The organism is Halovulum marinum, assembly GCF_009697225.1.
Taxonomy (GTDB): Bacteria; Pseudomonadota; Alphaproteobacteria; order Rhodobacterales; family Rhodobacteraceae; genus Halovulum; species Halovulum marinum.
Window position 1 is genome coordinate 110,188 of sequence record NZ_WIND01000008.1, and the last position, 53,946, is coordinate 164,133.

Annotated in this window: 48 protein-coding genes and 6 pseudogenes (1 of these 54 only partly in view); 37 read left to right on the plus strand and 17 right to left on the minus strand. The window is 68.1% G+C overall.

Translation table 11 applies throughout. From position 1 onward, the window contains the following. From GE300_RS22980 to GE300_RS23560, 3 genes and pseudogenes are all read left to right on the plus strand, one after another. Nucleotides 1-303 (plus strand): annotated as a pseudogene (locus GE300_RS22980) (IS3 family transposase) (its annotated part extends 43 nt beyond the left edge of the window); the annotation flags it as partial. 101 nt (nt 304-404) lie between these two features. Then, nucleotides 405-572: a hypothetical protein gene (locus GE300_RS12035; protein WP_154446815.1), complete on the plus strand. Its 168-nt coding sequence runs from the start codon at nt 405-407 to the stop codon at nt 570-572. A gap of 257 nt (nt 573-829) precedes the next feature. Further along, nucleotides 830-964: a hypothetical protein gene (locus tag GE300_RS23560; protein ID WP_267905440.1), complete on the plus strand. Its 135-nt coding sequence runs from the start codon at nt 830-832 to the stop codon at nt 962-964. 124 nt (nt 965-1,088) lie between these two features. On the opposite strand, the gene wrbA is transcribed toward GE300_RS23560, so the two are convergent. Together wrbA and GE300_RS12045 are read right to left on the minus strand one after the other, a co-directional pair. Further along, nucleotides 1,089-1,715 (minus strand): NAD(P)H:quinone oxidoreductase, encoded by a 627-nt coding sequence (gene wrbA, locus GE300_RS12040; RefSeq protein ID WP_154446816.1) that lies wholly within the window; start codon nt 1,713-1,715, stop codon nt 1,089-1,091. Between the two features lie 16 nt (nt 1,716-1,731). Continuing rightward, nucleotides 1,732-1,932 (minus strand): heavy-metal-associated domain-containing protein, encoded by a 201-nt coding sequence (locus tag GE300_RS12045; RefSeq protein ID WP_154446817.1) that lies wholly within the window; start codon nt 1,930-1,932, stop codon nt 1,732-1,734. Between the two features lie 183 nt (nt 1,933-2,115). On the opposite strand from GE300_RS12045, the pseudogene GE300_RS12050 reads away from it, so the two are divergent. From GE300_RS12050 to GE300_RS12070, 4 genes and pseudogenes are all read left to right on the plus strand, one after another. Then, nucleotides 2,116-4,649: pseudogene (locus GE300_RS12050) on the plus strand (heavy metal translocating P-type ATPase). A 73-nt stretch (nt 4,650-4,722) separates the two neighbouring features. Beyond that, nucleotides 4,723-4,974 carry a glutaredoxin family protein gene (locus GE300_RS12060; RefSeq protein ID WP_154446819.1) on the plus strand — a complete coding sequence of 84 codons (252 nt, stop codon included), beginning with the start codon at nt 4,723-4,725 and terminating at the stop codon, nt 4,972-4,974. Next, nucleotides 4,971-5,942, plus strand: coding sequence for an MFS transporter (locus tag GE300_RS12065; protein ID WP_154446820.1), 972 nt, complete (start codon nt 4,971-4,973; stop codon nt 5,940-5,942). The genes GE300_RS12060 and GE300_RS12065 overlap by 4 nt, the downstream gene beginning before the upstream one ends. Continuing rightward, nucleotides 5,897-6,232, plus strand: a complete 336-nt coding sequence (locus GE300_RS12070; protein ID WP_154446821.1) for a hypothetical protein — start codon at nt 5,897-5,899, stop codon at nt 6,230-6,232. Before GE300_RS12065 ends, GE300_RS12070 begins: the two co-directional genes overlap by 46 nt. 122 nt (nt 6,233-6,354) lie before the next feature. Here GE300_RS12070 and cueR read toward each other — a convergent pair whose 3' ends face one another. After that, nucleotides 6,355-6,804 (minus strand): Cu(I)-responsive transcriptional regulator, encoded by a 450-nt coding sequence (gene cueR, locus GE300_RS12075; RefSeq protein ID WP_154446822.1) that lies wholly within the window; start codon nt 6,802-6,804, stop codon nt 6,355-6,357. A gap of 634 nt (nt 6,805-7,438) precedes the next feature. On the opposite strand from cueR, the gene GE300_RS12080 reads away from it, so the two are divergent. The 3 genes from GE300_RS12080 to GE300_RS12090 all read left to right on the plus strand — a co-directional run bounded on the left by GE300_RS12080 (nt 7,439) and on the right by GE300_RS12090 (nt 13,070). Beyond that, a complete protein-coding gene (locus GE300_RS12080) occupies nt 7,439-9,877 on the plus strand; it encodes a heavy metal translocating P-type ATPase (RefSeq protein ID WP_154446823.1) in 2,439 nt (812 codons plus the stop codon). 22 nt (nt 9,878-9,899) lie between these two features. Beyond that, entirely contained in the window at nt 9,900-11,411 is a 1,512-nt protein-coding gene (locus tag GE300_RS12085) for a multicopper oxidase family protein (RefSeq protein WP_154446824.1), read from the plus strand. 243 nt (nt 11,412-11,654) lie between these two features. Continuing rightward, entirely contained in the window at nt 11,655-13,070 is a 1,416-nt protein-coding gene (locus GE300_RS12090) for an MFS transporter (RefSeq protein ID WP_154446825.1), read from the plus strand. A gap of 620 nt (nt 13,071-13,690) precedes the next feature. Here the strand turns inward: GE300_RS12090 and tnpC are convergent. The 4 genes from tnpC to GE300_RS12110 all read right to left on the minus strand — a co-directional run bounded on the left by tnpC (nt 13,691) and on the right by GE300_RS12110 (nt 16,634). Then, nucleotides 13,691-15,352, minus strand: a complete 1,662-nt coding sequence (tnpC, locus tag GE300_RS12095; RefSeq protein ID WP_154446826.1) for an IS66 family transposase — start codon at nt 15,350-15,352, stop codon at nt 13,691-13,693. 60 nt (nt 15,353-15,412) lie between these two features. Further along, nucleotides 15,413-15,763, minus strand: a complete 351-nt coding sequence (gene tnpB / locus GE300_RS12100) for an IS66 family insertion sequence element accessory protein TnpB (RefSeq protein ID WP_154446827.1) — start codon at nt 15,761-15,763, stop codon at nt 15,413-15,415. Further along, a complete protein-coding gene (tnpA, locus tag GE300_RS12105; RefSeq protein WP_154446828.1) occupies nt 15,760-16,164 on the minus strand; it encodes an IS66-like element accessory protein TnpA in 405 nt (134 codons plus the stop codon). The genes tnpB and tnpA overlap by 4 nt, the downstream gene beginning before the upstream one ends. A 68-nt stretch (nt 16,165-16,232) precedes the next feature. Further along, nucleotides 16,233-16,634, minus strand: coding sequence for a MerR family transcriptional regulator (locus tag GE300_RS12110; RefSeq protein ID WP_325063215.1), 402 nt, complete (start codon nt 16,632-16,634; stop codon nt 16,233-16,235). Between the two features lie 97 nt (nt 16,635-16,731). Here GE300_RS12110 and GE300_RS12115 point away from each other — a divergent pair, with 97 nt between their 5' ends. The 11 genes from GE300_RS12115 (at nt 16,732) to GE300_RS12165 (ending at nt 26,492) form a co-directional block, all read left to right on the plus strand. After that, complete coding sequence (locus GE300_RS12115) at nt 16,732-17,139, plus strand: mercuric transporter MerT family protein (protein WP_154446830.1); 408 nt, start codon at nt 16,732-16,734, stop codon at nt 17,137-17,139. A gap of 12 nt (nt 17,140-17,151) precedes the next feature. After that, nucleotides 17,152-17,457 carry a heavy-metal-associated domain-containing protein gene (locus GE300_RS12120; protein WP_154446831.1) on the plus strand — a complete coding sequence of 102 codons (306 nt, stop codon included), beginning with the start codon at nt 17,152-17,154 and terminating at the stop codon, nt 17,455-17,457. A 37-nt stretch (nt 17,458-17,494) separates the two neighbouring features. Further along, on the plus strand, nt 17,495-17,899 hold the full coding sequence (merF, locus tag GE300_RS12125; RefSeq protein ID WP_154446832.1) for a mercury resistance system transport protein MerF: 405 nt from the start codon (nt 17,495-17,497) through the stop codon (nt 17,897-17,899). Between the two features lie 162 nt (nt 17,900-18,061). After that, the gene (locus tag GE300_RS12130) at nt 18,062-19,411 is read left to right on the plus strand and encodes a dihydrolipoyl dehydrogenase family protein (RefSeq protein WP_154446833.1); all 1,350 of its coding nucleotides are present in this window, start codon (nt 18,062-18,064) and stop codon (nt 19,409-19,411) included. Nucleotides 19,412-19,472: 61 nt separating this feature from the next. Next, nucleotides 19,473-20,924 carry a mercury(II) reductase gene (gene merA, locus GE300_RS12135; RefSeq protein WP_154446834.1) on the plus strand — a complete coding sequence of 484 codons (1,452 nt, stop codon included), beginning with the start codon at nt 19,473-19,475 and terminating at the stop codon, nt 20,922-20,924. Between the two features lie 4 nt (nt 20,925-20,928). Next, a complete protein-coding gene (locus tag GE300_RS12140) occupies nt 20,929-21,288 on the plus strand; it encodes a hypothetical protein (RefSeq protein WP_154446835.1) in 360 nt (119 codons plus the stop codon). Nucleotides 21,289-21,307: 19 nt separating this feature from the next. Then, a complete protein-coding gene (locus tag GE300_RS12145; protein ID WP_154446836.1) occupies nt 21,308-21,574 on the plus strand; it encodes a hypothetical protein in 267 nt (88 codons plus the stop codon). Then, nucleotides 21,549-21,890, plus strand: coding sequence for a patatin-like phospholipase family protein (locus GE300_RS12150; RefSeq protein ID WP_154446837.1), 342 nt, complete (start codon nt 21,549-21,551; stop codon nt 21,888-21,890). Before GE300_RS12145 ends, GE300_RS12150 begins: the two co-directional genes overlap by 26 nt. Then, nucleotides 21,887-22,717 carry a cytochrome c biogenesis CcdA family protein gene (locus GE300_RS12155; protein WP_154446838.1) on the plus strand — a complete coding sequence of 277 codons (831 nt, stop codon included), beginning with the start codon at nt 21,887-21,889 and terminating at the stop codon, nt 22,715-22,717. The genes GE300_RS12150 and GE300_RS12155 overlap by 4 nt, the downstream gene beginning before the upstream one ends. A 385-nt stretch (nt 22,718-23,102) precedes the next feature. Next, nucleotides 23,103-24,212 carry a glycosyltransferase family 4 protein gene (locus GE300_RS12160; protein ID WP_325063212.1) on the plus strand — a complete coding sequence of 370 codons (1,110 nt, stop codon included), beginning with the start codon at nt 23,103-23,105 and terminating at the stop codon, nt 24,210-24,212. A gap of 87 nt (nt 24,213-24,299) precedes the next feature. Then, on the plus strand, nt 24,300-26,492 hold the full coding sequence (locus GE300_RS12165; RefSeq protein ID WP_154446840.1) for an amylo-alpha-1,6-glucosidase: 2,193 nt from the start codon (nt 24,300-24,302) through the stop codon (nt 26,490-26,492). Between the two features lie 105 nt (nt 26,493-26,597). On the opposite strand, the gene GE300_RS12170 is transcribed toward GE300_RS12165, so the two are convergent. After that, nucleotides 26,598-27,065 (minus strand): TspO/MBR family protein, encoded by a 468-nt coding sequence (locus GE300_RS12170; protein WP_154446841.1) that lies wholly within the window; start codon nt 27,063-27,065, stop codon nt 26,598-26,600. A gap of 220 nt (nt 27,066-27,285) precedes the next feature. Between GE300_RS12170 and GE300_RS12175 the strand changes: the two genes are divergently transcribed. The 14 genes and pseudogenes from GE300_RS12175 to GE300_RS12235 all read left to right on the plus strand — a co-directional run bounded on the left by GE300_RS12175 (nt 27,286) and on the right by GE300_RS12235 (nt 42,035). Beyond that, the gene (locus GE300_RS12175; protein ID WP_154446842.1) at nt 27,286-28,290 is read left to right on the plus strand and encodes a Gfo/Idh/MocA family protein; all 1,005 of its coding nucleotides are present in this window, start codon (nt 27,286-27,288) and stop codon (nt 28,288-28,290) included. Next, on the plus strand, nt 28,287-29,858 hold the full coding sequence (locus GE300_RS12180) for an acyl CoA:acetate/3-ketoacid CoA transferase (protein WP_154446843.1): 1,572 nt from the start codon (nt 28,287-28,289) through the stop codon (nt 29,856-29,858). Before GE300_RS12175 ends, GE300_RS12180 begins: the two co-directional genes overlap by 4 nt. Next, on the plus strand, nt 29,855-30,622 hold the full coding sequence (locus GE300_RS12185; protein WP_325063213.1) for an enoyl-CoA hydratase/isomerase family protein: 768 nt from the start codon (nt 29,855-29,857) through the stop codon (nt 30,620-30,622). The genes GE300_RS12180 and GE300_RS12185 overlap by 4 nt, the downstream gene beginning before the upstream one ends. A 242-nt stretch (nt 30,623-30,864) precedes the next feature. Beyond that, nucleotides 30,865-30,997, plus strand: a pseudogene (locus GE300_RS23865) (aldehyde dehydrogenase family protein); the annotation flags it as partial. Nucleotides 30,998-31,063: 66 nt separating this feature from the next. Beyond that, nucleotides 31,064-31,267, plus strand: coding sequence for a hypothetical protein (locus tag GE300_RS23870; protein WP_407647722.1), 204 nt, complete (start codon nt 31,064-31,066; stop codon nt 31,265-31,267). Nucleotides 31,268-31,282: 15 nt separating this feature from the next. Beyond that, a complete protein-coding gene (locus tag GE300_RS12195; RefSeq protein WP_154446844.1) occupies nt 31,283-32,530 on the plus strand; it encodes an ABC transporter substrate-binding protein in 1,248 nt (415 codons plus the stop codon). A 74-nt stretch (nt 32,531-32,604) separates the two neighbouring features. Beyond that, the gene (locus tag GE300_RS12200; RefSeq protein WP_154446845.1) at nt 32,605-33,501 is read left to right on the plus strand and encodes a carbohydrate ABC transporter permease; all 897 of its coding nucleotides are present in this window, start codon (nt 32,605-32,607) and stop codon (nt 33,499-33,501) included. Then, nucleotides 33,501-34,379: a carbohydrate ABC transporter permease gene (locus tag GE300_RS12205; RefSeq protein ID WP_154446846.1), complete on the plus strand. Its 879-nt coding sequence runs from the start codon at nt 33,501-33,503 to the stop codon at nt 34,377-34,379. Before GE300_RS12200 ends, GE300_RS12205 begins: the two co-directional genes overlap by 1 nt. 4 nt (nt 34,380-34,383) lie before the next feature. Next, nucleotides 34,384-35,496, plus strand: a complete 1,113-nt coding sequence (locus GE300_RS12210; protein ID WP_154446847.1) for an ABC transporter ATP-binding protein — start codon at nt 34,384-34,386, stop codon at nt 35,494-35,496. Continuing rightward, a complete protein-coding gene (locus tag GE300_RS12215; protein ID WP_325063214.1) occupies nt 35,493-37,013 on the plus strand; it encodes a GMC family oxidoreductase in 1,521 nt (506 codons plus the stop codon). The genes GE300_RS12210 and GE300_RS12215 overlap by 4 nt, the downstream gene beginning before the upstream one ends. Nucleotides 37,014-37,022: 9 nt before the next feature. Then, nucleotides 37,023-38,606 carry a GMC family oxidoreductase gene (locus GE300_RS12220; RefSeq protein WP_154446848.1) on the plus strand — a complete coding sequence of 528 codons (1,584 nt, stop codon included), beginning with the start codon at nt 37,023-37,025 and terminating at the stop codon, nt 38,604-38,606. An 8-nt stretch (nt 38,607-38,614) separates the two neighbouring features. After that, complete coding sequence (locus tag GE300_RS12225) at nt 38,615-38,950, plus strand: Dabb family protein (protein WP_154446849.1); 336 nt, start codon at nt 38,615-38,617, stop codon at nt 38,948-38,950. Next, the gene (locus GE300_RS12230) at nt 38,947-39,984 is read left to right on the plus strand and encodes a LacI family DNA-binding transcriptional regulator (protein ID WP_154446850.1); all 1,038 of its coding nucleotides are present in this window, start codon (nt 38,947-38,949) and stop codon (nt 39,982-39,984) included. Before GE300_RS12225 ends, GE300_RS12230 begins: the two co-directional genes overlap by 4 nt. Then, nucleotides 39,981-42,035 (plus strand): FAD-dependent oxidoreductase, encoded by a 2,055-nt coding sequence (locus GE300_RS12235; protein ID WP_154446851.1) that lies wholly within the window; start codon nt 39,981-39,983, stop codon nt 42,033-42,035. The genes GE300_RS12230 and GE300_RS12235 overlap by 4 nt, the downstream gene beginning before the upstream one ends. A gap of 144 nt (nt 42,036-42,179) precedes the next feature. Here GE300_RS12235 and GE300_RS12240 read toward each other — a convergent pair whose 3' ends face one another. The 4 genes from GE300_RS12240 to GE300_RS12255 all read right to left on the minus strand — a co-directional run bounded on the left by GE300_RS12240 (nt 42,180) and on the right by GE300_RS12255 (nt 46,599). Next, on the minus strand, nt 42,180-42,881 hold the full coding sequence (locus GE300_RS12240; protein ID WP_154446852.1) for a ribonuclease activity regulator RraA: 702 nt from the start codon (nt 42,879-42,881) through the stop codon (nt 42,180-42,182). A 268-nt stretch (nt 42,882-43,149) separates the two neighbouring features. Then, the gene (locus GE300_RS12245; RefSeq protein ID WP_154446853.1) at nt 43,150-44,874 is read right to left on the minus strand and encodes a PAS domain S-box protein; all 1,725 of its coding nucleotides are present in this window, start codon (nt 44,872-44,874) and stop codon (nt 43,150-43,152) included. Between the two features lie 136 nt (nt 44,875-45,010). After that, entirely contained in the window at nt 45,011-45,874 is an 864-nt protein-coding gene (locus GE300_RS12250; protein ID WP_154446854.1) for a DUF305 domain-containing protein, read from the minus strand. 23 nt (nt 45,875-45,897) lie between these two features. After that, complete coding sequence (locus tag GE300_RS12255; protein WP_154446855.1) at nt 45,898-46,599, minus strand: c-type cytochrome; 702 nt, start codon at nt 46,597-46,599, stop codon at nt 45,898-45,900. Nucleotides 46,600-46,697: 98 nt separating this feature from the next. On the opposite strand from GE300_RS12255, the gene GE300_RS12260 reads away from it, so the two are divergent. Both GE300_RS12260 and GE300_RS12265 read left to right on the plus strand, forming a co-directional pair. Further along, complete coding sequence (locus tag GE300_RS12260; protein WP_154446856.1) at nt 46,698-47,618, plus strand: helix-turn-helix transcriptional regulator; 921 nt, start codon at nt 46,698-46,700, stop codon at nt 47,616-47,618. Nucleotides 47,619-47,644: 26 nt separating this feature from the next. Further along, the gene (locus GE300_RS12265) at nt 47,645-48,310 is read left to right on the plus strand and encodes a HEPN domain-containing protein (RefSeq protein WP_233416968.1); all 666 of its coding nucleotides are present in this window, start codon (nt 47,645-47,647) and stop codon (nt 48,308-48,310) included. A 285-nt stretch (nt 48,311-48,595) separates the two neighbouring features. On the opposite strand, the pseudogene GE300_RS12270 reads toward GE300_RS12265, so the two are convergent. The 5 genes and pseudogenes from GE300_RS12270 to GE300_RS23875 all read right to left on the minus strand — a co-directional run. Further along, nucleotides 48,596-49,624 (minus strand): annotated as a pseudogene (locus GE300_RS12270) (IS110 family RNA-guided transposase). Nucleotides 49,625-49,761: 137 nt separating this feature from the next. After that, a complete protein-coding gene (locus GE300_RS12275; protein ID WP_154446857.1) occupies nt 49,762-50,919 on the minus strand; it encodes a YncE family protein in 1,158 nt (385 codons plus the stop codon). A 184-nt stretch (nt 50,920-51,103) separates the two neighbouring features. Then, nucleotides 51,104-51,316 (minus strand): annotated as a pseudogene (locus tag GE300_RS22985) (IS6 family transposase); the annotation flags it as partial. A gap of 168 nt (nt 51,317-51,484) precedes the next feature. Further along, nucleotides 51,485-53,131: a mechanosensitive ion channel family protein gene (locus tag GE300_RS12280; RefSeq protein WP_233416969.1), complete on the minus strand. Its 1,647-nt coding sequence runs from the start codon at nt 53,129-53,131 to the stop codon at nt 51,485-51,487. Between the two features lie 266 nt (nt 53,132-53,397). Beyond that, nucleotides 53,398-53,862, minus strand: a pseudogene (locus GE300_RS23875) (efflux RND transporter permease subunit); the annotation flags it as partial. Between the last annotated feature and the right edge of the window lie 84 nt (nt 53,863-53,946).

Sequence of the window (53,946 nt, forward strand, 5' to 3'; positions counted from 1 at the left end):
CTGACGCCAGGCGACTGAAGGCACCGGAGGCCGGGAACGCTAAGCTCAAGAAATACTGGCCAAGCAGATGATGGACGTTGCCACGCTGAAAGAGATGCACGGAAGAAACGTCCAAGGCCCGGTTCGGGGAGGGCCGCCGTGGACCGGGCGATGAATGTGAAGAGCTGCTCGCAACGGCGGGCCTGTGCGCCGGCCGGGATCTATCGGCGCCGCTCGAAGCGACCGGCGGGTACCGCACTGCGCTTCAGAATCCTGCCGAAGCGCGAAGGCCGGGAGATCAATTGGAAGACGCGCTACCGGCTCTCCCCGCTGCAAGGATCGAAACTGATGTCCCTACTTTCGGTGACGATGCACGAGATTGTTCATGGCATCCCAGTTCCACCTTGCAAAGAAGGGAGATCACCTTGTCCAAATCGAAGTCCAAATCGACCCCCATGACCAGCTCTGCCGCTGCTCGCATCCAGTCGGCGCAGGCAGCCAAGACCGGAGGGAAGACGCCCAAGGGCAGCTTCGCTGCTCGCGCGCAAAAGAGCGCGGCCAAACACGCAGGAAAGACGACCACCAAGAAGTGAGGCTAACTGGGATGGCGGATCTTCCGCCGTCCCTACCCGTCTAGACCAACATGACCTACGCAACTGATTAAAAATTGATCGCCTGATAAAACAGAACTCTGGAATGGTGCTCGGCTCGCGTCGGGCAAGCGACACGGAAAGCTGATACTGCCGAATGGGAAAACGCATCACTTCCCCGCGGACACCAAGCGACCGGCGGGCTTGGCTGAACCTGCGAGGCGATCTCCGTCGGATGGCTGTAAAAGCGGGAGGCTGCCATGAGCGGCGACCTCACCCCGATCCCGCAACTCTCCGAGATCATCGCCTTTGTCATCCGCAATTGCTCCCATGTGGACGATGCGCGCGATCCTGCACTTGAGAAATCCTTGCAGCGGCTGCCCGGGGCGATGTAGTGCCATTCTGCCCGGTGATCCTGCTGCCATTTCAGCTTAGCGTTTCGAGTTCGATTTCGTCTGACATCACCCACCGTCCGGCAGATTGAACGGTGGGCGATCAAACCTTGCCGCCGGCCCCCGCTCAGGCGGCCCGAACCGCGGCGCCGCCTTGCAGTGCCAACCGCGCAGCGATCCGCACCACGTGTGCGCCCTGGAACCGCGCGCCTGCGAGATCGGTCGCGTTCGGCGAAAGCTCGCCGTCGCCCCCGGCCACCGTGCCGGCCCCGTAGGGGGAGCCGCCCACGATACCCTCGCTGGCGGACTGGCCGGCAAAGCTGTAGGGCATTCCGACGACCACCATCCCGAGATGCATCAATGCGATCTGGGTCGACAGCAGCGCCGCCTCGTGTCCGCCGTGCTGCGTGCCGGAGGAGGCGAACACCGCGCCCACCTTGCCGACCAGAGCGTTCCGTGACCACAGGTTGCCCAGCCGGTCGAAGAACAGCTTCATCGGCCCCGACATCAGGCCGAAACGGGCGGGTGTTCCGAAGATCACCGCGTCGTAGCTCTCCAGGTCAGCGGGCTTGGCCTGGGGCGTGTCGTCGTCGATGAACCCCTGCGCCCTGCGCGCCGACTCCGATGCGGTCTCCGGCACCCGGCGCAGGTCGACGACCGTGCCGGGCACGCTCAGCGCGCCTTCCGCCTCGGCCTCGGCCAACGCGCGAACGTGACCCCAGCTGGAATGGTAAAGTACCAGAACTCTTGTCATTTTTCTTCCTCTGTTCCTATGAGGCCTCGGCGCGCGCCGGAAACCCGGCTTCGGCCAGAGCCGCTTCGATCTCGGTGCGGGTTGCCATGGCCTCGACGTTCAGCCTCCGGTTCTCAGGGTCGGCCTTGACGATGGCGTCGGGATCCAGCGTCAGGATCGCCCTGGTCACGCTTCGGGCGCAGCCCGAGCAGCCCATCTTCTCGATGTAAAATCGCATTCGTCGCCTCCTTGACTGATTGGCGCCCCGAGTCGTGACGCCTCCGAGCGTGGGAGGGTCAAGAGCTATCGAAACGTTGTATCCGACGTTCCGCCGGCGCCGCGGGCATGCTCTTGACCCTCCCAGGATGGGAGACCGCATCTGTGGTCCCATCACCGGAAATCCGAGGGGAATCACATGAACATGCCAGCGAACTTTCCTGCCGAGACGGCATTGCTGCCGATCGAGGGAATAACCTGCGCCTCCTGCGTCGGCCGCGTCGAGCGCGCGCTGACAAGGCTGCCGGGAGTAATTTCAGCCAGCGTCAACCTGGCGACGGAGCGCGCCGAGGTCCGTTTCACCGCACCGGCGACGCGCCGGGATCTGGTTCGGGCGGTCGAGGAGACGGGGTATCCGGTCTCCGGTCCGGCCGTCGAACTGGCTATAGAGGGCATGACCTGTGCCTCCTGCGTCGGGCGGGTCGAGCGCGCGCTGGCCGCTGTGCCGGGCGTGACCTCGGCGGCGGTCAATCTCGCCACGGAACGGGCCACCGTCACCGGGGCGGCCGACATTGCCGCGCTGATCGAGGCCGCCGAGGGCGTCGGCTATCCGGCGCGAACGGTGCAGCGGACGAGCGGCGCCACCGATGCGGACGCCGCGCGCAAGGAGGCGGAGCGCGCGGCGCTGCAGCGCGACCTCGCACTTGCCACGGCGCTGACGGTCCCGGTCTTCGCGCTCGAAATGGGAAGCCACCTCGTCCCCGCCATCCACATGCTGATCACCTCCACGATCGGGATGCAGGCCAGCTGGCTGGTCCAGTTCGTGCTGACGACACTGGTCCTGGCGGTCCCTGGCCGCCGCTTCTACCTCAAGGGGCTGCCGATGCTGGCCCGCCGCACGCCCGACATGAACAGCCTCGTCGCTGTCGGCACGCTGGCGGCCTACGCCTTCTCGCTCGTTGCGACCTTCGCGCCGGGGCTGCTGCCGGTGGGCACGGTCAATGTCTACTACGAGGCCGCGGCGGTGATCGTCACCCTGATCCTCGCCGGCCGCCTGCTCGAGGCGCGCGCCAAGGGCCGCACGTCGGAAGCGATCAAGCGTCTGGTCGGGCTGCAGGCCAAGGTCGCCCGGGTGCGGCGCGCCGGCGAAACCGTCGAGATCGACCTGACCGAAATGGTGCGCGGTGACATCGTCGAGGTGCGTCCCGGCGAACGCGTACCGGTCGACGGTGAAGTCGTGGACGGCACGAGCTGGATCGACGAGAGCATGATCACCGGCGAGTCGATCCCGGTGCAGAAGGCCACGGGAAGCCAGGTGACCGGCGGCACGGTCAACCAGACCGGCGCCTTCACGCTGCGTGCCACTGCGGTCGGCGGCGACACCATGCTGGCCCAGATCATCCGTATGGTCGAAGAGGCGCAGGGCTCGAAACTGCCGATCCAGGGGCTGGTCGACCGGATCACAATGTGGTTCGTGCCCACCGTCATGGCGGTCGCGGCGCTGACAGTCGCGGTCTGGCTGCTGTTCGGGCCGGAACCGGCGCTGACCTTCGGACTCGTCACCGGAGTCGCGGTGCTGATCATCGCCTGCCCCTGCGCGATGGGGCTGGCCACGCCCACTTCGATCATGGTCGGCACCGGGCGGGGCGCGGAGATGGGCGTTCTGTTCCGTCGCGGCGATGCGCTACAGGCCCTGCAGGACGCGCGGGTAGTCGCGCTGGACAAGACCGGAACGCTGACCGAGGGCAAACCCCGTCTGACCGACCTCGAACTGGCGCCGGGATTCGACCGGGCCGAGGTGCTGGCGCTTGTCGCGGCGGTGGAGGCGAAGTCGGAGCACCCGATCGCCCGTGCCATCGTCGAGGCCGCCGTCTCGGAAGGGCTGACCTTGCCGGAAGTGTCCGGCTTCGACAACGTCACCGGCTTTGGCGTCACCGCCACTGCCGGCGGACGGCGGGTCGAGATCGGCGCCGACCGATTCATGGCGCAACTCGGCCAGGATGTCGGCGTGCGGGGTGGCCGCGGGCCGCACCCACCCGGGGTTGGGTGCGGCGCCCTTTGCCGATAGCGCCATGCGTCTTGCGGATCAGGGCAAATCGCCGCTCTACGCCGCCATCGACGGCCGGCTCGCGGCCATCGTCGCGGTCGCCGATCCGGTGAAAGACGACGCCGGACGCGATCCGGGCCTTGCATGCGCTGGGCCTGAAGGTGGCGATGGTGACCGGAGACAACAGCCGCACGGCTGACGCCATAGCCCGACGTCTCGGCATCGACGAGGTGGTGGCCGATGTGCTTCCCGACGGCAAGGTCGCGGCGGTCAGGCGGCTAAAGGCGCTCGGCCCGGTCGCCTTCGTCGGCGACGGCATCAACGACGCTCCGGCGCTGGCGGAGGCCGATGTCGGGCTTGCCATAGGCACCGGAACCGACGTCGCGATCGAGGCCGCTGACGTGGTGCTGATGTCCGGCAACCTCCGGGGGGTGCCCAACGCCATCGCGCTCAGCCGGGCGACGATGCGCAACATCCGGCAGAACCTGTTCTGGGCCTTCGCCTACAACACCGCGCTGATCCCGGTCGCCGCCGGCGCCCTTTACCTCGTGTTCGGTCTGCTGCTGTCGCCGGTTTTCGCCGCGGCGGCAATGGCGCTGTCCTCGGTGTTCGTGCTGGGCAACGCGCTGCGGCTGCGCCGCTTCCGCGCGCCGATGGCCGAAGCGCCGTCCGGCCGGTCGACACCTGTCTGACGTCCGAACCCGCCTTCTCCGCCCCGCGCGGGGAAGGCCGCTCGCCCAATATCTCGCACAAGGAAATCGCTCCATGACCCCGCAAGTCACCGTCTACTCCGTTCCGACCTGCCCCGACTGCCGCACGCTGAAAGCCTGGCTCGCCGCCAGGGGCGTGGCCTATGCCGAGCGCGACCTCTCCGATCCCGACGTGCTGGACGAGGCCAGGCGGCGCTTCGGTGTCCGCGTCGCACCGATCACGCAAATCGGCGACTGGTTCGTCTACGGCACCTTCGAAGACCAGAAACCGCCGATCGAAGCCCGCTTGCAGGAGCCGGTCGCATGACGCCAACCATCGCCGGCGGCGGTGCCGGCACCGCCGGCCGCGCGCCGCTGATCGTCGGCAGCCTGGCCCATGCGGCGAACGACGCCTATGCCGGCTTCCTGCCGGCGCTGCTGCCGGTGTATTATCTGCATCTGGGACTGGACGAGGCGGCGCTGGCGTTCCTCGTGGCGATCTTCGCAATTTCCGCGTCGCTTCCCGGGCCGCTGCTCGGCCTGCTTGCCGACCGGGTCGGGGCGCGGACGGTCGCCGCCTTCAGCGTCGCGCTCAGCGCGCTGCTGATGAGCCCGCGGGCCATGGCGCCGCAGCCGGCGTACCTCTTCGCCCTGACCGCCGCAGCCGAGCTGGGTTCGGCGGCGATCCACCCTTCCGGCAGCCTGCTGGTACGGCGCGGCCGGGTCACGCCGGAGCGTGCCGTGGCCCTGTTCAGCGCCGCCGGGATGCTGGGCTACGCCGCCGGGCCTGTGCTGCCGGGCGCGGCGCGGGCGCAATCCGGCAGCCTGCTGCCGGTGGTGCTGGCGGCACCGGGGCTGCTCGCTGCCCTGGCGATCCTCGCCCTGCTGCCGCGCGAGAAAAAGCCCGCCCCGGCCAAGGGCGCGCCCGCCCCGCGGTTCGAGAACTCGCTGATCGCCGGGCGCGTCGGCCTGCTGACCCTGGCGGCCGCCTTCGCCTTCCTTCCGGCGACTGCCATGCTGAACGGCCTGCCGTTGCTGCTGGTCGAGCGTCACAACCTCGACCGACCGAGCCGATGCTGGGCCGCACGATCGGCCTCTATTCGATGGCGTCCGCGGTGGGCGGCGTCGGCGTCGGGCTGCTGGCCGCGCGGCTGCCGCGCCGGCCTCTGCTTGCGGCGGTCCTGGTCGGCAGCGTTCCGGTTTCGGTCTCGGTGCTGTTCACGGTGCCGGGCGGGATCGCGTTCTCCGTCGTGCTGTCCCTGGCCGGGGTGCTGGGCCATGCCGCCACGCCGCTGATGGTGGTGGCCGACCTTGCGCCGCGGACCGGTGCCGCCGCCGCGGGGATGATCTTCGGCCTTGCCGCCGCCATGACCGGGGTGCTCTACCTGGGGCTGGGCGCGGTGCAGGCACAGCTTGGCACCGCCGCCGGCCTGGCGCTTGCCTTTTTCGGTCCGCTCGACGCCGCCGCGATCGCGCTGCCCGCGATGGCCCGGGAAGGTCCGCACCAGCCGTCACCGGACGCGATCGACAGCCTCGACAGGCTCTGCCGCTGCGCCTGTGCGAGCGGCGCCGGGCTTCTGCGGTAGACGGCAGAAAACCCGGCCGCGGGCTTCCGCGGCCGGGTCCACCATGAATGGTCTGGCCGGACAAAGGATCCGAAGGCGCGCAGGCCGGATTTGCGACCGGCACGCGCAGAGCAGAAAACCGATCAGGCGACTGCTGCGAAGCCCGTTCGTGCGCGTTTCGGCATGCGCGCCACCTTGGCGGGCGATTCAGAGCCCAGCGTCGTCAGGATCGGGCAGTCCGGCCGATCGCCGCCGTGGCAATTGTGTGCGAGGTGGCCGATCGCGGCAATCATCTCGTCAAGTTGGCGCCGGCGCTGCTCGAGGTCGGCCACATGTGCGAGGGCGAGCGACTTCACGTCCGCGCTGGACCGGCTCTGGTCGCGCCAGAGGTCCAGAAGTGCCGCGATCTGCTTCACCTGGAATCCCAGATCGCGCGCCCGGCCGACGAATCGAAGCGTGGCGATGTCCTTTTCGCCGTAGACGCGATACCCGGAATAGGTGCGGTTCGCGGGGCGGACGAGGCCGATTTCCTCGTAGTACCTCAGCATCTTGACCGAAATCCCGGTCGCTTTGGCAGCGTCGCCGATGTTCATTTTTCCCTCCGACATTCCGGGCGGCTCGCCCGCGGTGAATGCACGGGAAATTGCGGTCTCCCATCATGGGAAGGTCAAGTAAAATCCTCGCGCACGCGAACCCGCCCGAGGTTCGTGACTCATCTCCAGCGGCGACGCTTCGCCGGAAGAACAAGGTCTTCCATCTCGGTTCCGTCGATATCTGGCAGTCCCAGCCACCGGCCTGGATGCAGGTTCGGGATCATCTTTGATGCGAGTTGCCTGGTGTTACGTCTCGGGGCCATTGCGTGTCCTCCGGTTGGCCGTTCAGGGAATCGACTCTGCGGCGTCCCGGGCTGGCAGGGTCAACTGGCAATCCGTGCCCGCACCGGCAGACCGGGAAACGGCGGCAGGGAAGATCGACGCGGATCACCTCTGTTCGCGCTCGAAGCGGGCCTGGCAGTGGGCTACCGCGCCCGTTGGTCCTGCGGTGATGACGCGGGGAGAGGCCTGACGAACCAAGGCGGCGCCCGGTCGGGTGCCGCCGCGCCACCGGCGCCCCAGCGGGCCGGGCGGACCTGGAGTCCGGCCAGTCGGCAGGTCCCCGCACGAATCGTCTTGACATTCCAATGACTGGAGGGTCCAGTTTGCGCGGGATCATTGGCAGGAGGCCGAAATGTCTGCGCTTTCCCACTCCCACTCCGACTCCCACTCCCACTCCCACTCCCACTCCGACTTCGACTTCGACTCCCACTCCCATCACGGCCACGCCTGCACCTCGCACGCGCACCACGGCTCGTCCGGCAATCCGCCGGAGGTCGCCTCGGCTCAGGCTCTCGACCCGGTCTGCGGGATGACGGTCACGATCAAGCCCGAGGCGCGGTCGCGCGAGCACGGCGGCGAGACCTTCTATTTCTGCTCCGAGGGCTGCGAGACGACGTTCGCCGCCGACCCGCATTTCTACGCCTCCGGCAACGCCGCGAAGGCGAAGCAGGCGGTCGCGGCGGGCACCCGGTGGACCTGCCCGATGCACCCCGAGATCGTGAAGGACGGCCCCGGGTCGTGCCCGATCTGCGGCATGGCGCTGGAGCCGATGCTGCCCACGGACGAACCCAGCGAGGAGCTGGCGGATTTCACCCGCCGCATGTGGGTCAGCGCCGCCGCCTCGGTGCCGCTGGTGATCCTGGCCATGGGCGAGATGGTGGCCCTGCCGGTGCGCGACTGGATCGGGCAACAGGCCGCCGCCTATCTCGAGTTCCTGCTGGCGACGCCGATCGTGCTCTGGGCGGCGCTGCCGTTCTTCCGGCGTGGCTGGGAGTCGATCCAGAACCGCTCGCCCAACATGTGGACGCTGATCTCGCTTGGCGTCGGCGCGGCCTATCTCTACTCGCTGGTGGCGACGTTCCTTCCGGGGGTATTCCCGGACGCCTACCGAATGGGCCACGGCACCGTCGGCACCTACTACGAGGCCGCCGTGGTCATCGTCACGCTGATCTTCGTCGGCCAGGTTCTGGAGCTGCGGGCCCGCGAGCGCACCGGCGACGCGATCCGCGCGCTGATGGACCTTGCGCCGAAGACCGCGCGAAGGATCCTGCCCGACGGCAGCGAATACGACGCGCCGCTGGAGAACATCGTCGAGGGCGACCTTCTGCGCGTCCGGCCGGGCGACAGCGTGCCGGTCGATGGCGAAGTGGTCGAGGGTCGGTCGTCGGTGGACGAATCGATGCTGACCGGGGAGCCGGTGCCGGTGGAGAAGACCGCAGGCGACCGGGTCACCGGCGGCACGATCAACAAGAACGGCACGCTGGCGATCCGCGCCACCCAGGTCGGCGCCGACACCGTGCTGGCGCAGATCGTCGAGATGGTGGCGGGCGCGCGGCGCTCGCGCGCGCCGATCCAGGGACTGGCCGACAAGGTGTCGGCGGTGTTCGTCCCCACGGTGGTGCTGATCGCCATCGCCGCCTTCGTGGTCTGGCTGCTGCTCGCGCCGAACCCGGCGCTGGTCTTCGCCGTTGCCTCGGCGGTGTCGGTGCTGATCATCGCCTGTCCTTGTGCGCTGGGCCTCGCCACGCCGATCTCGATCACCACGGCCGCGGGCCGCGGGGCGCAGGCGGGCGTGCTGATCAAGGACGCCGAGGCGCTGGAGCGGATGGCGCGGGTCGACACGCTGGTGGTGGACAAGACCGGCACCCTGACCGAGGGCAAGCCGAAGCTGACCGACGTGGTGGCCCTGGGCGATGCGTCCGAGGACGAGGTTCTGCGCCTCGCCGCCACGCTGGAGCGCGGCTCCGAGCATCCGCTGGCCGAGGCCATCGTCGCCGGCGCGAAGGCGCGGGGCGTGGCGCTGGACAAGGCCGCCGATTTCGAGGCCGTCACCGGCAAGGGCGTCACCGGCCGGGTCGGCGACCGGCGGGTCGAACTGGGCAATGCCGCGCTGATGCAGGCGGGCTCGGTCGCGATCGACGATGCCGAGAGCACCGCGGACGCACTGCGCACCGAGGGCAAGACAGCGATGTTCGTCGCCGTGGACGGCACCCTCGCCGGGCTGGTGGCGGTGGCCGACCCGATCAAGAAGACCACCGAGGCCGCGATCCGCGCGCTGCACGACCAAGGTCTCAGGGTCATCATGGCGACCGGGGACAACCGGCGCACCGCCGAAGCGGTGGCGAAGCGGCTCGGCATCGACGAGGTGCGTGCCGGGGTGCTGCCGGCCGACAAGAAGGCCCTGATCGACGAGCTGCGCGCCAAGGGACACGGCGTCGCGATGGCCGGCGACGGCGTCAACGACGCGCCGGCGCTGGCGGCGGCGGACGTCGGCATCGCGATGGGCACCGGCGCCGACGTGGCGGTGGAAAGCGCGGGCCTGACGCTTCTGGGCGGCGACCTAACCGGCATCGTGCGTGCCCGCAAACTTGCCAAGGCGACGCTGCGCAACATAAAGCAGAACCTGTTCTTCGCCTTCGTCTACAACGCTGCGGGCGTGCCGATCGCGGCGGGCTTGCTCTACCCGGTGTTCGGCCTGTTGCTGTCGCCGATGATCGCCGCGGCGGCGATGTCGCTGTCCTCGGTTTCGGTCATCGCCAACGCGCTTCGGCTGCGCCGGCTCGATCTTTGAACCCCTTCTGGAGTCACCCCATATGTCACCCCTTTCCCGTCGTGGCTTTCTCTGCGGCTCGGCTGCCATCGGCGCCTCCGCAGCGCTGTCCCTCCCGCCGGCCCAGGTCCGGGCCGGCGAGGCTCGGCTTCTCTCGGCCACCCGCCGAACCATCGAGGTCGGTGGCCGGGCCGCCAGCGTCATGGGGCTGGTCGATGTGACCGGCCGTCCCGGCCTGACGCTGGATCCGGGCGAGCCGTTCCGCATCCACCTGGCCAACGATCTCGACGTCGAGACCATCATCCACTGGCACGGTCAGGTGCCGCCCAACGCCCAGGACGGCGTATCGAACACCAACCCGATGCTCGCCCCGGGCGCGCGCCGCCGGTTCGACTTCGCGCCGCGCCCCGGCACCTTCTGGATGCATTCGCACATCCCCGCGCAGGAGATCGACCTGCTCGCTGCACCGCTGATCGTGCGTGGTGCGGCCGATCTGCGCGCCGACCGGCAGGAGGTGGTGCTGTTCCTGCACGACTTCTCGTTCAAGTCGGGCGAGGAGGTGCTGGCCGAGATCACCGGCGGCGCGGCGATGCCGCACGGTGAGGTGCAGCAGGGCAGCCACGCGGACGGAAACCGCCGGATCACCGGTCTTCACGGCGCCGATACGAACCCGGCGCCCGCGCCGATGGCGCATGGCGGCCAAGGCGGCCAAGGCGGCCGCGAGGGCGGCATGGCGATGGACCTGAACGACTACGAATTCGACGCCTATCTCGCCAACGACCGCACCCTCGACGACCCCGAGACGGTCCGGGTCGAGCGCGGCGGCAAGGTGCTGCTGCGGGTCATAAATGCATCGTCGATGACCGCGTTCTGGATCGACCTCGGCGGCCATCCCGCGCGCCTGGTCGCGGTCGACGGCGACCCGGTGCAACCGCTCGCCGGCGGCCGGTTCGGGCTCGCACAGGGCCAGCGGCTGGATATCGCGCTGACCATGCCTGCGGATGGCACCGCGCTGCCGGTGCTTGCCCTGCGCGAGGGCGCGCCGCAGCGCACCGGGCTGGTCCTCGCCCCGGCGGGGGCGGAGGTGCGCCGGATCGCCGGGCTGGCGGAGGCACCGCACCCCGCCTATTCCGGCGATACGGCGCAGGAGCTGGCGCTGCGTGCCCGGCACCCATTGCCGCCGCGCCCCGCCGACCGCACCCACATGGTGATGCTGGGCGGACAGATGGCGCCCTACGAATGGACCATCAACGGCCAGCTCTGGGGCAGTCACACCCCGATCGCGGCGCGGGCGGGCGAGCGGGTGGAGATGACGTTCCACAACATGTCGATGATGGCGCATCCGATGCACCTGCACGGCCACGTGTTCCAGGTCGTGGCGGTCAACGGGACCCGGATCTCGGGCGCCTTGCGCGACACGGTGCATGTGCCGCCGATGGGCAGCGTGACGCTCGCCTTCGACGCCGGCGAGGCGGCGCCCTGGATGCTGCATTGCCACCACATGGCGCACATGGCGACGGGAATGATGACGGAGCTGGACGTCGCATCGGCCTGAACGCCGCCCCTGCAGCGCCCCGCCTATCCGACCGAAGACCGGCCCCGGCAACGGGGCCGCGTCGATTCCGCGGCTGCGGGTCTCGGGGCCCGGGCGGGTCACGGATTTCCGCGATCACGAAGCCGAAACCGCCAACCCCGACACGCTGGGAGCCGCATTGACCCTCCGACGCTGGGAGAGCCGAAGACGCTTGTCATCCGCACGAATCGTTGCGGTCCACCTGCAAGCGAAGGACTTCCAACAATGTCACTCCACGATCCCGATACCAAGCGGTGGAAGGCGCTGGCGCTTCTTTGCGCAGCACAGTTCATCGTGATCCTCGACACCTCGATCATCGGTGTTGCCCTTCCCGCGATCCAGGCAGACCTCGGCTTCACCGACGACGGGCTCAGCTGGATCTTCAACGCCTACGTGATCGCCTTCGGCGGTCTGCTGCTGCTCGGCGGCAAGCTGGCGGACGTGTTCGGTGCCCGCCGCATCTTCCTGACCGGCTTCGGCATCCTCGCCGCGGCCTCGCTGGTCGCCGGTCTCGCCGACAGCCAGGCCGTGCTGCTCGCCGGGCGCGCCCTGCAGGGGGTCGGCGCCGCGCTGATCGCGCCCGCCGCCCTGTCGATCCTGATGCGCCTCTTCGGCGCGAACCCGGCCGAGCTTGGCCGCGCCTTCGGCTTCTGGGGTGCGGCCGCCGCGGCGGGCGGCACAGCCGGCGTGTTCCTCGGCGGCGTCATCACCGAATGGCTCAGCTGGTCCTGGACCTTCCTGGTGAACGTGCCGCTGGGGCTCGCCGTCCTTGCGATCGGACCGGCGGTGCTGCGGCCGCATCCCTGCATCCACGGCAAGGTCGGCATCATCGATTCCGCCCTCGTCACCGGCGCCATCGTCGCGGCGGTCTACGCCATCGTCACCGCGGAACAGGTCGGCTGGCAGTCGATGCAGACCCTGGGCCTGCTGTCGGGTGCCCTCGTTCTCCTGGCAGTGTTCCTGGCGATGCAGGCGTCGTCGCGCACGTCCTTGCTGCCGCTGCGGCTGTTCCGGGCGCCCGGCCTTGCCATCGGCAACCTGGTGATGTCGCTGCTCGGCGCGGCGTGGATCCCGCTGTGGTTCTTCCTGAACCTCTACCTGCAGTCGGTGCTGCAGCTGTCGGCCTTCGGGTCGGGCCTGGCACTGTTGCCGATGACGCTGGTCATCATGGTGTTCATGGTCCGGTTCACCGGCCCGCTGATCGGCCGCTACGGCGTGAAGCGGGTGATGGTGACGGGGCTGCTGGCGCTTTCCGCCGCCCTCGGGCTGCTGGCCTCGATCCCGGCCGACGGCACCTATCTGGCCTCGGTATTGCCGGCTTCGCTGCTCGCGGCCCTCGGCATGTCGCTGGCCTACATCCCGATCACCATGACCGGCATGGCGGGCGCGGCGCCCGAAGACACCGGCCTTGCCTCGGGCCTGATCAACACGACCTATCAGGTCGGCTCGGCGCTGGGCCTTGCCATCATGGTCTCGGTCGCCGCCGCACAGGTCACGGCAACCTCGCCCGAAACCGTCGCGACGCTGCTCGGCTACCAGGCCGCCTTCCTCGGCGCCGCCCTGGTCGGCGTGCTCGCGAGCCTTCTCGCCCTCATGTTCGTCAGGAGCGGCGGCACGGCAACCGAGGTTGCGATCGGCTAGAGAACGGGTCTCCGCCCCTGTCCGGGGGCGGAGATCCCCGGCCGGGTTCAGGACAAGGCTTGTTGCCTGCTCATCGTCGTCAGCGAGTTCCCGCGCCAGGAACTCCATACGCGGGCGTCAGGGCTGAACGCGAAAATGCATCGCGCACCCGATCACGGGGGAACATAGGCAAATCGGCAACGCGGCCTGGCAGAACGAGCGCGCCGCCGGGTCTATGTGCTGGACATGGCGGCCGCAGCTCGGCGGGTGGTCAGCCGGCCCGACTGCTCGCCTGGTGACGGGCCCGTGCCGTACCTCGACGGTACGGTGCTGGACACCGGGACGGCGCGGCTGCTGGGGCGCAGGGCCCGTGTCGGGTCTGGGTCGCTCGCGGTCTGATGACGCCGGCGGTGTTCGAGGAGGTCCGCCAGCTCGTTGCGCGCCGTCGGCCCGACGGGCTTCGCGTGGTCATTTCACTGGATATGGCCAAGAAGTTGCGCAGTCCGCTTCTGAAAGGACACGAATTGGTGCCACTCAACGACAGTTGGGCGGCCATACCGGCTACGACCGGCTGACGCGCCTTGGCCGACAGGAGCAGACATGCTCAAGTGACGGTCGTAAGCATCCGGCGTAGGCCGCGGTCAGGCGGCTTGGCGGACTTCCGAGGGCTTCCAGTTCCACGGTAGCAGTGTCGGCACCTGCGAGGCTGTCATGTCGGGCAGCCGGGCGAGGACATCGGCCAGCCAGGCCTGCGGATCGATGTCGTTCATCTTGGCCGTTACGATCAGGGAATACATGAAGGCGGCTCGGTCGCCGCCCCGCTCGGAGCCTGCGAAGAGCCATGACTTCCGGCCGAGGGCCACGCCGCGGAGCGCCCGTTCGGCGGCATTGTTCGTGATGCAGACACGACCATTCTCGAGGAAGCGCGTGAAGGCCTCCCAGCGGTCCGCCTTGAACACGTAAGCGATCGCCTTTGCGACGGGGTTGTGCTTCGACATCGTGTCGCGCTCGGCGCGCATCCAGTCGTGCAACTCTTTGACCAGCGGACGGGACAGTCGTTGCCGGGCCGCGAGCCGTGATGTGGCATCCAGACCGTTGATCTGACGTTCGACGTCGAAGAGGGCATCGATCCGCGTCACCGCTTCGAGTGCCACGGGCGAGATGTCATGGGCGGGCTTGCGCTTCCGGACATTTCCCTTGATGTCGGCCAGTTCGAAGAACTTGCGCCGGGCATGGCTCCAGCAGAGCGCGCTCTCCACCGGGCCGGGATCACGGTCGTCGCGGTAGAGGTCGTTGTAGCCGCCATAGGCATCGGCCTGGAGAACCCCTTGCCAGCCCGCGAGATGCCGGTTGGGGTGGGCCATTTCGCGATCGCGCGAGAAGTGGAACAGCGCCGCCGGCGGCGCGCCACCCGCGAACGGGCGATCGTCACGGACACAGGTCCACGGACGAGCCGTCTTGGTCCCGCCTTTCGCCAGCAGCGGCACCGTCGTGTCGTCCCCATGCAGCCGTTCGGCTTTCAGGACATGTTCGCGGATCAGCGCATGAACAGGCGCGAGCGCGGCGGCACAGGCGCCGACCTGGTCGGCCAGGGTGGACAGGCTGAGTTCGACGCCTTCCCGCGCATAACGCTCGGCCTGCCGGTTCAGGGGCTGATGCCGGCCAAACTTCTCGAGGAGGATCGTCGCCAAAAGGTTCGGCCCGGCCCAGCCGCGTGGAGTGGGGTGGAACGGTGCCGGAGCCTGCGAGATCTTCTCGCAGTGGCGGCAGGGGGACTTCTCGCGCACCGTCTGGACCACCTTCCACTGCCGCGGAATGACCTCCAGCGTATCGCTCGCCATTGTTCTCGAACCAATGGCGCACAATGGCTCGCCGTCCTCGCCCATCTTCACGATGCGGTCGGAGCCACAGCAGGTGCAAGTCGTCGGCGCCTCGATCACCACCCGTTCTCTCGGGAGATGCTCCGGGAAAGGCTTGCGGGCCGGGCGGCGACGCTGGACCCCCGCGACGGGCGTGGTCCTTGCCACCATCTCGGCGACGAGTTCGTCCTCGGTGGCGGCGGCCTCGAGTTCCTCGAGTTGCAGTTCCATCTGATCGATCAGGCGCGCGCGGCGTTCAGAGCTGCGTCCGTATTGTTCGCGCCGGAGCTTGGCGATCTCGAGCCGGAGGTGCTTGATCATCGCTTCCGAGGTCGAGACCACCGCGCGGGCCTGCGCCAACTCGCTCTCGGCGGCCTCGGCACGGGCCTCCGAGGCCGCGAGCGCGGCACGCAATCCGGCGATCTCGGAGGCGGTCTCTGACATGGCGGAGACCTATCACACCGACATCGGAAAGCCCATGCAAACAGGACCGATCAGACCGATTTATCCCGCTTTTGCAGGGCGTTGGGTCCAGCGCGGGTTGCGCCAGTCGATGCCTTCCAGAAGGTAGCCCAACTGGGCCGCGGAGATCTGCACCGCCTCGCCACTTCCGCTCGCCGGCCAGATGAACTTCCCGGCCTCGAGGCGCCTTGTATAGAGCGACATGCCGACCCCGTCGTGCCAGAGCAGTTTGACCAGGTCGCCTTTGCGCCTGCGAAAGCAGAAGATCTCCCCCGCATGCGGATCGCGCCCGAGACCCTGCTGCACCGTCAGCGCCAGGGTGTTCATGCCGCGCCGCATGTCCGTCACACCGCCCGCAATCCAGACCTTCACGCCCGCCGGAAACGCGATCATCCGCGATCCACGATCGGCAGCAGCCGAGCCAGCGCCTCCGGATCGACATTGGCTGGCACGACAACGCGGCGCCCGTTCGTCAGCACGATCTCGACCCTTGCGTCCGCGTTCGATGACAGAGGCACCTTGGAAGCCGCAGGCCCGGCCTCGGCTGACAGCGCAAGCGGGATGAACGCCGGCGGACGCGGTTCTCCAAGTTCACCGTTCCGGTATTGCCGCCGCCAGACCGTCAGAAGAGACCGGGAAATCCCGTGCCGCCGCGCCGTGGCGCTTGCCTGACGATGCCCGACGAAACTCTCCTCCACGATCCGCAGCTTGTCCGCATCGCTCCAGTGCCGGCGCCGCATGCTATCCGCCGCGGAAAGGACTTCAATCTCGGGTCTGAACGTAAGGTCGGCCATAAAGCCGGACCTACCACCGCCTTCGGAAATCCGTCAGACGGCTCTCGCCGGAGGCATACTGACGGTCTTCATGCTTCCTCTGACAGCGCATCGATCACAGGGCATTCCGGTACGTCGTCGCCGGTACATTGCGCCACCGTTGATGCCAGAACGTGCTCAATGCGCTTGAGATCGGCGATCTTTGCGCGGACCGAGGCAAGATGCGCGTCGGCGAGGACCTGCACCTCTCCGCAGGTCTGTGCTCCGCCGTCGACCAGCGCGAGCAGATCGCGGATTTCTTCGAGCGTGAACCCCAGTTCCCGCGCCCGCATTATGAAGCGCAGGCGTCGGACGTGGCTTTGGTCATAGGCGCGGTAGTTCCTGGCTGTGCGGGGTGGGTCAGGCATGACGCCAATGGTCTCGTAATAGCGGATGGTCTCGAGGTTGCATCCGGTCAATCCGGCCAGGTCTGAACGGCGCAGGGCATTCACAGATCTGTGATGCTTTTTCACGTTGGCGCCCCCTTGAGTCTGTATGGGATACAGACCCTAGATTGAGATCGTCAATCAGGCAAGGACGATTCGAGACATGACTGAAACCACATCCGCGAGCCGGGAAACGGCCCTCGACGATACTCCGGGTGCCGACCGGAAAGCATGGGCAACGACCGGGCTGGGCGCGTTCGGCGCGCTGGCCATGACATCGTGCTGCATCCTGCCGCTGGTATTGGTGAGTTTCGGCGTCACCGGCGTGTTCATCGCCCAGCTGGGCGTTCTCTACCAGTACAAGTGGATCACCTTCGCGCTGAGTGCCGCGTTCATCGGCTACGGCTTTTACAAGGCCTATCGGCCGATACCGGCCGAGGCCTGCGCCGACGGAGCCTGCGCGCGGCCGGTGAACCGGACACTGATGCGATCCGTCCTCTGGATCGCCACCGTGATCGTCGCCGTCGCGATGATCTTTCCCTACGCAACGCCTTACATCCTGTCCTACTGAAAGGTCTGAGCCATGAAGAAACTGTATCTCGCACTGGCGGCCGTGGGCGCGCTCGCGGCAATTCCCGCGACTGCCGCGGAACAGCGCATCGAGGTCGGCGTGGGGGAACTGACCTGTCCGACCTGCTCCTACACGGTGGCGGCGGCCATGCGTGACGTTCCTTCGGTTGAAATCATCGAATTCGCCGAGGGCGAGGAATTCGGCACCGGCACCTTCACCGTCGCCTATGACGACGAGGCCGCCGATCCCGACACGATCGTCGAAGCAATCCGCGCGACCGGCTATCCGGCGGAAGTCGTTCGGCCCGGCGATTCCTGATGATGTGCGCAGCCCCACACCCGGAACCGGAGGCCGCATGAAAGCCGCGGACGAAGAACACACGACCCTCTTGCGGCGTGGCCTCGTCGGCAGCGTCATCGCGGCGATCTGCTGTTTCACGCCGCTCCTGGTGGTCATTGTCGCCGGCGTGGGGCTTTCGGCCTTTGTCGGCTGGCTCGACTATGCGCTCTTTCCGATGCTTTTCGCCTCGCTCGGCGTGATTGCGTACGCGCTGTGGCTGCGCGCCGGTCAACCCGGGCGCAGCCCGAAAGCGCTTGTCATCGGTCTGGCGGTGGCGTTTTCCGGGCTGCTCTTCTGGCTGGAGTTCCGCTTTGCCCTGCGGATCTCGGTCGTCGCGGCGCTGGCGGTGGCGGGTTATGCGCTCTGGCTCGGCAGGTCGGGCGGGGCAGCGGCGGAACCGATCGACGGCGAGCCGCGATAAACGCCGCTTCGATCGTGCCGGCACTCTCGGCGCAAGGGACAAAGGAACAGGACCTGCGCTCTGCCGATCGCGATGGCCGCAATTTTCTGCGTAGTCGCGAAACGCCCGCAGGCTGGAACGTGGCGGACAAAGCGCAAGACGAAGATTTGCAAGGAAACAGACATGACCAAGACCTACGACCTGATCGTGATCGGCGGCGGCACCGGCGGCAATGGCGTGGCCCGGATGGCGGCGAATGCCGGCTGGAAGGTGGCCAGCATCGACAGCCTGCCCTTTGGCGGCACCTGCGCCCTGCGCGGCTGCGATCCCAAGAAGATGCTGATCGCCGCCACCGAGGGCGTGGAATGGGCCGAGAACATGAAGGGCAAGGGGCTTGAGGCAAAGACCTCTGTCGACTGGCCCGACATGATTGCCTTCAAGCGCACCTTCACCGACAACATGCCGCCGCGCATCGAGGGCGGGCTGGAAAAGGCCGGCATCGACGTGCTGCACGGCGCGGCGCGATTCACCGGCGCGGACAGCATCGAGCTGAACGGCGAGACCCTGACCGCGAAGCATTTCCACATCGCCACCGGCGCGCGGCCGATGACGCTGAACATCCCCGGCGAAGAGCATCTGACCACCAGCACCGAGTTCCTCGACCTGCCCGAGCGGCCCGACCGCATCGCCTTTGTCGGCGGCGGCTTCATCGCCATGGAATTCGCGCATGTCGCCAGGCGCGCCGGGGCCAGCGAAGTGACCGTGCTGGAGATGATGGACCGGCCCCTGGGCAACTTCGATCCCGACCTGGTCGGGATGCTGGTCGACGCGACGGAAGAACTGGGCATCGACCTGCGCACCAAGGCGAAGGTCGCGAAGATCGAGAAGAAGGGCGAGGAATTCGTCGTCACGGTTGAACGGCCCTCGGGCACCGAAACCGTCATCTGCGACCTGGTGGTGCACGGTACCGGCCGGGTGCCCGATATCGACGGGCTGAACCTTAAGGCCGCCGGCGTCGAACACTCGCGCCGCGGCATCAAGGTGAACGCCTCGATGCGCACCACCAACCCGGCGATCTTCGCCGCCGGCGACTGTGCCGACAGCGGCCCCAACCTGACCCCTGTTTCGGCCTTCGAGGGGCGGGTCGCGGGCAAGAACCTGCTGGCCGGAAAGGACGAGCGCACGGTGAAATACCCGCCGGTCCCGTCGGTGGTGTTCACCCTGCCGATGGTCGCCACCGTGGGCTTGTCGGAAGCCGCGGCCAGTGAGCAGGACCTGCAGTTCGACACCCATTTCGCCAAGACAGACGGCTGGTATTCGTCGCTGCGCGTCGGCGCGAAACACACCGGCTACAAGGTGCTGGTCGAGCAGGGCAGCGGCAGGATTCTCGGCGCGCACCTGATCGGGCCGGGGGCCGAGGAACAGATCAACCTGTTCGCCATGGCCATGGGCGCCGGGCAGACCGCCAACCAGATCAAGGCGATGATCTTCGCCTATCCCAGCTACGCCTCGGACATCGGGTCGATGGTGTGATGCAATTCGGCCCGGTGCCGCCTCGGCGGTTTCGGGCACCGCAAAAGCAAAGGAAATGGACATGGACCAGAGCGTCAGGGAACATGATTGCTGCTCTCCGGCGGAGGTCGGCAGCGACAGCTATGACCTGATCGTCGTCGGCGCCGGCTCGGCCGGGTTCTCGGCCTCGATCACCGCGGCCGGGGCCGGCAAGCGGGTGGCGATGGTCGGCCACGGCACCATCGGCGGGACCTGCGTGAATGTCGGCTGCGTGCCGTCGAAGGCGATGATCCGCGCCGCCGAAGCCGCCCATGGCGGCGCGTCCGCCGCCCGGTTTCCGGGCATCGAGCCCTGCACGCACGGCGTGGACTGGTCGGCGGTCGTGAAGGGCACCGCCGATCTGGTCGGCGAGATGCGGCAGAAGAAATACATCGACCTGCTGCCCGCCTACGGCAACGTCACCTATGTCGAGGAAGGCCCGGCGCGGCTGGTCGAGGGCGGCGTCGCGGTCGGCGGTCGGGTCATCACCGCCCCGCGCATCCTGATCGCCACCGGCTCGCGCCCGCACCTGCCCGGTATCGAAGGCATCGACACCGTGGACACGCTGGATTCCTGGGGCCTTCTTTCCCTGCCCACCCGCCCCGAGAGCATCATGGTGCTGGGCGGCGGCTATATCGGCTGCGAACTGGCGCAGATGGCATCGAGGCTGGGGGTGAAGGTCACGCTGGTGACCCGCTCGCGGCTTCTGCCCGGCGCCGAGCCCGAAGCGGCCGAGGCGCTGGCGCAGGCGCTGAAGGCCGAGGGCATCGCGGTCGAGACGGGCCTGGCCTACGTTTCGGTGGCGCAGCGCGACGGCGGCGTTGCCCTGGTGGTCGAGCGGGGCGGCAAGACCCGGACCCTGACGGCAGAGCGGCTGGTGGCGACCACCGGCCGCGTGGCCAACACCGAGAGCCTCGGGCTGAGCGAACTTGGCATCGAGACCGATGCGCGCGGTGCCATCAAGGTCGGTCCCGACATGGCCACCACCCGGCCCGGCGTCTGGGCCGCGGGCGATGTCACCGACCGCGACCAGTTCGTCTACATGGCGGCCTATGGTGCCAAGGTGGCGGTCAACAACGCGCTGGGGCTCGAGCCGATGCGCTATGACAACGCCGCGATGCCCTGGGTGGTGTTCACCGACCCGCAGGTGGCCGGCGTCGGCCTTTCCGAGGCCGAGGCAACGGCGGCCGGGCACGAGGTCAAGACCAGCGTGCTGACACTGGACAACGTGCCGCGCGCCGCCGCCGCGCGCGATACCCGCGGCGTGATCAAGCTGGTCGCGGATGCGAAAACCGACCGCCTGCTGGGCGGCCAGATCGCCGCGCCCGAGGGCTCGGACACGATCCAGACCCTGGCCATGGCACTGAAATTCGGAATGACGACAACGGCGCTGGGCGAGACGATCTTTCCCTACCTGACCACGGTCGAGGGGCTGAAACTGGCGGCGCAAACCTTCGACAAGGACGTGGCGAAACTCAGTTGCTGCGCCGGTTAGCGCCATGGGACCGGGCGGGAAAACCGATTTTCTCTCGACGCTTCCCGGGGCGCTGATCGCCTGGGGCCTGCCCATTGTGGCGATGGTTCTGGTGATCGGCGTTCCACATCCGGTCAAGACGTGGACCTGGACCGGCGCGCTGATCTGGATGGGAACGGCCTGCCTGTGGAACGCGCGCCGGTGCGGACGGCGGCATTGTTTCTGGACCGGGCCGTTCTTCCTGGCGATGGCGATTGTCGTGCTGGCCTTTGGGTACGGCCATGTGGACCTGGGCAGCCAGGGGTGGAAATGGCTTGCCGCGGCAATCGGACTTGGCGCGTGGGTCATCACCGCCGTCACGGAACGCAAGGAAAGATATCGGTGAGCAGCCGAAAGGAGCGGCAATGAAGGATTTTTCTGGAAACGGACCACTGGCAGCGCTGATCGCGGTCAAGCTGGCCTGTTGCGTCGGGCTGCTACTGGCCTTCGGCGCAATATCGCTTGGGGGGGTCCTGTCGCTGGTGGATCAGCCGGCGGTCAAGGCTGTTGGCGTGCTGCTTCTGGTTCTGGCAGCTGTCTGGCTGTTGCGGCGGGCGCGTGTGGAAGCAGCCGGTTCGCAGCCGCGGAACGCCGGCGGGGGTCTGCATGAACACCACCAGGACATTTCCTGACCGTCGCGCCAGCCGGGCCTGTTCGGCCCGCGGCGACACGGCGCTTGTTCTGTGTGGCGGCGGCCACGGGGCGCTGGGAGTCGGTTTCGTCCGCGCCCTCTCGGATCTTGGCGTTCGATATGACCAGATCCTCGGAACCTCGATCGGCGCGGTGAACGGCGCGTTCCTGGCAGGTGGCATGTCCGCCGACGGGCGCCTGGAAAGGATCCCGGCCGCCGCGCGCGGGCTCGACCTGTCGCTGGCCCAGGGGGTGCAACTCGGCGCGGCGATCTTTCGCCCTTTCCTGCATGCCCAAATCGGTAAGGCAGCGTCATGAGTTCCCTCGTCCTCTATGGATTTGCCGCCGGCGCGGTTGCGACGGTCAACCCCTGCGGCTTTGCCCTTCTGCCTGCATGGTTCGCCCGTGAAATGGCGGCACACCAGGGCCGCCCCGCGGCCGAACGCCTGATCCGGGCGATGGGTTCGGGCGGGCTGGTGTCCCTGGGGTTCGTGTCGATATTCGTGGTTGCCGGGGTCCTCCTGGCGGCCGGATCCGAGTGGCTCGGGCCGGCGCTGCCCTGGATCGGTGTGACGCTGGGCTTGGCATTGGCGCTGATCGGCATCAGCTGGGTCGCTTCGGTCCGACTTCCGGGAGTTCCGGTCGTTGAAACCTGTCGCCGGATCAGCAAGCGCTATGGTGCGTTCGGTTTCGGCCTTTCCTACGGGCTTGCGTCCATCTCCTGCACGCTGCCGGTGTTCATGTCCGTTGCCGGTCTGTCGCTGCTTCTGGAGAGCGAGATATCCCTGGCCGGATTTCTGGCCTACCTGGCCGGGGCGACGACCGTTTTGACCCTGGTTGCCGTGGGCGGAACGCTTGTCGGGTCGGGGTTGTTGACGCTTGTGCAAGGTCGCGCCGGGCTCTTGCGACGCATTGCCGGTGCACTGACACTTCTGGCCGGTCTTTATATCGCGCTCTACTGGGGAAGGATTTTCCTCGACAACGCGTCGTGGGCGGACGAAATCGCCTATGCGGTCGGAGGGTATTCGTCGAGCGTCAGCATGTTGTTGTCCTCCGGCACCGGTTTGACGTTATTGCTGTCAGGGCTCGTCGCGCTCGCCCTGGTCGTGTGGATTGCGCAGGTCCGCAAGGCCGACCGCAAATAGGCATCCGCTTGCCTGTCCGTTTCCCGACAAGCGTTGCCCGAGCCAGGCTGGACGATCGGTCAAGGTCGGGAATGGCTCCTTGCCGTAGATCGCGTCAGACTTGCGCACGACACCCACGGGTCCGGCTGTTTCCGCCGCAACGGCGGGCGGTGGTGCGGGGCTGCAAGATTGGCCGAGCGACGGCAGGCGGATCAGATGGTACGACCCCGCGGATGCGTACTTGACCTGTCTCGGCGCCAGCTTAATTCACTGCCAGACTTCAAGACAATGCGAGAACGGACTGCCCGGACCCCGCGTCCCGGTCATCCGGGAAGGGCCGTGGTCGGCCGCCGGGTGGCGGCCGGGCGGGCGGGGAATGGCAGGCAGCGGGTTTGGAGGACATGCCGTGAGAATTGCCCAGATTGCGCCCCTGGCCGAGAGCGTGCCGCCGAAGTTCTATGGCGGCACCGAGCGCGTCGTGTCGTACCTGACCGAGGAGCTGGTCCGGCAGGGGCATCAGGTGTCGCTGTTCGCCAGCGCCGATTCCGAGACCTCGGCCGAGCTGTTTCCCGGTTGCGCGCAGGCGCTGCGGCTTGATCCCGATGCGCCGGACCATCTGCCGTACCACATCCTGATGCTGGAGCAGGTGCGGCGGCGGGCGGACATGTTCGATGTCCTGCACTTCCACACCGACTACCTGCACTTCCCGATGTTCCGCGACCTCGCCGGGCGGTCGGTGACGACGATGCACGGCCGGCAGGATCTGCCCTATCTGGCGCCGATCTACGCCAGCTTCACCGAGTATCCGATCGTCTCGATCTCGGACCATCAGCGCCGGCCCGTGCCGCTGGCGCGCTGGGCGGCGACGGTGCACCACGGCCTGCCGCACGATCTGCTGGGATTCGCGCCGCACCGCCGGCGCGACTACCTCGCCTTTCTCGGCCGGATCAGCCCGGAAAAGCGCCCGGACCGCGCGATCGAGATCGCGCGCCGCGCCGGACTGCCGCTGAAGATCGCCGCCAAGGTGGACCGGGTGGACCGGGACTATTTCGAGACCTGCATCCGCCCGCTGTTCGATCCGGGTTTCGTCGAGTTCATCGGCGAGATCGGCGAGCACGAGAAGAGCGACTTCCTGGGCGGTGCCACGGCGCTGCTGTTCCCGATCGACTGGCCCGAGCCGTTCGGGCTGGTGATGATCGAGGCGATGACCTGCGGCACGCCGGTGATCGCCTGGCGCCGCGGCTCGGTGCCCGAGATCGTCGCGCACGGCGTCACCGGGTTCATGGTCGAGAACGTCGCCGAGGCCGTCGAGGCGGTCGGTCGCGCGCAGCTGCTGCAGCCCGAGGCCGTGCGCGCCGTCGCGCGGGAGCGGTTCGGCGCCGAGCGCATGGCGCGCGACTATCTGGCGCTGTATCAGCGGCTGCTCGACCGGCCCGAGGCGGCCGCGGTTCCGGCCATGCTGCCCGCGGCGAATCCCGCCGGTGCCGCCGCCGCGGCGGCCAGAAAACCGGCCTGATGTCCGGCCGGGCCGGCCGCCGCCGGCCGGCCGCACGGCTTCAACGCGGGCGCCGCCGCCCTAGTTTGTCCCACCGGAGGTCCAGGCATGGAAATCGAAGCGTTCCCCGACGCGAAGGCGCGCATCGCCACCGATGACGAGACCTATGGCATCACCGCAAGCGCATCGCTGCCGGAGCGGCACCTGCGCGTGCTCAAGCACGGCCACACCTTCGGTCTGTTCGACCCGCACGGCGACATCACCGAGGGCGGCGGCAGTCCGGAGGGGCTCTATCATGACGACACCCGCTTCGTCTCGACGCTCCAGCTGTGGATCGACGGGGTGCGGCCGCTGATGCTCAGCTCCACCGTCGGCGACGACAACGCGCTGCTCGCCGTGGACCTGACCAATCCGGACATCCTGTCGGGCGACCGGGTGGTGTTGCACAAGGACCTGCTGCACATCCTGCGCACCAGGTTCATCTGGGACGGGCGCAGCTTCGAGCGGCTGCGGCTGCAGAACTTCGACGATCGCGCGCACCGCTTCCGGCTGACGTTTCGCTACGACTGCGACTTCGCCGACCTGTTCGAGGTGCGCGGCCATCCCCGGCCGCGCCGCGGGCGGGTCGAGGCCCGTGCCGACGACGACCGGCGCGTGACCTTCCGCTACACCGCGCTCGACGGGCAGCAGCTGGCGACGGTGCTGGAGTTCGACCCGGCGCCGTCCGCGCTGACCCGCGACGGCGCGCACTACGACCTGACCCTCGGCCCGCGCGAGCGCGGCGCGCTGTTTCTCACCTGCACCTGCGAGACCGGCGAGCCGCGCCGGGCCGTCGTCAGCTTCGCCTCGTGCTTCCGTGCCGCGCGCCGGGCCCGACGGGCGTCTACCGGCCGCGCCGCCACGGTCGAAACCTCGAACGAGGTTCTCAACGAGGTCCTGCGCAGATCCAGCGCCGATCTGTACATGCTGCTGACGAACACCGAACGCGGCCCGTATCCCTATGCCGGCGTGCCCTGGTTCTGCACCGCCTTCGGCCGCGACGGCATCATCACCGCGATCCAGACGCTGTGGTTCGACCCCGAGATCGCCCGCGGCGTGCTGACCTTTCTGGCGGCCGAGCAGGCCACCGCCGCCGATCCGGAGGCCGACGCCGAACCGGGCAAGATCCTGCACGAGATGCGGCTGGGCGAGATGGCGCGGCTGAAGGAGATCCCGTTCGGCCGCTACTATGGCAGTGTCGATTCCACGCCACTGTTCGTTCTGCTGGCCGGGCTCTACTACGAGCGGACCCGCGACCTGGCGACGATCCGGCAGCTCTGGCCGCACATCGAGGCGGCGCTGCGCTGGATCGACCGCTACGGCGATCCGGACGGCGACGGCCTGCTGGAGTACGCCCGCAAGGAAGCCGCGGGTCTGTTCAACCAGGGCTGGAAGGATTCGCACGACTCGATATTCCACGAGGGCGGCGAACTGGCCACGCTGCCGATCGCGCTGTGCGAAGTGCAGGGCTATGCCTTCGCCGCGAAGCGCCACGCCGCCGAACTGGCGCGGGCGCTGGACAAGGAGGCGCTGTCCGAACGGCTGCTGGCCGAGGCCGAGACGCTGCGCCGGACCATCGAGGAGCGGTTCTGGATGGAGGACCTGGGCTTCTACGCACTGGCCCTGGACGGCGCGAAGCGGCCTTGCCGGGTGCTGGCGTCCAACGCCGCGCACCTGCTGTTCTGCGGCGTGCCCAGCGCGGACCGGGCCGCCCGCGTCGCCGCGCGGCTGCTGAGCCCGGATTTCTTCTCGGGCTGGGGTCTGCGCACGGTGGCCGGCGATCAGCCGCGGTTCAACCCGATCTCGTACCACAACGGGTCGGTCTGGCCGCACGACAACGCGCTGGCGGCGCTGGGCCTGTCGCGCTACGGCCATGCGGACCAGGTGCACCAGCTGTTCCAGGGCCTGTTCGACGCCGCCACCTACATGGAGCTGCGCCGCCTGCCGGAACTGTTCTGCGGCTTTCGCCGGCAGCCCGGCACCGGGCCCACCGCGTATCCGGTGTCCTGCGCGCCGCAGGCCTGGGCCAGCGCCACGATGTTCGGCCTGCTGCAGGCGACGCTCGGCATCAGCTTCGACTCCGACCGCCGCGAGATCCTTTTCCGCCAGCCTCGGCTGCCGGCCTTCATCGACGATCTGACGATCCGATCGCTCGGCCTGGGCGAGGCGCAGGCCGACATCCAGCTGGTGCGCAACGGTGCCGGCGTTTCGGTCAACGTCCTGCGCCGGACCGCCGACGTGTCGGTGGCGCTGAGCTATTAGGGATCATCCGCAAAGCGACTGGCGATCGCCGGACGAGGCTGTCGGTCCAGGACCGCCCGGCTGACCCGCTGCGCTGGCGGCGGGCGGTTTTGCCGGGCTGTTTCGTCACGGATTGAGAAAGAGGATCGCTCCGTTCAGCGCGGACGCGAAAGCCACCCAGCACGCGTAGGGCAGGAAAAGCGCCGCCGAGGTTCGGTCGGTACGCCACGCCAGGACGATGAACGCGCCGATCGCTATCAACAGAAGGCCGATCACGGCAAACGCCGCGTCGATCCGGTGCGCGGCGAAGAACACCGGCGACCAGGCGAAGTTGAGCAGCAGTTGCGCGATCCAGACCCTCATTGCCGGGCTACGGGGCGCTCTGCGCCACGTCCGCCATCCGGCGATCGCGATCAGCGCGTAGAGCACTGTCCAGACCGGGCCGAACACCCAGGCCGGCGGGTTGAACCATGGCTTGCGCAGCACGGCGTACCAGTCGCCCGGTGCGGTCAGGATGCCGATGGCGATGCCGCCGCCCACCACGAGGATCAAGAAACCGGCGAGGGAGCCGAGGCGTCGCGTGCCTGTCTGCATGTCCGTAAGATTCCGCCCCGTTTGGTTCGTCGTCCCGTTTAAGCTCTGCGGCTCGGGCCGCCACGCGCCGGCCGTTCCGCATCGGGAAAGCAACACCTAGATGATCTTCGGCGCGCGGAAAGGGTTGCGACCGGCGCGCCGTCGCTCTGGCCAAAGATCGTTGACAGGGAATGGAACGTTCCAGTAGAAACTGGAACGTTCTAGTACGGAGTGTGATTCCATGAGATGGGCACTGATCGGCGCCAGCACGATCGCATCGCAATACGTGATCGGGGCGATCCGTGCGCAGGCGGACGGCGAGGTGGTCAGGCTGGTCTCGGGATCGGCGGCGCGGGCCAGGCAGTATGCCGCCGACCACGGCATCGCCGAGTCGGGCACCGATCTGGACCAGGCCCTGTCCGATCCGCGGGTCGCGGCGGTCTATGTCTCGTCGACCAACGAAAAGCATCACGAGCAGGCGATGGCGGCCATCGCGGCGGGCAGGCACGTCCTGTGCGAGAAGCCGCTGGCGCTGACCCTCGAACAGGCGCAGGCGATGGTGGCGGCCGCCGACGCCGCCGGCGTCGTCTTCGCCACCAACCACCATCTGCGGTGTTCCGGCAGCCACCGCGCGATGCGCGCGCTGATCGCCGAAGGCCGGATCGGACGCGTCCTGTCGCTGCGCCTGTTCCATGCCGTCCACCTGCCCGAGAACCTGCGCGGCTGGCGGATCAACGACGCGGGCGCGGGCGGCGGGGTGATCCCCGACATCACCGTGCACGATGCCGACGTGGCCCGGTTCCTGCTGGGCGAGGATCCGGTTTCGGTGGTGGCGCAGATGGCGTCCACGGGCATGGGCGACGGCGTCGAGGACAGCGCGATGTCGGTCTGGGCGATGCCGTCGGGGGCGATGGTGATGAGCCACGAAAGCTTCACCCATCCGTTCGCCGGCAGCGGCCTCGAGGTTCATGGCACCGCGGGGTCGATCTTCGCGCGGGGGGTGATGACGCAGCGCCCGGTGGGCGAGATCGAACTGGTGACGGCAGCCGGGCGCGAGGCGGTCGCCTACCCGGATCACGACCTCTATGCGCAGGGGCTTGCAGAGTTCCACGCCGCGGTCCGGGGCGAGGGCCGGCCCGCCGCCACCGGCCGGGACGGGGTGAAGTCTCTGGCCGTGGCGCTGGCGGTGCGCGAGGCGGCACGGACCGGCACGCGCCAGGCGGTCGACTACGGAGCCGGGGCATGAGCAAGGTCGCCAGCGCCGCGGAAGCCGCGGCCCGGATCCCCGACGACGCCACGGTGACGGTCTCGTCCTCGTCGTCGCTGGGCTGCCCGGACCTGGTGCTGAAGGCGATCGGCGCGCGGTTCGACGCCGAGGGTCATCCGCGCAACCTGACCACGCTGCACCCGATCGCGGCCGGCGACATGTACGGCGTCCGCGGCATGGACCACATCGCCAGGGACGGGCTGCTGCGCCGGGTGCTGGCCGGTTCCTACCCGTCGGGGCCGTCCAGCCTGCCGATGCCCGAGATCTGGCGGATGATCGTCGAGGACCGGGTGGCGGCCTACAACGTGCCCTCGGGGATCATGTTCGACATGCACCGCGAGGCCGCCGCGCGCCGCCCCGGCGTGCTGACCAAGATCGGCTTCGACACCTTCGCCGACCCGATCCGCGAGGGCTGCGCGATGAACGCCAGCGCGGACGCCGAGCCGATCGTGCGGCGGGTCGAGTTCGACGGCGACACCTGGCTGCACTTCCCGAACGTCATTCCCGACGTCTGCGTGCTGCGCGCGACCACCGCGGACGAGTTCGGCAACCTGACCTACGAGCACGAGGGCGCCTATCTGGGCGGGCTGGAACAGGCGATCTGCGTGCGCAACCACGGCGGCCTGGTGATCGCGCAGGTGTCGCGGGTGACCGCGCGCGGCTCGCTGCGGCCGCATGATGTGCGGGTGCCGGGGCATCTGGTGGACCTGGTGGTCGTCGATCCGGACCAGAAGCAGACCTGCGAGACGCCCTACGATCCGGCGATCTCGGGGCAGGTGATGCGGCCATGGTCGAGTTTCGCCACGCCGGAGCACGGCATCGAGAAGGTGATCGCGCGCCGGGCCGCTCAGGAACTGAGGGGCGGCATGGTCGCCAACCTCGGTTTCGGGATCTCGGCGATGGTGCCGCGCATCCTGCTCGAGGCCGGCCACCCCGAGGCCGTCACCTGGGCGATCGAGCAGGGCGCCGTGGGCGGCATGCCGCTGACCGATTTCGCCTTCGGCTGCGCCTCGAACGCCGATGCCTTCGTGCCCTCGCCGCAGCAGTTCATCTTCTTCCAGGGCGCCGGGTTCGACATGTCGTTCCTGTCCTTCCTGGAGGTCGACGTCGAAGGCAATGTCAACGTCTCGAAACTGTCGAAGAAGCCCTATCTGACCGCAGGTTGCGGCGGTTTCGTCGACATCACCAGCCAGGCGCGCAAGATCGTATTTTCCGGCTGGTTCGAGGCCGGGGCGCAGGTTGAGCTGACAGAACAGGGCGTGAGCATCGCCAGCCCGGGAAAGTTCACCAAGATGGTGGACAGGGTCGAGCACGTCACCTTCTCGGGCCGCCGCGCGCGGGAGCTGGGGCAGGACGTGCTCTACATCACCGAACGCTGCGTGATGCGGCTGGGCGAGACCGGCCTGGTGGCGACCGAGATCATGCCCGGCATCGACCCCGAGCGCGACATCGTCGCCGCCTCGGGTGGCCGCGTGACCATCGACGAAAACGCCGCGCGGATGCCGCTGAGCCTGCTGACGGAAGGCCCGATGGAGTGGCAGCCGTGAGCCGGGTTTCGCTGGACATCGCCGACGGCATCGCACTGCTGCGGCTGGAGAACGCGGCGAAGATGAACGCCTTCACGGTCGGGATGCTGGCCGATCTGGAACGCCATCTGGCGGCGCTGGACCGCGAGGCGTCGGTGCGCTGCGTGATCCTGACCGGCGAGGGTGAGCGGGCGTTCTGCACCGGCGCCGATATCAACGGCTGGGGCGATCTGAGCCCGGCGGAGTTCTCGCGCCGCTGGGTGCGCGACGGCCACCGGATCTTCGACGCGCTGGCGCGGCTGTCGAAACCGACTATCGCCGCGCTGAACGGTCACGCCATGGGCGGCGGGCTGGAGCTGGCCGCGGCCTGCGACATCCGGGTGATCGCCCCGCGCGCGACGCTGGCCCTGCCCGAGGCCCGGGTCGGCATCGTGCCCGGCTGGTCCGGCACGCAGCGCCTGGCGCGGCTGCTGCCGGAGCCGGTGCTCAAGGAAATGGCGCTGTTCGGCCGCCGCGTCGCCGCCGACCGGGCGCTGGCGCTGGGCTTCGTGGCCGAGGTCGCCGACGATGTGCTGGCGGCCGCGCTCGCGATCGCCGCGGCCGCGGCGGTGCTGTCGCCGCGCTCGGTCGAGATCGCCAAGGCGATGATACACGCCGGCGCCGGCGAGGACCCGGCGGCGATGATCGAGGCCCTGGGCGCCGCCGGCAGTGCCGCCAGCGCGGACCGCGACGAGGGTGTCGCTGCATTCCGCGAGAAGCGCGCCCCGAACTTTCCGGGAACCTGAGACATGCACGACGTCAGTGTCCTGGCCGACGCCGACCCGCCGATCCCGGCCGAGCCGATGCGCCTGCGGCACCACATCGACAGCGCCGACGGCGCGGTGCCCGAGCGCGTTTCGCCGTCGCACGGCATGGTGGCAAGCGTCGCTGCCAGGGCAAGCGCGGCCGAGGCCGACGCCGCCGTGCTGGCCGCGCGCGCGGCATTTGACGACGGGCGCCGGCGTCGCCTGGCGGATCGACCGCGGCGATGCTGGCCGGGACCGGGCTGCCTGCTGGCGCGTGCAACATCGTGCTGGGCTTCGGCGAGCCGGTGGGCAGCCGCCCGGCCACGCAACCGGCCGCCGCCCTGGTCACCTTCACCGGCTTCACCGCGGTCGGCAAGGCGGTCTCGGAGCGAGAACGTCCGCACCTGTCTGGCCTTCGCACGCCGCGCGGAAGCCGGTACCGTGTGGACCAATACCTGGATGGACGGCCTTCCCGAGGTGGCGCGCGGCGGAATGAAGCGGTCCGGGCCGGGACGCGAGATCGGCCGCCGCGAGGTTCGAAGAGTTCCTCGAGGTGAAAACGGTCGCGGTGCGCCTCGGACGCAAGCGCGCACCTTGGGTGAAAGACCCCTGATATCGTCAGGGCACTGTCGGAAAGACGCATAAAAAGGGAGGAACCTCATGCGTAAACTCGGAGCAACCGGCGCGGTCGTCGCGCTCATGGCCAGCACCACGCTGGTGAAGGCCGCCGATGTGGAGGTCCTGCACTGGTGGACCAGCGGCGGCGAAGCCGCGGCGCTCAACGTGCTGAAGGAGAAGCTTCAGGGCCAGGGCATCGGCTGGATCGACATGCCGGTCGCCGGCGGCGGCGGCGAGGCGGCGATGACCACGCTGCGCGCGCGCGTCACCGCCGGCGATCCGCCGACCGCGGTCCAGATGCTGGGCTTCGACATCCAGGACTGGGCCGCCGAGGGCGTGCTGGGCAACCTGAACGAGGTCGCCGCGGCCGAAGGCTGGGACGAGGTCGTGCCCGAGGCGCTGCAGGCGTTTTCCAAGTACGACGGCAACTGGATCGCGGCGCCGGTGAACGTGCACTCGACCAACTGGGTCTGGGCCAACAAGTCGATTCTGGACGAGCTGGGCCTGGCCGAGCCGACCACCTGGGAGGAGTTCGTCGCCGCGATGCAGGCCGCCAAGGATGCCGGCAAGGTCGCGCTCGCCCATGGCGGGCAGGCCTGGCAGGACGCCACCATGTTCGACGGCGTGGTGATCTCGGCCGGCGGGCCGGAATTCTACAAGCAGGCGTTCATCGACATGGACTACGACGCGCTGTCGTCCGAAACCATGGTCGAGGCGTTCCGCCGGATGGAGACGCTGCGCTCGTTCGTCGACGACAACTTCTCGGGCCGCGACTGGAACCTGGCCTCGGCGATGGTGATCAACGACGATGCCGCGTTCCAGATCATGGGCGACTGGGCCAAGGGCGAGTTCCTGAACGCCGGAAAGGTGCCGGGCGAGGACTTCCTCTGCTTCCGCGTGCCGGGCACGGCCGGCTCGGTCACCTTCAACTCGGACCAGTTCGCGATGTTCGGCGTCGGCGACGAGGAAGCGGCGGAAGCGCAGGCGCAGATGGCATCCGCCATCATGAGCCCCGAGTTCCAGATCGCCTTCAACAAGGTCAAGGGCTCGGTCCCGGCGCGCACCGACGTCGACGGCTCGGAACTGGACGCCTGCGGCCAGAAGGGGATGGAAGAGCTTGCCGCGGCAGCAGAGAACGGCACGTTCATGGGCTCGATGGCCCACGGCCACGCCAACCGCGCGGCCGTGAAGAACGCGATCTACGACGTGGTGACGGCGCATTTCAACGGTGAGTACGACGCCGAGACGGCGGCGGAGGAACTCGCCAACGCCGTCGAAGGCGCGATGTAGCCTGCGTCTGGGGTGGCGGGCGATCGTCCGCCGCCCCGTCCCGCACCAGACCCCGGCCCGCAGGAGGACAAGGAATGGCGACGACGCGCGCCCAACCGGATTTTCGCACGCGATTGCAGGACTGGCTGCCGCGCATCGTGCTGTCACCGTCGATCGCCATGATGTTCGTGTTCGTCTACGGCTTCATCGTCTTCACGATCTATCTCAGCTTCACCGACTCGCGGATGCTGCCCAGCTACGACTGGGTGGGGATCGAGAATTACGTCAGGCTCTGGGGGCTGAGGGCGTGGTGGACGGCGGTGATCAATCTGGGGATCTTCGCCTCGCTCTACATCGTGATCTGCACCGCGATCGGGCTGTCGCTGGCGATCTTCCTCGACCAGAAGATCCGCGGCGAGGGGCTGCTGCGGCCGATCTACCTCTATCCGATGGCGCTCAGCTTCATCGTCACCGGTACGGCCTGGAAGTGGATCATGGATCCCGGCATCGGCATCGAGAACACGATGCACCTGTGGGGCTGGGAAAGCTTCGAGTTCCGCTGGATCAAGGATCGCGACATGGCGATCTACACGGTGGTGATCGCCGCGGTCTGGCAGACCTCGGGCTTCGTCATGGCGATGTTCCTGGCCGGGCTGCGCGGCATCGACAACGAGATGCTGAAGGCGGCGCAGATCGACGGCGCATCGAACTGGAACCTGTACCGGCGGATCGTGATCCCGCTGCTGCGCCCGGCGTTCCTGTCGGCCTTCGTGATCCTGGCGCACCTGGCGATCAAGTCCTACGACCTGATCGTCGCGCTGACCGGCGGCGGGCCGGGCCGCGCCACCGAGCTGCCCGCGACGTTCATGTACTCCTACACCTTCACCCGCAACTCGATGGGCATCGGCGCCGCAAGCGCGGTGATCATGCTGATGTCGATCGCGGCGATCATGACCCCCTATCTCTATGCCGAACTGCGGGAGAAGAAGTGATGTCGGTCGCGACGCAAGACACCGCCGTCCGCACCGGCCGCGTCACCCGGACCTTCATCTATGTGTTCCTGCTGCTGTTCGCGCTGTTCTACCTGATGCCGCTGTTCGTGATGCTGGCGAACTCGCTCAAGCCGCTCAGCGAGATCACCGAGGGCAACATGATGGCGCTGCCGAAGGTCTGGACGCTGGAGCCCTGGGCAAAGGCGTGGTCCTCGGCGCAGATCGGCGTGGAGCCGACGGGACTGCGGCCGTATTTCCTGAACTCGATCCTGATGGTGGTGCCGGCGGTCGCGATCTCGACGGTACTGGGCGCACTCAACGGCTATGTGCTGACCAAGTGGCGTTTCAGGGGCGACAGCATCCTGTTCGGGCTGCTGCTGTTCTCGTGCTTCATCCCGTTCCAGATCGTGCTGATCCCGATGGCGATGGTCCTCGGCAAGCTGGGGCTGGCGGGCTCGATCCCCGGACTGGTCCTGGTGCACGTGGTCTACGGCATCGGCTTCACCACGCTGTACTTCCGCAACTACTATGCGGCGTTCCCGACCGAGCTGGTGCGCGCGGCGATGATCGACGGCGCCGGGTTCTTCCAGATCTTCTGGCGGATCATGCTGCCGGTCTCGGGGCCGATCGCGGTGGTGTCGGTGATCTGGCAGTTCACCAACATCTGGAACGACTTCCTGTTCGGCGCGTCGTTCGGCGGGCAGAGCCAGCCGATGACCGTGGCGCTCAACAACCTGGTGCAGTCCTCCACCGGGGTGAAGGAATACAACGTGCACTTCGCCGGCGCCATTCTCGCCGCGCTTCCCACCCTGCTCGTCTACATCGTGGCCGGACGCTACTTCGTCCGCGGCCTGATGGCCGGCTCCGTGAAAGGATAATCCGATGGGCTTTCTCGACATCAGGAACGCAACCAAGGCCTACGGCAACGTCGAGGTCCTGCACCGGGTCGACATCGCGGTCGAAGAGGGCGAGTTCCTCGTGCTGGTGGGGCCGTCGGGCTGCGGCAAGTCCACCCTGCTGAACATGATCGCGGGACTTGAGACGGTCACCTCGGGCGATATCGCCATCCAGGGGCGGGTGATCAACAACGTGCACCCGTCCAAGCGCAACATCGCCATGGTGTTCCAGAGCTACGCGCTCTACCCGAACATGACCGTGGCGCAGAACATCACCTTCGGGCTGGAGATGCACGGCGTGCCCAAGGCCGAGCGCGCGCGCGCGCTCGAGGATGTGGCGCAGCTTCTGCAGATCGACCACCTGCTGGACCGCAAGCCGGGGCAGCTGTCGGGCGGGCAGCGGCAGCGCGTGGCGATGGGCCGTGCGCTGGTGCGCGATCCGGACGTGTTCCTGTTCGACGAGCCGCTGTCGAACCTCGACGCCAAGCTGCGTGTCGACATGCGCACCGAGATCAAGAAACTGCACCAGAAGCTGGGCCGGACCATCGTCTATGTCACCCACGACCAGATCGAGGCGATGACGCTGTCGACCCGGATCGCGGTCATGTACGGCGGCCACGTCCAGCAGCTGGGCACCCCCAAGGATATCTACGACGCGCCCGAGAACGTCTTCGTCGCCACCTTCATGGGCAGCCCGGCGATGAACGTGATGCCGGCCAAGGTGAGGGTCGCCGACGGCGTTCCGCACGCGGCATTGGCCGATGCCGAGGGGCAGGAAGTGCTGCTGCGTTTCAGTCAGCCGCATCTCGCCGCCTGGGACGGGCGCGACATCCTGCTGGGCATCCGCCCCGAGGCGATAACCGATCCGGACGGCGCCGACCGCAACTCGTCCAACATCGAGCCGCTGCGCAACAGGATCGGCGTGACCGAGCCCGCCGGCGCGGACACCTTCGTGACCATGACGCTGGGCGGGAAGGACGCGATCGGCCGGATGCGCGCCGATGCGCAGGTCGCTGCGGGCGAGATGTTCGACTTCGCCATCAACATGGAAAAGGCGATCGCGTTCGATCCGCAGACCGAAGCGCGCATCAAGCCGTGACCGCCGCCGACGTCCTGATCATCGGCTCCGGCATGGGCGGCGCGACGCTGGCGGCCGCGCTTGCCCCCACAGGGCGCCGCATCCTGATCCTCGAGCGGGGAGAGTTCCTCCGCCCCGCCGCCGAGGACCGGGATGCGGCGGCCATCTTCGCGCGCGGCGTCTATCGCCCGCGTGAGGAATGGCTGGACGGTGCGGACCGGCCCTTCAACCCCGGCAACTACTACAACGTCGGCGGCAACACGAAATTCTACGGCGCGGTGCTGATCCGCTACCGGGCCGAGGATTTCGCGCCGATCCGGCACATGGGCGGCACCACGCCCGGCTGGCCGATGTCCTACGATGAGATCGAGCCGCACTACCAGGCGGCCGAAGAGCTTTATCGGGTGCGCGGAGTGGTCGGCGACGACCCGACCGAGCCGGCGCATTCCGGCAGCTACCCGTTTCCGCCGGTGCCCGACGAGCCTGCAATCGCAGATCTGCGGCGGCGTCTGACGTCCGTGGGGCTGCACCCCTCCTCGCTGCCGCTGGCGGTCGATATCGAGCGCTGGCTCGCGCATGGTCAGACGCCGTGGGATGCCTTCCCCGACACCTGCGGCGGCAAGATGGATGCCGAGACCGCCGCCCTGGCGCGGGCGCTGGCGCATGAGAACGTGGAACTGCGGACCGGGGCGAAGGCCACGCGGCTTCTGGCCGGTGCGGATGACAGGATCACCGGCGTGGAGGTGGAAACGCCCGGCGGCCCCGAGCGGCTGACCGCGCCTGTCGTCGTGCTGGCCGCCGGCGCGGTGCAGAGCGCGGCGCTGCTGCTGGCCTCGGCGGACGCGGCGCATCCGGCCGGGCTGGCCAACGCCTCGGACCAGGTGGGGCGGAACTTCATGAACCACAACGCCTCGGCGCTGCTGGCGCTGCACCCGTTCCGGCGCAACGGGTCTGTCTACCAGAAGACGCTGATGCTGAACGATTTCTACCTGACAGGCGGGCCGGACGGCGCGCCGCTGGGCAACGTGCAGCTGCTGGGCAAGATCTCGGGCACGATCCTGGCGGCCAATGCGCCGCTGCCGCGGCCGGTGGCGCGCTGGATCGCCGCGCGGTCGGTGGACCTTTACGCGATCTCGGAGGATCTGCCCGATCCGGACAGCCGGGTGACGCTGCAGGACGGGCGGATCCGCCTGGACTGGAAGCGCTCGAACCGGGAGGCGCACCTGGCGCTGGTCGCGAAGCTGAAATCGGTCCTGCGCAAGGCGGGCTACCCGGTGGTCATGGCGCGGGCCTTCGACCGGCGCACGCCGTCGCATCAGTGTGGCACGGCGCGGATGGGGCGCGATCCGGCGACCAGCGTGGTGGACAGTTTCTGCCGCAGCCACGATCACCCGAACCTCTACATCGCCGATGCGTCGGTGCTGCCGACCTCGGCAGCCGTCAACCCGGCGCTGACGGTCGCGGCGCTGGCGCACCGCGCCGCCGGACATATCGCCGAAACCGCCGCCGCGCCGGCCGGCGCGGCCGCGACCAGCTGAGGAGGCCCGATGGGCGGGTACGACTTCATCATCATCGGCGGCGGCTCGGCCGGTTCGGTCGTGGCGGCCCGGCTGAGCGAGGATCCGGCCGTGCGCGTGCTGCTGCTGGAGGCGGGGCCGACCGACCGGCACCTGTTCTATCACCTGCCCGCGGGCTTCGCGAAGATGACCAAGGGCATCGGCTCCTGGGGCTGGGAGACGGTCCCGCAACGGCACATGAAGGACAAGGTGTTCCGCTATACGCAGGCCAAGGTGCTGGGCGGCGGCTCGGCGATCAATGCGCAGATCTACACCCGCGGCAACGCGCAGGACTACGACGACTGGCGGCAGATGGGCTGTGCGGGCTGGGGCTATGACGACGTGCTGCCCTATTTCCGCAAGGCCGAGGACAACGACACCTACCAGAACCGCTTTCACGGCACCGGCGGCCCGCTGGGCGTCAGCCAGCCGATCGCGCCGCTGCCGATCTGCGAGGCCTATTTCGCGGCGGCGGCGGCGCTGGGCATCCCGCGCAACGAGGACGTCAATGCCGAGTCGCAGGACGGCGTCTGCTACTACCAGTTGACCCAGCGCAACGCGCGGCGGTCGTCGGCGGCGATGGCCTACCTCGCGCCGCTGCGCGGCAGGCGGCCGAACCTGGTGGTGCGCACCGGCGCGCCGGTGCGGCGGCTGCTGGTGGACCGGGGCCGCGCCGGCGGGGTCGAGCTGATGGACGGCACCCGGCTCGAGGCCGCGTGCGAGGTGGTGCTTTCGGCCGGGGCCATCGGCTCGCCGCGCCTGCTGCAGCTGTCGGGGATCGGACCGGCGGCGGACCTCGAAGGCCTCGGCATCCCGGTGCTGCACGACCGGTCCGGCGTCGGCTCGAACCTGCAGGACCACCTCGACCTCTACTGCATCTGCGAGCTGTCGGGGCCGTTCAGCTACGACCGCTACGCCCGGCCGCACTGGGCGGCGTTGGCCGGCCTGCAGTACCTGCTCACCCGCAAGGGGCCAGTGGCGTCCTCGCTGTTCGAGACCGGCGGCTTCTGGTACGCCGACCCGGACGCGCGCTCGCCCGACATCCAGCTCCACCTTGGGCTGGGCACCGGGATCGAGCACGGAGTCGCCTCGATGCCGATGGGCGGCATCACGCTGAATTCGTGCTACCTGCGCCCGCGCTCGCGCGGCACGGTGCGGCTGCGGTCGGCCGACCCGCAGACGCCGCCGTCGATCGATCCGAACTACTTGCAGGATCCCCGCGACCGCGCCTGTTCGATCGCCGGACTGCGGCTGACGCAGGAGATCCTGGCGCAGGCGCCGCTGAAGCCGTTCGTCAAGACCGAGCGCCTGCCGGGGCCCGAGGTGCGCACGGACGAGGACTATTTCGACTACATCTGCACCCATTCCAAGACCTCCCACCACTGCGCGGGCACCTGCCGGATGGGCCCCGACCCGGACGCGGTGGTGGACATTCGCCTGCGTCTCAACGGCGTCGCCGGCCTGCGCGTGGTGGACAATTCGATCATGCCGACGGTGATCTCGTCGAACACCAACGCGGCGGCGATCATGATCGGCGAGAAGGCCGCCGACATGATCCGCGCGGACAACGCATGAGGCCCGCCATGCTCCGACACATCGTCCTGGTCCGTGTCCGCCCCGGGCCCGGCGAAGCCGAGATCGCCGGCATCTTCGACGAGCGGCACCGCATCGGGGGCGAGATCCCCGGCCTGCTGTCGATCCGTTCGGGCCGCTCGGAATGCCCCGAGCAGATCGAACGCGGCGACCGGCGCGGCGTCACCGCCGATTTCGCGGACCGGGACGCGCCGGCCGCCTGCCGGGATCGTCGCGAGTACCGCAAGCCGGGTGCCCGGCTGGAGCAGAACGCCGCCGGCGGGCGCGCCGGCATCCCCGCCTTCGACCTGCGCCTCGAGGGGCGGGCGGCGGGCGCCGCGCCATGACCGGGCGGCGCCCCACCATCATCGACGTGGCCCAAAAGGCGGGGGTGTCGAAGTCGACCGTCAGCCTCGTCCTGCGGAACAGCCCCGCGGTGCGCGCCGAGACGCGCGACGAGGTGCGCAAGGCGATGGCGGAACTGGGCTATGTCTACAACCGCGCCGCGGCCACGCTGCGCGGCTCGGGCGCCGGGCTGATCGGGCTGGTGATCAACGATCTGAGAAACCCGTTCTTCACCGAGTTCGCGATATCCGTGCAGATGGCGCTGACGGACAAGGGTTTCGCCACGGTGCTGGCGAACACCGACGAGGACACCCGGCTGCAGGCGCAGGTGATCGCGGCGATGATCGAGCACGGGGTGTCGGCGATCATCGTCTCGCCGGCCTACGGCGCGGACGACGGCGGCTTCGACGCCATCTCCCGCGCCGGCATCCCGGCGCTGCAGGTGCTGCGTCAGGCGGACCGCTCGGCGCCGGCGTTCCCGTTCATGGCGCCGGACTATCCGGCGGGCGGGCGCATCGCGACCAGGCATCTGCTGGAGGGCCGGCCGAACCGCGTCGCCTTCATCGGCGGCCTGGAGGGGCGCGGCGTGACGCTCGAGCGGAATTCCGGCTATCACGAGGTGCTGGCGCAGGCCGGGATGGCGCCGCTGGTCCTGCCGGGGCGTGCCAGCCGCGCCTTCGGCCGCGAGGCGGCCCGCCTGCTGACGCGCGCGCACCCGGAGGTGGACGCGGCGCTGTGCTTCAACGATCTCGTCGCCATGGGCCTCGTCGCGGGCTGCGCCGAGATCGGTCGGGCGGTCGGGGCGGGCGGGCTGCGGGTCGTCGGCTTCGACGACATCGAGGAGTGCGGCCAGATCTGGCCGCCGCTGTCCTCGGTCAGCTGCGACATCGCCGGCTTCGGTGCAGCCGCCGCCAGCACCATGCTGGCCTGGCTGATCGACGGAACCGTGCCGCCGCCGAAGCGGCTCAGCCCGGTCGAGATGCGGGTCCGCGCGTCCAGCGCGATCGGCCAGCCGGAAAGGAACGACGCCCGATGAGCCTCGATGTCCCCCAGCACATTCTCGACGCGCTGACCGATGTCGAGATGCCGCGCCTCGGCGCCGAGCCGGAGTTCGCCGAGCATGTCGCGGTGTCCGGGCAGCGCCTGCCGGCGTACCGCACCGGCGCGCTGGTGGTGGGCAGCGGCGCGGCGGGGCTGCGCGCGGCGGTGGAACTGAAGCGGCGCGGCGTCGAGGTGACGATCGTCTCGCAGAGCGCCTGGGGCGGCACCTCGGCCTGCTCCGGTTCCGACAAGCAGACGCTGCACACGGCGAACACCGCCGACCGGGGCGACAACTTCCAGGACATGGCCCGGGCGATCGGCGCCGGCGGCGCCATGGACGCGGACACCGCCTATGTCGAGGCGGTCGGCTCGCCGCGGGCGATGGCCTCGCTGCAGTATCTCGGGCTGCCGCTGCCGCAGGAGCGGCTGGGCGGGATCCTGCGCTACCAGACCGACCATGACGAGATCGGCCGCGCCACCAGTTGCGGGCCGCGCACCTCGCGGCTGATGGTGAAGGTCCTGGGCGCCGAGGCGATCCGGCTCGGCGTGCCGTTCTTCAACCAGACCACCGGGGTGCGGATCCTGACCGGGGCGGACGGGGCCGAGGGCCTGCTGGCCGTCCGGTCGAAGGCGCGCGGCACGGACAACCCCTACGGGCTGGTGCTGTTCCTTGCGCCGGTCCTGGTGCTGGCCGCGGGCGGCCCGGGCGAACTTTACCGCGACAGCGTGTTTCCCAACGGCTGCTTCGGCTCGCTCGGCCTGGCGCTGGAGGCCGGTCTGGAACTGGCGAACATCACCGAAAGCCAGTTCGGCATCGGCACCCGGCGCGAGGGCTTTCCGTGGAACCTGTCCGGCACCTATGTGCAGGTGATCCCGCACATCTATTCGGTGGATGCCGACGGCGCCGAGCATCACTTCCTGGCCGATTACTACCGCACCACGCAGGAGATGGCGTCGAACGTCTTCCGCAAGGGCTATCAATGGCCGTTCCATGCCAGCCGGATGCTGGATTTCGGCTCGAGCCTGGTCGATCTGGCGATCTTCCGCGAGGGCGAGAGGGGGCGGAAGGTGTTCATGGACTTCAACCGGAACCCGCTGCCGGTGCCGGACGACCGGCCGTTCGCCCTCGATCGGCTCGACGACGACGTGCGCAGCTACCTGACCAACGCCGGCGCATCGCAGGACACGCCGATCGCGCGGCTGCGCCACATGAACCCGCTCGCGATCGAGCTGTACCGGCGGTACAAGATCGACATCGCCACGGCGCCGCTGGAGTTCGCAGTCAACAACCAGCACATGAACGGCGGCGTCGCCGTCGACGTCTGGGGCCGAAGCAACGTCGGCGGCATCTACGCGGTGGGCGAAGCGGCGGGTACGCACGGCGTCACCCGGCCCGGCGGTTCGGCGCTGAACGCGGGGCAGGTGTTCGGCACCCGCGCGGCCGAGCACATCGCGGCCTCGGGCCGGGCAGCGCGACCGTGCCGGACCGGCGCGGGCGGCATTCCGGAAGCCGTGTCCGCGGTGCTGGCGCTGGCCCGTCCGGGCAGCCGGCTGACGCTGCGCGGCCTGCGCGAGGAGATCCAGGCGCGCATGAGCGAGCATGCGGGCATCCTCTGCGTCCCGGACGCGGTTCGCGCGGCGCGTGCCGGGGCGCGGGCGTTGTCCGGACGGATCCGGTCCGAGGGCATCGCGCCGGACCGCCCGTCGGAGTTCGCGCGGCTGGTGCAGTGGTGGCAGATGGCGCTTGCTTCCGAGGCGGTGCTGGCGGCGCTGGACTTCTACATCGCCCGCGGCGGCGGCAGCCGCGGCGCCCGCGCGATCCGCGATCCGGGTGGGGATGCGGTGCCGCGCGCACGGTCCGGCAGCCTGGAAGCCTATCGGTTTCGTGCCGAGGATCCCGCCCACAGGGACGAGCAGATCCGGGTCCGCCTGGACGGCGAGACGATGCACCTGTCGCTGCATCGGAACCGGGAATGCGACGCCGCCGCCCGGTCCTTCTTCGAGCGCGACTGGCCCGCCTGGCTGACCGGGGCGCTCTACGACTGAGCCGAAAATACCGTCGCCGCGAAACGACGCCGCGGCGCCGGCGAAGCCTGCCGCTTCAGGACGGATCGCAGCCGCCCCGGTTGCGGAATCCAGCCGCCCCGCCGCGCCGCCGGATCTGCCGCAGGGCGGGCCGCCGGGCCGCGGCTAGGTTTTCTTCCACGCGTCGTAACGGGCGCGCGTGGCGTCGTTCATCGGGTAGAGGCCGGGCAGCTTCTCGCCGCGTTCGACCTCGCTCACGATCCAGCCTTCCATCCGTTCCTGCTCGACCGCTTCGTCCAGAACCTCGGCCAGCAGCGCCTGGGGGATGACCACCGCGCCGTCGCGGTCGGCGACGATCGCGTCGCCGGGCAGGACCGCGACGCCGCCGCAGCCGACGGTTTCCTGCCAGCCGACGAATGTCAGCCCGGCGACCGACGGCGGCGCCGCGGTGCCCCGGCACCAGACCGGCAGCGTCGTTCCCAGCACGCCGTCGAGATCGCGCACGACCCCGTCGGTGATCAGGCCCGCGACGCCCCGTTTCACCATCCTTGCGCAGAGGATGTCGCCGAACACGCCGGCATCGGGGTTGCCCATGGCGTCGATCACCGCGACCGCGCCCTCCGGCATGTCCTCGATCGCGGCACGGGTGGAGGTCGGGCTGCCCCAGCTTGCCGGGGTCGCCAGATCCTCGCGCGCGGGCACGAAGCGCATGGTGAAGGCGGGGCCGACGATCCGACCCTGGCCGCCGGTCAGCGGCATCGCGCCGCGGATCCAGACGTTGCGCAGCCCCTTCTTCAGAAGGATGGTGGTCAGCGTCGCAGTGGTGACGCCTTTCAGGGTCTCGATCGCAGTGCTGTCGAGTGTCATTGTCGGTCCTCTCTTCACGTTCCGGCACCGTCGCCGCCGCCGATGCGGCTGGCCCGGCCGGTGGCGCAATAAGCGCGGGCCTTGGCAAGAAACGCAAGCGCGGGCGGGCCGGCAGCGCACCGTTGCGGGTCGAGGCGAAAGGGCCCGGCGCGGTCGAAGCCTTCCCCGAGCCGCACTTCGTGTGCCGGATCTCGCTGCCCATTCCGGGCGGATGACGGCGGGTCGGCCGGTGCGTCCGGACGCGCGCGGTGCGGCGGACCCGCTACGTTCAATCCTGCGCGGAAGTCGGGGCCGGTTCGGCCAGCGGCACCTCCATCCGGCACGACAGGCCCTCAGGCCCGAAGTCGAACCGGGCCTCGGACGAGACCTGTCTGAGCAGCGCGCTTCCGAACCCCTGCTTGATGGGCGCGACGACCGCCGGGCCGTCGCGCTCGCGCCACTCGAACCGCAGCAGCGCGCCGCCGTCGCGCGCGGTCAGGGACCAGCGGACCTCGACCTTCCCGTCCGGGACCGAGAGTGCGCCGTACTTCGCGGCGTTCGTGGCAAGCTCGTGCAGCGCGAGCGAGAGATTCTGCGCCTCGGCCGGGGCCAGTGCGACGTCCGGGCCGTCGATCCGCACGCGATTGCCGAACGGCTCGAGCTCAGCGCGCACGATGTCCGCCAGGTTCAGGCCGCGCCACTCCATCTGGTTCAGCAACTGGTAGGTGCGCGCCATCGCGGCCAGCCGGGATTGCAGCACCGCGCGCGCCTGGCTCAGCGTGCGATCGCCCGACAGGCTGCGCTCGATGATCGCGCGGATGATGGCGAACAGGTTGTGGCTGCGGTGGTGCAGCTCGCGCACCAGCAGCTTCTCCCGCTCGGCCGCGCGGCGGCGCTCGGAGATGTCGATGATCGTGCTGAGGACCATCAGCCCCTGGCCGGTCATCAGCGGGTTCAGCCCGATCTCGACCGGCACCTCGGTCCCGTCCTTGCGCAGGCCGAACAGTTCGCGGCCGGCGCCCATGACGCGCACCTCGGGCTGCTGCGCATAGCTGCGGCGATGGTTCGCGTGTTCCTCGCGCAGTCTCGGCGGAATCAGATCCTCGACCTCCCGCCCGGCGAGTTCCGCGCGGTCGTAACCGAACAGCCGCTCGGCGGCGGCGTTCGTCAGAACGATCCGTCCCGCGGCGTCGGCAAGGATCATGCCGCTTGACGACGCCTCGACGGCCAGGCGGAACATGTCCTCCGCCTGCTTGCGTTCGCTCATGTCGACGAACATGTTGACGGCGCCGCTCAGGTTACCGTCGTCGTCGCGGATCGGGGTCGGAAACGGCATCACCGGCATCAGGGAGCCATCGGCCCGCTGCGTCATCGCCTCGACCCCCCGGACCGGCCGGTTCTCGTTGAGGACGATCGACATCGGGCGCTGGTCGCGCGGGATCTCGCGGCCATCGGGTGTGAACAGGCGGAACACCTTGTGCCATTCGTCCTCGCCGAGCTTCGGCTCGCCCGTTACCAGTTCGCTCGCGGCCTTGTTGACATAGGTCAGCCTGCCGGCCGCATCGACCATGAAGATCCCCGCCGGCAGCGCATCGAGGATCTGCCGCAGGAACTCGTCCTTGCGGCTGACCTCCTGGCGGGCTGCGACCAGATCGGTGACGTCGACGGTAAAACAGCGGGTGTTGATGAAGGTGCCGTCGATGAACTGGCCGCTGGACGTGATCTCGACATGCCTGATCGACCCGTCGCGGGCGCGCAGGCGCGCCGGATAGCGGTGGATCGTCTCGCCGCGCAGCAGCCGGGCGAGAATGTCGTCGATAACGGGTTGATCGACATGCACCTCGGCGATGTGCCGGCCGATGTACTCTTCGGCGCTGTAGCCGAGAAGGTCGAGTTCCGCCCTGTTCGCGCGCAGGATCATTCCGTCGCCCGACACGAAGTGCAAAGCTATTGCACCGTTCTCGAAGAAGTCTTCGAGGCCGCTCGCGCGATAAACGTCGCCTTCCCTCGACATGGCTCCTCCGCCGCCGGCACTATCGAATCGACGCGGTGGGTTTTCCCGAAGCCAGTCTACCACATCTGTTCGCGTCTGAAGGTGCGCCGGCAGAGGGTTCCGCCGGCAGCGACAAGGCTGATCCTCGGGCCCAGGGTCAGGCGTCGCAGGACCAGAACCCGCGGTAGCCGACCGACAGACCCTGTTCGAGCGCGAATATCAACTCTGCGTCCTGGCGCCAGTCCGCCTCGTCCTCGGGCAGCGGCCGCACGGTGATTGTCGCGCCGTCCGCCGTGAACGTCCGGTCGCCGGATTCCGTCGCACCGGCGCCGGACAGCGCGACCAGCACCCCGTTCAGCTTCATCGCCGCCCCCGCGCCATCCGCCGCGGTCCACAGGATCGGGTCGCTCTCGGGGCTGCGGTTGAACCGGCAGCGCTCGGTCGCGTCCAGCACCTGGCCAGCCTCGGCGTCCGGCATCGGACCGGGGTCGAGCGTGGAGATCAGCATGTTGTCCAGCGCGTCGGCGACGCTTCCCGGTTCGGCGGGCGGATCCTTGTAGATGCTCTCCACCACGTTCCCGTCGGACACGTCGGCGATCAGATAGCGCATCTCGGCGATCTCGCGCCGCTGCGCCTCGATGATCTCGTCGGCCAGCTTGCGCACGCGTGGATCGCGGATCTGTGCGCGCTCCGACACCATGATCGCGATCGAGTGGTGCGGGATCATCGCCCGCATGTAGCTGGGGCCCGAAACGGTGACCTGGCTGCGGACCAGCCAGAGCGACAGGGCAAAGACGATGGCGGCGCCTACGAAGATCGCGATGTTGAGCGCCTTGTTGGCGTACATTCCCAACATGTACGCCAGCATGATGACCGCCATCGACGCGCCCATCAGGATCGCCATGTACGTGCGCGTCTCGGAGAAGAAGACGTGCTCCCAGGCGTAGGTGTTGAAGTACATCAGGATGAACATCACCACCGTCGAGGTGAGGATCATCAGGCCGTAGCGGATATAGGACATAGGACTTACATCTCCGTTCGTTTCTATTCGCCGTCCGCGGGCCTTGCGGGTTCGGCGGTTTCGGGATCGGGCGCGGCGGTGTCGGTGGCGTCGCCCGCCGGTTCGCCGGTCAGGGCGGCATAGTCGTCGGGCGACAGCCCCGGAAGCTCGGAGACGAAGGCGGTCAGCGCCAGGAGCTCGTCTGTGTCAAACCGCTCGGCGAAGGCCGGCATGCCGGTCATCTTGATGCCGTTCTCGACGATCCAGTGGATCTCTTCGGGCTGCCATTCGGTCGCGGCTTCGGTCAGGTGCGGCGGTTCGGGCCGCATGCCGCGTGACCAGTCGCTCGGATCCTTTCCGGGACCGCCGTGACAACGCGCGCAGCTTTCGGCGTAGAGCACGGCTCCCTCGGCCACCAGATCTTCGGGCAAGGGCTCGGGCACCGCGGCCGCGTTTGCGCGGGTGGCGACCGACCGGTGCTTGGACGTGTGGATCGTCCACCTGACGGCGTCTGCGTGAGGATCCGTGGCGGCGATGTTGTAGGCACCGGAGTAAGCGAGGGCGAGCCAGCCGGCCACGGCTGCGAGAAGTGTACCAACGATCCCCAAGGCGAGGCCGGCCCCAAACTTTCCGGTCATGCGACTCTCCCGAATCTTTCCTTCACTCGGAACCGGAACAACCTTCCAGCGCTGGATGGTTTCGATAAAACGTGACTTTCTCGGATTCCGGTGTGCTCGCGGGCGCATGGTCGTGGTCGTGTGCGGGTGGTCGTGTGCGGCGGCCGTCGGTGCGGGAACAGCCGGCTCGACGCCGGATCCGGCGGGTCGGAGTCAGGCCGGGCCGCATGGATGGCGACGCACTGCGCCCCGTGCTGGAGGAGATCTGTGCCAGGATGTGGTATGCAGCGGCGCGCGGCGCCGGCCGATTACGTTCCCGAACTGGCGGGGGTCGATCCGCTGCAGGCGAGGATCGCAAACGACGCTGGCGGTTGATCGATCCCGGTCTCGACCGCCTGCAACTTCGCCGAGAAACAGGTGTGGAGGCTTTGAAGATCGCCGCACGCGGCGCAGAGGCCGAGGGGCGCCTGCGTCATGCTCGGGCTCTGGTCGATCTCCGCGAGGGGCTGCTGGCTCGGGCGCCCTCCCGATCCCGCATCGAGACCGATGCCGAGGCTGTCCTGACCGCCATGGGACAGGTCACCCGCCCCGGGGCGAGGGTCAGCGTCGAGACGGACGTTCTCGATGCCATCATCGAGGCGCTGCGCGGCCCGTTTCGCCTTAGCGTGCGCTACAACCGGGACGACGCAAACCGCATCCTGGAACCACATGGCGTCTTGCTGGGCCACCGGACTTATCTGGCGGCACGCGACCCTGCCAAGGCTGATGAAGTGCGCAATTTCCGCATCGATCTGATCCGCGATGCGGAAGTCCTGGACGAGAGCTTTGCGCTTCAGGAAGGTTTCAACATCACGGAATACGCCGCGCGGTCCTTCGGCGTCTGGCAGGATCCCGAACAGTATGGCGAGGTGATCTGGCGCTTCGCGCCCGAGGCGGCCGAACGCGCCGCTGGCTTCCGCTTTCATCCCCGGCAGGTGCTCGAGCCGCAGGACGACGGCAGTCTTGTCGTGCGTTTCGCGGCGTCGGGCTGGCTGGAGATGACCTGGCACCTCTACCAATGGGGGGACAAGGTCGAAGTGATAGCCCCGAAGGCGCTCCGGTCGATGGTCGACGGATACCGCCGGTCCGATTTCGGCGCGATGCCGTGAACGAGTTTTTGAGACGGAGGAATTCCATGTCCGACAGCCTGACGTTCAGCGGCTTGAAAGAGAAACAACGCGCAATCCGTGCAGGCTTTCCCGAAACGATGGGCCTGCGCGTGCACCGTTCCATCAGCTGGATCGGACGAGCCGAGGCGTGCGGTGATGATCACGATGCACGCTTCATCTTCCTCTGGATCGCCTTCAACGCAGCCTATGCGGACGAGCGCGAATTCCAGTCGGTGGCCCCCGGAGAAAGAGCTGCATTCGTCGATTACTTCGGCAAGCTGGTGGCGCGGGACGAAGAGCGGCGCATCTACAAGGCGCTATGGCAGCGGTTCTCGGGTCCGGTTCGGACCCTCATGGAGAACCGTTTCGTCTTCAACCCGTTCTGGCAGCATCAGAACGGGATCGACGGGGTCGAGGATTGGGAAGAAAGGTTCCGATCATCCTCTCGCAGCTTCGCACAGTCGTTCCAGGCCGGCGACAGCGTGCGTGTTCTCAGCTTCGTCTTCGACCGGCTCTATGTGCTGCGCAATCAGTTGGTGCATGGCGGATCGACCTGGAACAGCGGAGTGAACCGGGCACAGGTCCGTGATGGCGCTGCGATACTCGCCTTCCTGCTCCCGGTTTTCGTGGACCTGATGATGGACAACCCGAAGGAGGACTGGGGGCGGCCGTTCTACCCAGTGGTCGACTAGACGTTTCACCCAACCTTCTTTTGTGGATGCCGCTCGGTTTGCAAGGAGCTTCTCTGATCTTCCGGACTTGTGATCGAGTGCGGTCTTTTGTCTGGCCTGTTCGTGCGGCTGACTGGCGCCGCTGGCCGGGATGGTGATGCGCGGAGCGGGGCCACATCTCCAAGAGCGAGCTCGGGGCTCGGAGAAGGTTTCTGGTTTGCCCGACCCGGATCATGTCGATCCTTTGCCCATGCTGATCATGCCTTCCTCACAACTCGGGGGCCCGATTGCCCGTTCGGCGCCGGATCAGGCGCAGATCAGCACCGGGCCGCGCTGGCTTTCATCGCGCGACAGCATCGCCCGGATGCCGCGCGCCATCTTGTTCGCCAGCGCGACGGCGACGACCGGGATCGGCTTGCGCTCCAGCATCCTGGCCAGCCACGAACCCTTCGGCGCCCCCCGGCGCAAGGCCCAGCGGATCACGGCTGTCGCTCCGATGACCAGCAATCGCCGGATGTCCCGCTGCCCCATCTTCGAGGTCTTCCCCAGCTTCTGCTTGCCGCCGGTGGAATGCTGACGCGGCACCAGACCAAGCCAGGCGGCGAAGTCGCGCCCGCGGCGGAACTGCTCCTTCGGCGGCGCGAAAGTCTCGACCGCGAGCGCGGTGATCGGGCCGACGCCCGGCATCGTCTGCAGCTGACGCGGCATTTCCGCTTCCTGCGACATCGCCGCGATCTTGGCGTTCAGCGCATTGATTCGGTCGGTGAACTGGGCGATCTGCTCAAGGAGCATCCGGCAGATGTCCCGGGCAAGCTCCGGAATGTCGGTGTCGGAATCATCGACGACCTTCGCGAGGCGCGGCAGGTAGCCGATACCCCCGAGGGGACATGTCCGAACTCGTAGAGATGCGACCTCAGCGCGCTCACGGCCTCGGTGCGCTGCTTGACGAGCTGTTCGCGCTTGCGGAACGCAACCGCCCGCGCCTGCTGTTCGGCCGATTTCGGCTCGACGAACCGCATGGTCGGCCGCAGGGCCGCCCCGACGATCGCCTCGGCATCGGCGGCGTCGTTCTTCTGCCGCTTCAGGAACGGCTTGACGTAATGCGGGGCGATCAGCCGGACTTCATGCCCGTGTCGCGCCATCTGCCGCGCCCAATGATGCGCGCTGGCGCAGGCCTCCATCGCAACAAGGCACGGCAGTTGCTGCGCCATGATACGGGCGAACTGCGGCCGTGACAGCTTCTTCCGGAACACGGGCCGACCGTCTGCCGCGGCCCCGTGGATCTGAAAACACGTTCTTTGCCAGATCGACGCCGATGATGGTAACTTCTCCCATGGATGCCCTCTCCTACAGCTTGTGCGTTGACACCACGAGTTTGGCACACCGCGATGCCGTCAGGGGAGAGCGGCATCCACCCCATCTCTGCCTGCCTCGGCCACGGGATAATCCGCGTCGCGCATTCAGCTACCTGCTCACGGCAACACCCGGATGCCGATGCCATGGAAATCGCTCTGGTCGTTGCCCTCCGCCGGCTGAACCACCTCGATCAATGTGCGGTCCGGGATGCTCACGACCGCGAAGCCGGGCGTTTCGCCCGTGGCGACGTGAGCCGCCGTGACCGGATTCGGCCCGCGGGTGGAGATGAACGCGCGCTGAGAGTCCGGCGACATCGCGATGATGTCCGGCGTCTTGCCCAAGTCGCTCAGCTCAGCAGAGATCTCCAGCGTCTCGGCGTCGATGACGATGCCGTTGCTGCTCACCCTGTTCACCATCCAGATCTCGCGCCCGTCCGGCGTCGCCCATACCCCGTGGGCATCCTGTCCCCGGCTGTCGCTCTGCTTCACCACCTCGTGGTTGGACATATCGAGCGCGTACCAGACCCCGACATCGGCACTTCCGCCGTTGACGATCATGTGGCGTCCATCGGGGGTCGGCATTGTGCCGCAGTTCACCTGCAGCTCATCCGGGGCATAGGCCTTCACCAGTTGGAAGCCTGCCATGTCGAGCACGACCAGGCCGCCGTTCGCTAGCGCCGGGCCCAGCGTCACATAGGCGAAACGGCCGTCCGGCGAAAACTCCTGGCAGACCGCACCGATGTCGCCGAATCGCTCGCTGGCCTGCTGGACCATCGGATCCTCGGCAATCACCAGGCTGCGGCCGATCTCGAATTGCCCGGCGTCCAGGTCGGCGGTGACCTCCACCACCTTGCCGTCGTCCTCGACATCGCCGGAGCCGATGACGGCGACAAGAATGGCGTTGTCGTCGGGCGCGAAGGAGGCCATATGGCTGCCGGGTCCGGTCTGAAGCTGGGCCACCACGGCACGATCATTTGTGCGGATAACAACGATCGAACCCGACGTCGCCGCCACAACGGCATGCGAGAAATCGGAGCTGAAGTCGATCATGTGGGGCACCCGCGCGCCCTCCGCCCCGAGATCGATCTGGGCGACTTCCTCCAGATCAGAGTTGTACACGTGCACTTTGTGGGTGCCTTGGTCGATCGCCCAGATCTCGTAATCCTGGGCGTCGGCGGGATCGGCATCAAAGAATGCCGCCACGCACAGGCTTGCGGCCAGAAGTCGTGCCGTTTTCCAGACCCGTTCGATCGAAGAGCGCCGATGCGCGTTCATGGTTCCCTCCCTTTCGAGGCTTCGTCTAGCGCCATTGGGCCGCGGACCTACGATACCACATCTTTGCTCGGGAACGATGTCTACCGATCGACTGTCTGAACGCGGCATCGCGCACCCGCTCTCGACGAGTGGCGGACACTTTGTTCCGGGTAAGTTCATGTTATTGGGGGATAACCGAAAATGGTTGGATGCGGCGCTTTCGGATCTCGGCGGCGAACGTCGGACGGAACCGATGCCACCAGTATCGGACCGTTGCATGGCTGACGTCGATGCCGCGCTTGTGCAGCAGAGCTTCGACATTCCGGGGCGACAGTGGAAACCGGACATGAAGCCTCACCGCCAGGCGGATGATTACTGGGCTCGTCTTGAACCACTTGAAGGGGCTGTGCTTCGTCATGGCGGGACGCTACCCAGCGCCATACCCAGCCTCAAGCCGGATTTCTCTGACAGCTCCCGGGAAGGCGCTCAAGGCAGCGGTCCAGCGTTGGAAGCAGGTCCAACCTCCCCCGGAAAATCTCCAACCCGGGGGCTCAAGCGACGTTAGCAAGTCGACACCGGTCGCGAGTCAGGCTTCAGTCACTGGTTTCGATACTTTACGTGAGTTCATTTTCGAGCACGGCTTGTGGGTCGGCTCAATATAAACGGTCGTCGAGGGAAATGCGAAGCTTGCGCCGCATTCGGCCACGATCTCAATCACACTAAGATTCAACTCCTCGCGAATGGAAAGCGATGACGGAAAATCCGACGCCAGGATGTAGGCGAGAATTTCGATGTCCAGTGACGATGCGCTGAACCCCACGAAGCGGGCGCGATGGTCTTCGGCAATCCTTTCATCGCCGGCCAGAAGCTGATCGAGTCGCCAGATCACCGCGCGCATCTGATCCGGGGTCGTCTCATAGCGCAGGCCGATCGTCGCGAGCCAGCGAAACCGATCGCGCCCGGCGTAGTTCTCGATTCGCGCAGCAGATAGGTCGCCATTCGGGATCGTCACCAGCGTCTTGTCCAAGGTACGGATGCGTGTCGAGCGCAGGCCGATGTCCTCCACCGTTCCCAGCACGTCGTCGATCTGACAGAAATCACCAATCCGGATCGGCTGGTCCGCGACGATGCTGAGGCCGCCGACGAGGTGTTCAATAGTCTTTTGCGCACCCAGCGCGAAGGCAAGCCCGCCGAGGCCCAGAGCCGCCAGCCAGCCGGTGAGATCAAGACCGAGCGAACCGGATACGAAAATTGCGGCCAAGGCAACTACAAGTGCCTTGGCAAACCGGCGGGCCATGGAGACCACGGATACGGCGCCAAGACGTTCGCGCCGGGTCATGCTAAGCAGGATTTCGTCGCCAATGGTCTGGACGAGACGCCAGAGGAGCCAGCCGATGGCAAGCCATGTGCCGATTTCGATCGCCGGCGCCAGTGTTGCGCGGGCGACGACCGGAATGCCCAGCAGAAAGGCGCCGATCTGAACCAGGACACCGCCTCCGATCAGCGCGAGCGGCAACCAGGCGTCGCGGATCACCCGGCCGGTTGCGGCGTGGTTTCCGCCGTGCAGAAGACGCGCCAGCCCCCAGGTGAGCGCCGAGAAGACCACGGTAGCGATCAGCAGCGCGACGACCGAGAGTGCGGCAAGCGTGATCCAGGCTGCGAGGCTGGACCCGGCGATGCGCATCGCGGAGAAACGGGCGGGCAGCCATGTTACATACCGCGCCTGCGCCACCTCGGGCGCCAGCCTGCGCACCACTTCCAGCGACACCGGTGCAACGCGCCAGACCATTCTGCCCTCGTCTTCGCCCCGGAGCAGCAGCAGGTCGGTGACGGTGCCTTCGGCCAGGACGGCGGCAAACCGGTCGAAATCGGGGCCGAGGTTATCGCCGGATAGGCCGGCTCTATCTGCGGACAACCGGTATCCGGGCAGCAGCCCCCCGGAGCGGTCGAGCACACGTTCCAGCGTGCGCCCGAGCCGGCGGGATTCAGAAATGCGCCGGGCCTCGGGGATATCACTCAGGTCGAGCAGATGCGCGAAGGCGGTCATGTCGTTGTTGCCAAAGGCCGAAAGCAGGCCATCGACTGTCCCGCGTGGCGTTTCGCGTCCCCACGGGTCGGGCGCGGCCTCGACCCTCGCAGGCGGCGCGCTGACGCCCTGCGCGGCAACAGGCAACGTCCGGAACAACGCCAGCGGAACCAGAAGGGCGACGGCGATGCGGAAAGACGGGCGCATCCCGGTCAGGCCGGCTGCGGGGCGCGGGGCGTGCTCTGCCGTGCCTGCCGCTTCTCGCCCAGCATCAGCATGGCCGGTGTCACGATCAGCGTCAGCAGCGTGGCAATCACCAGACCGCCGGCGATGGCGCTGGACAGTTCCGTCCACCATTGCGTCGAGGGCGCGCCATAGACGATGTCGCGGGTGAAGAAGTTGATGTTGAGCCCGATCACCATCGGCATCAACCCCAGCGCCGTCGTCACCGAGGTCAGCACCACCGGCCTCAGCCGCACCAGCCGGTCGCGTTCGTAGATCGAGACGTTGTCGCGGGCCCGGACCTGCACCTGCATGAAGTCCGGCTCGACGGAGGGAAAGAAGCTGACGCCCTTGCCCAGCTGCCCATAAAGCCCGAAGGCCCCCAGAAGCATGGCGACGGCCAGAAGCAGAGTCGCGCCGGGCCGCAGGATCGCGCGTTCAAGGAGCCGCACGTAGGCTCCGGTAAACCCGCCCATGCGGCGCGGATCGCCGGTTTCGGCCTCGTGCAGCGCGGCCTTTGCGCGGGCCGTTTGCGGTTGCCGCTTGCCGATCAGTCCGCCCATGACGGGAATGAAGATCAGCGCCATGAAAAGCGAGGCGAAGAGCGTCAGGATCACCGTGATCGGCAGGAATTTCATGAACTCGCCCACCATCCCGGACCAGAACAGCAGCGGGAAGAACACGCTGAGCGTCGTCGCCGTCGAGGCGATGATCGGCCGCCCGGGTAGTGTCCAGAATCTTTCGCACATTTTCTCAGGCGACGGCTCCGTGGGTTGAGGTTTGCTCCGCGTAGAGCGGGG

What these genes read in the sequence shown, in the direction of transcription:
- GE300_RS23560 (WP_267905440.1), top strand. Translation starts at nt 830, where the DNA reads ATGAGCGGCGACCTCACCCCGATCCCGCAACTCTCCGAGATCATCGCC.
- wrbA (WP_154446816.1), bottom strand. Translation starts at nt 1,715, where the DNA reads ATGACAAGAGTTCTGGTACTTTACCATTCCAGCTGGGGTCACGTTCGC.
- GE300_RS12045 (WP_154446817.1), bottom strand. Translation starts at nt 1,932, where the DNA reads ATGCGATTTTACATCGAGAAGATGGGCTGCTCGGGCTGCGCCCGAAGC.
- GE300_RS12060 (WP_154446819.1), top strand. Translation starts at nt 4,723, where the DNA reads ATGACCCCGCAAGTCACCGTCTACTCCGTTCCGACCTGCCCCGACTGC.
- GE300_RS12065 (WP_154446820.1), top strand. Translation starts at nt 4,971, where the DNA reads ATGACGCCAACCATCGCCGGCGGCGGTGCCGGCACCGCCGGCCGCGCG.
- cueR (WP_154446822.1), bottom strand. Translation starts at nt 6,804, where the DNA reads ATGAACATCGGCGACGCTGCCAAAGCGACCGGGATTTCGGTCAAGATG.
- GE300_RS12080 (WP_154446823.1), top strand. Translation starts at nt 7,439, where the DNA reads ATGTCTGCGCTTTCCCACTCCCACTCCGACTCCCACTCCCACTCCCAC.
- GE300_RS12085 (WP_154446824.1), top strand. Translation starts at nt 9,900, where the DNA reads ATGTCACCCCTTTCCCGTCGTGGCTTTCTCTGCGGCTCGGCTGCCATC.
- GE300_RS12090 (WP_154446825.1), top strand. Translation starts at nt 11,655, where the DNA reads ATGTCACTCCACGATCCCGATACCAAGCGGTGGAAGGCGCTGGCGCTT.
- tnpC (WP_154446826.1), bottom strand. Translation starts at nt 15,352, where the DNA reads ATGTCAGAGACCGCCTCCGAGATCGCCGGATTGCGTGCCGCGCTCGCG.
- tnpB (WP_154446827.1), bottom strand. Translation starts at nt 15,763, where the DNA reads ATGATCGCGTTTCCGGCGGGCGTGAAGGTCTGGATTGCGGGCGGTGTG.
- tnpA (WP_154446828.1), bottom strand. Translation starts at nt 16,164, where the DNA reads ATGGCCGACCTTACGTTCAGACCCGAGATTGAAGTCCTTTCCGCGGCG.
- GE300_RS12115 (WP_154446830.1), top strand. Translation starts at nt 16,732, where the DNA reads ATGACTGAAACCACATCCGCGAGCCGGGAAACGGCCCTCGACGATACT.
- GE300_RS12120 (WP_154446831.1), top strand. Translation starts at nt 17,152, where the DNA reads ATGAAGAAACTGTATCTCGCACTGGCGGCCGTGGGCGCGCTCGCGGCA.
- merF (WP_154446832.1), top strand. Translation starts at nt 17,495, where the DNA reads ATGAAAGCCGCGGACGAAGAACACACGACCCTCTTGCGGCGTGGCCTC.
- GE300_RS12130 (WP_154446833.1), top strand. Translation starts at nt 18,062, where the DNA reads ATGACCAAGACCTACGACCTGATCGTGATCGGCGGCGGCACCGGCGGC.
- merA (WP_154446834.1), top strand. Translation starts at nt 19,473, where the DNA reads ATGGACCAGAGCGTCAGGGAACATGATTGCTGCTCTCCGGCGGAGGTC.
- GE300_RS12140 (WP_154446835.1), top strand. Translation starts at nt 20,929, where the DNA reads ATGGGACCGGGCGGGAAAACCGATTTTCTCTCGACGCTTCCCGGGGCG.
- GE300_RS12145 (WP_154446836.1), top strand. Translation starts at nt 21,308, where the DNA reads ATGAAGGATTTTTCTGGAAACGGACCACTGGCAGCGCTGATCGCGGTC.
- GE300_RS12150 (WP_154446837.1), top strand. Translation starts at nt 21,549, where the DNA reads ATGAACACCACCAGGACATTTCCTGACCGTCGCGCCAGCCGGGCCTGT.
- GE300_RS12155 (WP_154446838.1), top strand. Translation starts at nt 21,887, where the DNA reads ATGAGTTCCCTCGTCCTCTATGGATTTGCCGCCGGCGCGGTTGCGACG.
- GE300_RS12165 (WP_154446840.1), top strand. Translation starts at nt 24,300, where the DNA reads ATGGAAATCGAAGCGTTCCCCGACGCGAAGGCGCGCATCGCCACCGAT.
- GE300_RS12170 (WP_154446841.1), bottom strand. Translation starts at nt 27,065, where the DNA reads ATGCAGACAGGCACGCGACGCCTCGGCTCCCTCGCCGGTTTCTTGATC.
- GE300_RS12175 (WP_154446842.1), top strand. Translation starts at nt 27,286, where the DNA reads ATGAGATGGGCACTGATCGGCGCCAGCACGATCGCATCGCAATACGTG.
- GE300_RS12180 (WP_154446843.1), top strand. Translation starts at nt 28,287, where the DNA reads ATGAGCAAGGTCGCCAGCGCCGCGGAAGCCGCGGCCCGGATCCCCGAC.
- GE300_RS12195 (WP_154446844.1), top strand. Translation starts at nt 31,283, where the DNA reads ATGCGTAAACTCGGAGCAACCGGCGCGGTCGTCGCGCTCATGGCCAGC.
- GE300_RS12200 (WP_154446845.1), top strand. Translation starts at nt 32,605, where the DNA reads ATGGCGACGACGCGCGCCCAACCGGATTTTCGCACGCGATTGCAGGAC.
- GE300_RS12205 (WP_154446846.1), top strand. Translation starts at nt 33,501, where the DNA reads ATGTCGGTCGCGACGCAAGACACCGCCGTCCGCACCGGCCGCGTCACC.
- GE300_RS12210 (WP_154446847.1), top strand. Translation starts at nt 34,384, where the DNA reads ATGGGCTTTCTCGACATCAGGAACGCAACCAAGGCCTACGGCAACGTC.
- GE300_RS12220 (WP_154446848.1), top strand. Translation starts at nt 37,023, where the DNA reads ATGGGCGGGTACGACTTCATCATCATCGGCGGCGGCTCGGCCGGTTCG.
- GE300_RS12225 (WP_154446849.1), top strand. Translation starts at nt 38,615, where the DNA reads ATGCTCCGACACATCGTCCTGGTCCGTGTCCGCCCCGGGCCCGGCGAA.
- GE300_RS12230 (WP_154446850.1), top strand. Translation starts at nt 38,947, where the DNA reads ATGACCGGGCGGCGCCCCACCATCATCGACGTGGCCCAAAAGGCGGGG.
- GE300_RS12235 (WP_154446851.1), top strand. Translation starts at nt 39,981, where the DNA reads ATGAGCCTCGATGTCCCCCAGCACATTCTCGACGCGCTGACCGATGTC.
- GE300_RS12240 (WP_154446852.1), bottom strand. Translation starts at nt 42,881, where the DNA reads ATGACACTCGACAGCACTGCGATCGAGACCCTGAAAGGCGTCACCACT.
- GE300_RS12245 (WP_154446853.1), bottom strand. Translation starts at nt 44,874, where the DNA reads ATGTCGAGGGAAGGCGACGTTTATCGCGCGAGCGGCCTCGAAGACTTC.
- GE300_RS12250 (WP_154446854.1), bottom strand. Translation starts at nt 45,874, where the DNA reads ATGTCCTATATCCGCTACGGCCTGATGATCCTCACCTCGACGGTGGTG.
- GE300_RS12255 (WP_154446855.1), bottom strand. Translation starts at nt 46,599, where the DNA reads ATGCGCCCGCGAGCACACCGGAATCCGAGAAAGTCACGTTTTATCGAA.
- GE300_RS12260 (WP_154446856.1), top strand. Translation starts at nt 46,698, where the DNA reads ATGGATGGCGACGCACTGCGCCCCGTGCTGGAGGAGATCTGTGCCAGG.
- GE300_RS12265 (WP_233416968.1), top strand. Translation starts at nt 47,645, where the DNA reads ATGTCCGACAGCCTGACGTTCAGCGGCTTGAAAGAGAAACAACGCGCA.
- GE300_RS12275 (WP_154446857.1), bottom strand. Translation starts at nt 50,919, where the DNA reads ATGAACGCGCATCGGCGCTCTTCGATCGAACGGGTCTGGAAAACGGCA.
- GE300_RS12280 (WP_233416969.1), bottom strand. Translation starts at nt 53,131, where the DNA reads ATGCGCCCGTCTTTCCGCATCGCCGTCGCCCTTCTGGTTCCGCTGGCG.